Source organism: Abiotrophia defectiva ATCC 49176 (assembly GCF_000160075.2).
In the GTDB taxonomy this organism is placed as follows: Bacteria; Bacillota; Bacilli; order Lactobacillales; family Aerococcaceae; genus Abiotrophia; species Abiotrophia defectiva.
The window spans coordinates 339,220-396,890 of record NZ_KI535340.1; the positions used below are offsets into that span (position 1 = coordinate 339,220).

Annotated in this window: 48 protein-coding genes, 1 rRNA gene and 1 other annotated feature (1 of these 50 running past the window's edge); of the genes, 44 read left to right on the forward strand and 5 right to left on the reverse strand. The window is 47.8% G+C overall.

The window, feature by feature from the left end; genetic code table 11:
- Nucleotides 1-135: 135 nt before the first annotated feature.
- The 11 genes from rrf to GCWU000182_RS01595 all read left to right on the forward strand — a co-directional run bounded on the left by rrf (nt 136) and on the right by GCWU000182_RS01595 (nt 13,294).
- Nucleotides 136-251 (forward strand): 5S ribosomal RNA (rrf, locus tag GCWU000182_RS01545).
- A 176-nt stretch (nt 252-427) separates the two neighbouring features.
- Nucleotides 428-1,555, forward strand: a complete 1,128-nt coding sequence (locus GCWU000182_RS01550) for a PepSY domain-containing protein (protein ID WP_023390975.1) — start codon at nt 428-430, stop codon at nt 1,553-1,555.
- Between the two features lie 215 nt (nt 1,556-1,770).
- Nucleotides 1,771-2,460: a response regulator transcription factor gene (locus tag GCWU000182_RS01555; protein ID WP_035363888.1), complete on the forward strand. Its 690-nt coding sequence runs from the start codon at nt 1,771-1,773 to the stop codon at nt 2,458-2,460.
- Nucleotides 2,426-3,805, forward strand: coding sequence for a sensor histidine kinase (locus GCWU000182_RS01560; protein ID WP_035363890.1), 1,380 nt, complete (start codon nt 2,426-2,428; stop codon nt 3,803-3,805). Before GCWU000182_RS01555 ends, GCWU000182_RS01560 begins: the two co-directional genes overlap by 35 nt.
- 500 nt (nt 3,806-4,305) lie before the next feature.
- Nucleotides 4,306-4,896, forward strand: a complete 591-nt coding sequence (locus tag GCWU000182_RS01565; protein ID WP_023390978.1) for a CDP-archaeol synthase — start codon at nt 4,306-4,308, stop codon at nt 4,894-4,896.
- Nucleotides 4,897-4,906: 10 nt separating this feature from the next.
- Entirely contained in the window at nt 4,907-7,399 is a 2,493-nt protein-coding gene (locus GCWU000182_RS01570; RefSeq protein ID WP_023390979.1) for a PEP/pyruvate-binding domain-containing protein, read from the forward strand.
- Nucleotides 7,389-8,018: a CDP-alcohol phosphatidyltransferase family protein gene (locus GCWU000182_RS01575; protein WP_023390980.1), complete on the forward strand. Its 630-nt coding sequence runs from the start codon at nt 7,389-7,391 to the stop codon at nt 8,016-8,018. The genes GCWU000182_RS01570 and GCWU000182_RS01575 overlap by 11 nt, the downstream gene beginning before the upstream one ends.
- Nucleotides 8,011-8,874 (forward strand): phosphatidylserine decarboxylase, encoded by an 864-nt coding sequence (locus GCWU000182_RS01580; RefSeq protein ID WP_023390981.1) that lies wholly within the window; start codon nt 8,011-8,013, stop codon nt 8,872-8,874. The genes GCWU000182_RS01575 and GCWU000182_RS01580 overlap by 8 nt, the downstream gene beginning before the upstream one ends.
- Nucleotides 8,867-9,766, forward strand: a complete 900-nt coding sequence (locus GCWU000182_RS01585) for a UbiA family prenyltransferase (protein ID WP_023390982.1) — start codon at nt 8,867-8,869, stop codon at nt 9,764-9,766. The genes GCWU000182_RS01580 and GCWU000182_RS01585 overlap by 8 nt, the downstream gene beginning before the upstream one ends.
- Nucleotides 9,766-12,240, forward strand: coding sequence for a phosphoenolpyruvate synthase (locus tag GCWU000182_RS01590; protein WP_023390983.1), 2,475 nt, complete (start codon nt 9,766-9,768; stop codon nt 12,238-12,240). Before GCWU000182_RS01585 ends, GCWU000182_RS01590 begins: the two co-directional genes overlap by 1 nt.
- The gene (locus GCWU000182_RS01595) at nt 12,227-13,294 is read left to right on the forward strand and encodes a hypothetical protein (protein ID WP_023390984.1); all 1,068 of its coding nucleotides are present in this window, start codon (nt 12,227-12,229) and stop codon (nt 13,292-13,294) included. Before GCWU000182_RS01590 ends, GCWU000182_RS01595 begins: the two co-directional genes overlap by 14 nt.
- A gap of 55 nt (nt 13,295-13,349) precedes the next feature.
- Here GCWU000182_RS01595 and GCWU000182_RS01600 read toward each other — a convergent pair whose 3' ends face one another.
- Nucleotides 13,350-13,859: an HXXEE domain-containing protein gene (locus tag GCWU000182_RS01600; protein WP_023390985.1), complete on the reverse strand. Its 510-nt coding sequence runs from the start codon at nt 13,857-13,859 to the stop codon at nt 13,350-13,352.
- Between the two features lie 246 nt (nt 13,860-14,105).
- Between GCWU000182_RS01600 and pulA the strand changes: the two genes are divergently transcribed.
- Nucleotides 14,106-16,037 carry a type I pullulanase gene (gene pulA, locus GCWU000182_RS01605; RefSeq protein WP_023390986.1) on the forward strand — a complete coding sequence of 644 codons (1,932 nt, stop codon included), beginning with the start codon at nt 14,106-14,108 and terminating at the stop codon, nt 16,035-16,037.
- Nucleotides 16,038-16,130: 93 nt separating this feature from the next.
- Here pulA and GCWU000182_RS01610 read toward each other — a convergent pair whose 3' ends face one another.
- A complete protein-coding gene (locus GCWU000182_RS01610) occupies nt 16,131-16,463 on the reverse strand; it encodes a hypothetical protein (protein WP_023390987.1) in 333 nt (110 codons plus the stop codon).
- A gap of 205 nt (nt 16,464-16,668) precedes the next feature.
- On the opposite strand from GCWU000182_RS01610, the gene pepA reads away from it, so the two are divergent.
- The 14 genes from pepA to GCWU000182_RS01680 all read left to right on the forward strand — a co-directional run bounded on the left by pepA (nt 16,669) and on the right by GCWU000182_RS01680 (nt 30,812).
- On the forward strand, nt 16,669-17,748 hold the full coding sequence (gene pepA / locus GCWU000182_RS01615) for a glutamyl aminopeptidase (RefSeq protein WP_023390988.1): 1,080 nt from the start codon (nt 16,669-16,671) through the stop codon (nt 17,746-17,748).
- Nucleotides 17,749-17,808: 60 nt separating this feature from the next.
- Nucleotides 17,809-18,438: a YtpR family tRNA-binding protein gene (gene ytpR / locus GCWU000182_RS01620; RefSeq protein ID WP_023390989.1), complete on the forward strand. Its 630-nt coding sequence runs from the start codon at nt 17,809-17,811 to the stop codon at nt 18,436-18,438.
- A gap of 65 nt (nt 18,439-18,503) precedes the next feature.
- The gene (locus GCWU000182_RS01625; RefSeq protein WP_035363893.1) at nt 18,504-19,352 is read left to right on the forward strand and encodes a hypothetical protein; all 849 of its coding nucleotides are present in this window, start codon (nt 18,504-18,506) and stop codon (nt 19,350-19,352) included.
- 36 nt (nt 19,353-19,388) lie between these two features.
- Entirely contained in the window at nt 19,389-20,720 is a 1,332-nt protein-coding gene (gene murC, locus GCWU000182_RS01630; protein WP_023390991.1) for a UDP-N-acetylmuramate--L-alanine ligase, read from the forward strand.
- 158 nt (nt 20,721-20,878) lie between these two features.
- Nucleotides 20,879-23,521: a DNA polymerase I gene (gene polA / locus GCWU000182_RS01635; protein ID WP_023390992.1), complete on the forward strand. Its 2,643-nt coding sequence runs from the start codon at nt 20,879-20,881 to the stop codon at nt 23,519-23,521.
- 44 nt (nt 23,522-23,565) lie between these two features.
- Nucleotides 23,566-24,444 carry a DNA-formamidopyrimidine glycosylase gene (mutM, locus tag GCWU000182_RS01640; RefSeq protein WP_023390993.1) on the forward strand — a complete coding sequence of 293 codons (879 nt, stop codon included), beginning with the start codon at nt 23,566-23,568 and terminating at the stop codon, nt 24,442-24,444.
- A complete protein-coding gene (gene coaE, locus GCWU000182_RS01645) occupies nt 24,437-25,024 on the forward strand; it encodes a dephospho-CoA kinase (RefSeq protein WP_023390994.1) in 588 nt (195 codons plus the stop codon). The genes mutM and coaE overlap by 8 nt, the downstream gene beginning before the upstream one ends.
- A 77-nt stretch (nt 25,025-25,101) precedes the next feature.
- Entirely contained in the window at nt 25,102-25,578 is a 477-nt protein-coding gene (nrdR, locus tag GCWU000182_RS01650) for a transcriptional regulator NrdR (protein ID WP_023390995.1), read from the forward strand.
- Between the two features lie 39 nt (nt 25,579-25,617).
- Nucleotides 25,618-27,084, forward strand: a complete 1,467-nt coding sequence (locus GCWU000182_RS01655) for a DnaD domain protein (RefSeq protein ID WP_023390996.1) — start codon at nt 25,618-25,620, stop codon at nt 27,082-27,084.
- Nucleotides 27,085-27,096: 12 nt separating this feature from the next.
- Nucleotides 27,097-28,035: a primosomal protein DnaI gene (dnaI, locus tag GCWU000182_RS01660; RefSeq protein ID WP_023390997.1), complete on the forward strand. Its 939-nt coding sequence runs from the start codon at nt 27,097-27,099 to the stop codon at nt 28,033-28,035.
- An 11-nt stretch (nt 28,036-28,046) separates the two neighbouring features.
- A complete protein-coding gene (locus tag GCWU000182_RS01665; protein WP_023390998.1) occupies nt 28,047-28,253 on the forward strand; it encodes a hypothetical protein in 207 nt (68 codons plus the stop codon).
- A gap of 122 nt (nt 28,254-28,375) precedes the next feature.
- Nucleotides 28,376-28,774, forward strand: coding sequence for a PTS sugar transporter subunit IIA (locus GCWU000182_RS01670; protein ID WP_023390999.1), 399 nt, complete (start codon nt 28,376-28,378; stop codon nt 28,772-28,774).
- Between the two features lie 159 nt (nt 28,775-28,933).
- Nucleotides 28,934-29,887, forward strand: coding sequence for a LacI family DNA-binding transcriptional regulator (locus GCWU000182_RS01675; protein ID WP_035364398.1), 954 nt, complete (start codon nt 28,934-28,936; stop codon nt 29,885-29,887).
- A gap of 73 nt (nt 29,888-29,960) precedes the next feature.
- A complete protein-coding gene (locus GCWU000182_RS01680; protein WP_023391001.1) occupies nt 29,961-30,812 on the forward strand; it encodes a class A sortase in 852 nt (283 codons plus the stop codon).
- A gap of 48 nt (nt 30,813-30,860) precedes the next feature.
- On the opposite strand, the gene GCWU000182_RS01685 is transcribed toward GCWU000182_RS01680, so the two are convergent.
- Nucleotides 30,861-31,328 carry a BlaI/MecI/CopY family transcriptional regulator gene (locus tag GCWU000182_RS01685; RefSeq protein WP_023391002.1) on the reverse strand — a complete coding sequence of 156 codons (468 nt, stop codon included), beginning with the start codon at nt 31,326-31,328 and terminating at the stop codon, nt 30,861-30,863.
- A 242-nt stretch (nt 31,329-31,570) separates the two neighbouring features.
- Here GCWU000182_RS01685 and nrdI point away from each other — a divergent pair, with 242 nt between their 5' ends.
- From nrdI to nrdF, 3 genes are read left to right on the forward strand one after another with little or no spacing between them, the layout of a single operon-like run.
- Entirely contained in the window at nt 31,571-31,969 is a 399-nt protein-coding gene (nrdI, locus tag GCWU000182_RS01690) for a class Ib ribonucleoside-diphosphate reductase assembly flavoprotein NrdI (protein WP_023391004.1), read from the forward strand.
- Nucleotides 31,962-34,139: a class 1b ribonucleoside-diphosphate reductase subunit alpha gene (nrdE, locus tag GCWU000182_RS01695; protein WP_023391005.1), complete on the forward strand. Its 2,178-nt coding sequence runs from the start codon at nt 31,962-31,964 to the stop codon at nt 34,137-34,139. Before nrdI ends, nrdE begins: the two co-directional genes overlap by 8 nt.
- A 12-nt stretch (nt 34,140-34,151) precedes the next feature.
- Nucleotides 34,152-35,162, forward strand: a complete 1,011-nt coding sequence (gene nrdF / locus GCWU000182_RS01700) for a class 1b ribonucleoside-diphosphate reductase subunit beta (protein WP_023391006.1) — start codon at nt 34,152-34,154, stop codon at nt 35,160-35,162.
- 48 nt (nt 35,163-35,210) lie between these two features.
- Here nrdF and GCWU000182_RS01705 read toward each other — a convergent pair whose 3' ends face one another.
- On the reverse strand, nt 35,211-36,305 hold the full coding sequence (locus GCWU000182_RS01705; RefSeq protein WP_023391007.1) for a glycerol dehydrogenase: 1,095 nt from the start codon (nt 36,303-36,305) through the stop codon (nt 35,211-35,213).
- 311 nt (nt 36,306-36,616) lie between these two features.
- Between GCWU000182_RS01705 and GCWU000182_RS01710 the strand changes: the two genes are divergently transcribed.
- A complete protein-coding gene (locus GCWU000182_RS01710) occupies nt 36,617-37,366 on the forward strand; it encodes an SDR family NAD(P)-dependent oxidoreductase (RefSeq protein ID WP_023391008.1) in 750 nt (249 codons plus the stop codon).
- Between the two features lie 38 nt (nt 37,367-37,404).
- Nucleotides 37,405-38,349: a 2-keto-3-deoxygluconate permease gene (locus GCWU000182_RS01715; RefSeq protein WP_023391009.1), complete on the forward strand. Its 945-nt coding sequence runs from the start codon at nt 37,405-37,407 to the stop codon at nt 38,347-38,349.
- Nucleotides 38,350-38,560: 211 nt separating this feature from the next.
- On the opposite strand, the gene GCWU000182_RS01720 is transcribed toward GCWU000182_RS01715, so the two are convergent.
- Nucleotides 38,561-39,319 carry a DeoR/GlpR family DNA-binding transcription regulator gene (locus tag GCWU000182_RS01720; protein WP_023391010.1) on the reverse strand — a complete coding sequence of 253 codons (759 nt, stop codon included), beginning with the start codon at nt 39,317-39,319 and terminating at the stop codon, nt 38,561-38,563.
- Between the two features lie 142 nt (nt 39,320-39,461).
- On the opposite strand from GCWU000182_RS01720, the gene GCWU000182_RS01725 reads away from it, so the two are divergent.
- The 13 genes from GCWU000182_RS01725 to GCWU000182_RS09545 all read left to right on the forward strand — a co-directional run.
- Nucleotides 39,462-40,190 (forward strand): class II aldolase/adducin family protein, encoded by a 729-nt coding sequence (locus GCWU000182_RS01725; RefSeq protein WP_023391011.1) that lies wholly within the window; start codon nt 39,462-39,464, stop codon nt 40,188-40,190.
- A 2-nt stretch (nt 40,191-40,192) separates the two neighbouring features.
- Nucleotides 40,193-41,959 carry an L-fucose isomerase gene (locus GCWU000182_RS01730; protein WP_023391012.1) on the forward strand — a complete coding sequence of 589 codons (1,767 nt, stop codon included), beginning with the start codon at nt 40,193-40,195 and terminating at the stop codon, nt 41,957-41,959.
- Between the two features lie 78 nt (nt 41,960-42,037).
- Nucleotides 42,038-42,346 carry a PTS sugar transporter subunit IIB gene (locus GCWU000182_RS01735; RefSeq protein WP_023391013.1) on the forward strand — a complete coding sequence of 103 codons (309 nt, stop codon included), beginning with the start codon at nt 42,038-42,040 and terminating at the stop codon, nt 42,344-42,346.
- Complete coding sequence (locus GCWU000182_RS01740; protein WP_023391014.1) at nt 42,339-42,716, forward strand: PTS lactose/cellobiose transporter subunit IIA; 378 nt, start codon at nt 42,339-42,341, stop codon at nt 42,714-42,716. The genes GCWU000182_RS01735 and GCWU000182_RS01740 overlap by 8 nt, the downstream gene beginning before the upstream one ends.
- Nucleotides 42,713-44,209, forward strand: a complete 1,497-nt coding sequence (locus GCWU000182_RS01745; RefSeq protein WP_023391015.1) for a sugar ABC transporter ATP-binding protein — start codon at nt 42,713-42,715, stop codon at nt 44,207-44,209. The genes GCWU000182_RS01740 and GCWU000182_RS01745 overlap by 4 nt, the downstream gene beginning before the upstream one ends.
- A gap of 24 nt (nt 44,210-44,233) precedes the next feature.
- Entirely contained in the window at nt 44,234-45,217 is a 984-nt protein-coding gene (locus tag GCWU000182_RS01750) for an ABC transporter permease (protein WP_023391016.1), read from the forward strand.
- 96 nt (nt 45,218-45,313) lie between these two features.
- Nucleotides 45,314-46,375 (forward strand): ABC transporter substrate-binding protein, encoded by a 1,062-nt coding sequence (locus GCWU000182_RS01755; RefSeq protein WP_023391017.1) that lies wholly within the window; start codon nt 45,314-45,316, stop codon nt 46,373-46,375.
- 34 nt (nt 46,376-46,409) lie between these two features.
- Nucleotides 46,410-47,900: a rhamnulokinase gene (locus GCWU000182_RS01760; protein WP_035363898.1), complete on the forward strand. Its 1,491-nt coding sequence runs from the start codon at nt 46,410-46,412 to the stop codon at nt 47,898-47,900.
- Nucleotides 47,901-48,329: an RbsD/FucU family protein gene (locus GCWU000182_RS01765; RefSeq protein WP_023391019.1), complete on the forward strand. Its 429-nt coding sequence runs from the start codon at nt 47,901-47,903 to the stop codon at nt 48,327-48,329.
- A 33-nt stretch (nt 48,330-48,362) separates the two neighbouring features.
- Nucleotides 48,363-49,514, forward strand: coding sequence for an iron-containing alcohol dehydrogenase (locus GCWU000182_RS01770; protein WP_023391020.1), 1,152 nt, complete (start codon nt 48,363-48,365; stop codon nt 49,512-49,514).
- Nucleotides 49,515-49,673: 159 nt separating this feature from the next.
- Nucleotides 49,674-49,901: a binding site (T-box leader), on the forward strand.
- Between the two features lie 66 nt (nt 49,902-49,967).
- Nucleotides 49,968-50,813, forward strand: a complete 846-nt coding sequence (locus tag GCWU000182_RS01775) for a MetQ/NlpA family ABC transporter substrate-binding protein (RefSeq protein ID WP_035363900.1) — start codon at nt 49,968-49,970, stop codon at nt 50,811-50,813.
- Complete coding sequence (mtnN, locus tag GCWU000182_RS01780) at nt 50,813-51,526, forward strand: 5'-methylthioadenosine/S-adenosylhomocysteine nucleosidase (protein WP_023391022.1); 714 nt, start codon at nt 50,813-50,815, stop codon at nt 51,524-51,526. Before GCWU000182_RS01775 ends, mtnN begins: the two co-directional genes overlap by 1 nt.
- Nucleotides 51,527-51,837: 311 nt before the next feature.
- Nucleotides 51,838-57,671 carry the 5' portion of an Ig-like domain-containing protein gene (locus GCWU000182_RS09545; protein WP_051372911.1) on the forward strand. The gene runs 3,352 nt beyond the window's last position, so 5,834 of the gene's 9,186 nt are visible here — the first part of the coding sequence; its start codon is at nt 51,838-51,840; its stop codon lies beyond the right edge, outside the window.

Sequence of the window (57,671 nt, forward strand, 5' to 3'; positions counted from 1 at the left end):
CTAGAAGTGGAAGTGGAGTGATCCATGGAGCGGACTAGTACTAATCGGTCGAGGTCTTAACCACAAGATTTGAGGTTAGGTTTGAGGTTATTCAGTTTTGAGTGTGCAAGCACTCAATAGAAGACAACACCCAAGTGTGGTGATTATGGCAAGAAGGACACACCTGTTCCCATTCCGAACACAGTAGTTAAGCTTCTTAGCGCCGATGGTAGTTGGACCTTTGGTCCTGTGAGAGTAGGTCGTTGCCATGCTGGGTGAAAGTTTTAAGCGTCCCTTAGGGGATGCTTTTTTTATGTAGATAGTAGAAAAAAATTTTTGGCCTCTTTAATCCGTTCATCTTTCATTCATTTTTCGCCCTTAGACTAAGGATATCAGGTAAGCAACCCCTACTTATCTGAAGATTATAGAAGCTAAAGGAGCGATTAACATGAAAGTATCAAAACATCTACTCTTAAGCGGTGCATTAGCCGCATCCCTGGCAACTAGTGCAGTCTTACCGACACTAAGCGTCTTTGCAGGTGAGGCTGGCCAGTCCAATCAAGCCTCCCAGTCTAAGACCTATCAGGCAGGCCCTGATAAGGGCCAAGAAGGGCCGAGACAGCAAGCTGGCGACCATTGCCAAGGCCACGATCGCGGCCCGGGTGGCCATCATCAAGGACATGAAGGACATGAGCAAGGTCCTGGTGGACATGGTCAAGGTAAAGAAAAGAAAGAAGGGCAGTCCACTCAGAATGTTCAAATTAATGTCACTATGAAGCAAGCTTTAGAAAAGGCTGCGAGTCAAGTGCCTAATGGCCAAGTCTTAGGCGCTAGCTTGTATGACCAAGATGATCAACCTGCCTATTCCGTTGTCGTCAAGGCAGATAAGGACTTTCGTTTTGTCTTTGTAGATGCTCAGTCAGGTAAAGTGACAGAAGAAGAGCCGAATCAGGAACAAGGTCATGGTCACGACCGCCAAGGCCAAGGTGAAGATCATGACCATGGGTCTGGCAAGAATCAAGGTCCGGGGCAAGGCCAAGACAAAGGCCCAGATAAAGGTTCAGGACAAGACCAAGCTCCCGCTCAAGGTCAGGCGCCAAATCAAAATCAAGGGCCAGATCAAGGCCAACAACCTGCCCCAGGTCAAGATGGCGCTCAGGCTCAAGGTCATGACGCTAAGCCAGAATTTAAGGCGCCAAGCGTTAGTGCGCAAGCGGCTTTAGACGCTGTCTTAGCCAAGTATGCGGATGCCAAGGTCTATGGCATTGAACTTGAGCCAAGTCATGAACAAGATAAGGCAGCTGCTTACACCGTCACCTTGGAAAGCAACCAAACTTTCAAACAAGTGACCGTTGATGGTGAAACGGCAGCTGTAACAGAAGATGAAGATCAAGAAAAGGGCCATCATGGGCCAGCTGACCATCAAGCAGGTCAAGGGCAAGGTCCTGGCCAAGAGGGCGACCGTGGTCAGCATCAAGGGCCTAACCAAAATCAAGCAGGCCCTGGTCAAGGACATGATAAGCAAGAAGGTGGCCCACAAGGTCAAGAGGCACCAGCTGAATCCAACAAGCGTTAGTCGACTTAACTAAGTTAGGATGGCTAAGCTACTGATTGCTTACTGGCTACTGTCGTGTCACAATAGGTAGCCAGTAAGCAGGCAGGTGGCATTCTCAGACAAGCTGCCACTTGTAGAGCCTGCCATTCCCCCACATCAGGGTGCCTTTGGGTGCCCTGATTTGCCTTTGAGTAGAAATGTTGATACAATGCAATTTGATGAGAAGAGGTGATCATATGAAATTACTGCTAGTGGAAGACGAACGTGACTTGAATGCCAGTCTAACTAAGTTGCTAAAGAAGCAACAATATAGCGTGGATTCTGCTTTTGATGGGCAAGAAGCCCTAGATTTTTTGGCGGTAGGTAGTTACGACCTCATAATATTAGATATCATGATGCCTCACATGGATGGCTTTGAATTTCTGGAGCGCATCAGATTGCAAGAAAACCCAGTGCCTGTTCTCTTGTTAACAGCCCGGGATGCTGTTACGGATAAGATTCGGGGCCTGGATTTGGGCGCAGATGATTATATGGTCAAGCCCTTTGAATTCGAGGAGCTACTAGCTCGCTTGCGGGTCCTGCTCCGTCGGCCTCTGCGTCATATCCTAAGTGATCAGGTGGAAATTGGGCCTATTCGTCTAATTCTTTCCCAGAAACGTGTCCTCAAGGATGGCCAGGCCGTTAATTTAACGGCCAAGGAATACGAGGTCTTGGAGTACTTGGTCCGCAACCAGAACCAAGTACTGTCGCGTGAGCAGATTCGTCATCATGTCTGGGATTATGAGCAAGAAGCAGAGTCCAACACCATTGATGTCCTCATCAAAAATATTCGACGTAAACTCGATAGCGAGGGGCAACCCTCACTGATTCAAACCAAACGGGGGTTAGGCTATGTGGTGCCATCGCTTCAAGCAATTTCTGACTAGCATTGCCAGTCGTGTGACTATTTGGTATACGGGCTTTATGGTCATCATGCTCTTGGCCATGTTTGGGGCCACCCTATGGATTTCAGCCCGCTTTGTGGATGCCGATCGCAAGGAAAGCTTAGTCGAGGTGGTCCAAATGGCCAGCCACCACGCTGACTCACCACAGGATCAGGAGGGCGGCCCGCATGAAATGGATCGCCATTCCTTTGAGCAAGGGGTTACTCTGGCCTATTATGATCAGCAGAATGTCAGTCGCCAGCACTTGCCCGGCTTCTTTAAGTGGGACTTGCCCCAGAATGGGGGGACAGTATTGAGCTATCAGGAGGGGGACCAGTCCTTTCTCTACTATGACCTGCCACTAGAGAATGGCCAGGGATGGGTGCGTGGGGTCATTGCCCTCAGTGCGTCTAGCCGGGAACTCAACAATCTGCTCAGAGTCTTGGCAATAGCCGGGCCAGTCCTGCTGGTCCTAATGGTGCTAGGGGGCTACTGGGTGTTAAAGCGGGCCCTAAAACCCATCAAGTTGTTGGACCAAACAGCTCATGCGATTCAGACCAGTGGGGATTTGTCCCAAAGAATCCCCCTAAAAGGGCCCCAAGATGAACTCTATTTCTTGGCCCAGACCATGAATGGCATGCTGGAGACAGTGGAAACTTCCTTCGAGCGTGAGAAGCAATTCAGCCATGATGTCTCTCATGATTTAAGGACACCCGTCACCGTCATCCTATCAGAGAGTGAGTACGGCCTGCGCTATGCGGATTCTTTGGCCGAAGCTCAGGAATCGCATGCCACTATCCAACGACAGGCGCTCCGTATGAAGGATTTAATTAACCAGATTTTAGAATTATCCAAGCTAGAAGGCCAGGACAGTTTAGCTTTGAAGCCACTTAATCTCAGCGATTACTTGGCTAAGCGCCAGGAAGATGATCAGACCTTAGCTCAAGCAGCAGGCAAAGAGCTTGCCTATGACCTTGCGCCTAACTTGCAGGTTGAGGCTGATGAAGTCCTCTTAGGCCGACTGGTGGATAATCTGCTTAGCAATGCCCTTAAGTTCGCTCAAAGTCAGGTCACGCTTAGCTTGACGGCTAATCAGGTAGATGGGGTAATCCTGTCGATTACAGACGATGGCCCAGGCATTGCAGAGGCAGAACAGGCGCACATTTGGCAACGATTCTATCAGGTGGATCGTGCCCGTACTAAGTCGGCCTCAAGTGGCGCCGGTCTCGGCCTTGCCTTGGTCAAAGCCATTGCCGACCAGCATGGAGCCCAGCTAAGCCTTAAGAGTCAGCTGGGGGCAGGGGCTCGTTTTGAGGTGAAATTTCCGCCCGTAAAAGTCACAAACTAAGTAAATCAAAGACCAGAGAGGCTAGACTATCTAGCCTCTTTTTGTGGGTGAAGGCCAGGGGCTAAGCCTACTAAGTTAGAAATTATGCTAGCTAATAAGTAAAGTGATTTTACAGCTCTCGATATATTGAAATACCAATCTAAATTATCAAAGTAATTAGCTTTAAATCCCTATAATATAGGATATCTAGCGAATAAGCACGGTAAGGAATATGGGTTTTATATTGTTTTCATTATAGAGTTGATGGTATACTATAGAAATAATAAGTCAGACCCTCCCTTATTTTGTATGAAGATTTGCAAGCCAAGACTTAGTCAGCTCAGACTAGCTTGCTGGCTCTTCCAAGGGGGACGAGGTCTAAGTAGCGATTGCGGAGGCTGGGGGGACCTAGCTTCTTTTTGTATATCGCTCATTATATCCCCTCCTCAAGGAGACGGACGACTCGCTACTTTTCATGTAGCCAGTTTGGTTCTTATATTAGTTCAAAGGAATGACGCAGCATGTCCATGATTCTCTCCCTTTATCTGACCCTTATGCCAGTCATATTGGCAGGTATCGCCAATATGATATTTTGTAAATCTTCCCTATTAGACTCAGTCAATCAACCCATTGATGCTGGGCGCCTACTAGGGGACGGTCGTCGTCTTTTTGGAGCCAATAAGACCTGGAAGGGTTTCTGGGGGATGGTAGTCTGGGGCTTACTTGCTCAATTAGTTTGGTCCTATTTTCTGGCGCGTCAGCCGGATTTAGAAAAACTCCATTTGATTTATGCTCACTATCCGAATAAGCTAGCAACTAACTTTCCGCTGGGTATTCTCTTGGGTTTGGCCTATGTGGTTTTTGAATTGCCAAATTCTTATCTCAAGCGTCGCCTAGATATTTCGCCAGGTAAGACCGCTAAGGATGCTTGGAAGTATCCTTTTATTTTGCTGGATCAGATTGATTCCTTAATCGGGATTCTCTTGGTCTTGCACCTTTATATTTCCTTAAATTGGGCACAAATCATTGGCCTATTGCTAGTAGGGACATTGACCCACTTAGGGGTTAATCGTCTACTATATCTAGCGAAATTAAGACAAAATCGATTATAGGAGTAATAAGATGGATACACTCTATCAAGCCAAACAGACCCCAAGCTATGGGGGGAAAATTAATCATCTTTTGAGTTTGAGGCAGCTTAATCTCCCAGTGCCAAATGGACTTATTCTATCAGCCGAGCAAGTTATGACCTGGCTAGCTGATTGCTGGCCGGAATTAGCAAGCCCAAGACTAGATTGGGACAAGTGGCTCAAGTTAGATCGAAAAGTGGTGCAAGACCAGTTAGAAAGTCAGAATCTGCCTGCTAAATGGGAGGCAGCTCTGGAGAATTTTATAGAGGACGGTAAGACCTATATTGTTCGCAGTAGTGCCCTCTTGGAGGACCAGGCGACAACTTCTTTTGCCGGTCAATATGACTCGATAGCAGATTGCCAGACCATGTCATCAATTGTAGCTGGGATTAAAGCTTGCATCTTGTCATTACTTAAACCTCAAGCCCTTGCTTATTGGCATCGGCAAGAGAAATCCTGGCAGGACTTTGGCTTAGCCATTTTAATCCAGGAGCAATGTCAGGCTGATTATAGTGGGGTCTACTTCACCTTGAACCCTGAATCCAATCAAGACCAAGAGATGCTGATTGAGTATGTAGCGGGAGCGGGAGAGCAGTTAGTCAGTGGTCGCGTGAATCCGGAACGATTAAGCTTAGCCTGGTATGAGCCGGATTTGAAGCTAGTTGTAGCCAGTGGTCTATCTCAAGCCCTACTGGCCAGACTTCATGAGCAAGCCATGCTTATTAGCGCCCACTTTGGTCGCCCTATGGATGTCGAGTGGTGTGCCTGCGGTGACCAAGTCTATCTAGTTCAGGCTCGCCCTATGACGACGCTGCCTACTCGAGTCAGCCAAGGGCGTTGGACGACAGCTAATTTTCGCGATGGCGGTGTGGCAGCCCAATCCTGCCCTAATCTCATGTGGAGTCTCTACTTTGATGCTTGGCAAGAGTCCTTGTCGAGCTTCTTGGAGGCCATTGACTTAGCCCCTAGTGGTCCTATGCCGGACTTGATGCGCCGGCATCATGCTCGTCCCTACTGGAATTTAGGGGTAGTCAAAGCAGCCATGCAGCAAATTCCTGGTTACATTGAACGGGATTTCGATGATGAGCTAGGGGTTAATAAGGATTACGAGGGTAGAGGATACCGAAGTCAGTTAAGTTTGAGTCTTCTGACACGCTTCATCAAGGTGGCTTGGAAGACACAAAGCCTTACCAAAAAGTTCATGAAAGCAGCCCCTGAAAACTTAACTAATTTACAGGACAACTTTAAGCAGCTAGAGTCCGAGATTGCAAGCCTAAGTTACGAAACGCCCTTGGAACAAGTTGAGACCCTCTGGCGTCAAGTCATCTTAGACTGCTACAGAAAAACGGAGCAGACTTACTTCTGGCAAGCCTACATCAATACGGTCCAGCTCTCCATGCAAAAGACACGGCTACTAAGATGGTTAAGCCAAGACCAGTTCTTTCAATTGATTGCAGACCTAGGTAATATTTCCCATACCCAGCCTTTAGAAGAAATGCTAGCCTTAGCTAGTATGATTCGAAATCGGCCGCTGATAAAAGAAGATTGGGCGCAGCAAACAGTGTCAGGCTTAGTAGAACTTGCTCAGCAAGAAGGGCATAGAGACGATTTTAAGGCCTTGGCTGATTTTATGGTTAAGTTTGGTCATCATTCAAGGCGGGAACTGGACTTGAGGGAGCCAAGTTACATGGAAGAACCTGAACAAATTATAGCGCTAATCCAACGCCTAGTGATCGATAATGCCTATTATGATAAGGCGCAAAAGTCTCTGGTCAGACAGCACAAGAATCAAGGGCTACCTAGTGGCTTGACAGGATGTCAAAGCCGCAAGATTAAGAAGATTGCGAACTCTTTACGTCACTTATTGTGGTGGCGAGAGGAGTTTAAGGATTGCTCAACTCATGCCTACCACCTGATTCGGCAAGTCAGCCTGGCTTTGGGTCGAGCCTATCTTAAACAAGGCTACCTAGAGCAAGTGGAAGATATCTTCTATCTAACCAAATGGGATCTCTTAGCCTTCATGAATGACAAAGATAGAAGTATTGACCTACAGCAACTAGTCAACCAGGATTGCCATTATTGCCAGTCCTATGATAAATGTCAGGCGCTAGGAGACTTAACAGAAGGTAATTTCCAACCGCTCCCACAAGGCAGCCGGGAAGCTTACTTGAGTGGCATGCCTGCTAGCAGTGGTCAGGTCACGGGGCGAGTGCGCCTGATTTTAGACTTGGCAGATATAGCTAGCATTCAACCGGGTGAGATTTTGGTGACAGCTTATACCGATACGGGTTGGAGCTATGTCTTTGGCATCTTGGGAGGCCTGATTACGGAGACGGGTGGGGTACTCTGTCATGCCTCGATTGTGGCCCGTGAATGTGGTATTCCGGCTCTGGTTTGTGTCCAAGAAGCAACCAAGAGGCTCAAAACAGGCATGCTAGTCACGCTAGATGCAGAGAAAGGAAAGATTCATCTACATGAAGATTAAAAACTATTTGATTGGAGAATATGATAAATCGGTCATACTCACTTATTTGGGAGCAGCCTTTGCCTTAGTAGCGATCTATTGCACGTTACGAGGGCAGGTCCGGCTAGCCATGATGGCCTTTATCCTTAGTGGAATTTGTGATCTCTTCGACGGTGTAGTGGCTAGAAGCTTACCACGGACACCTGAACAGGAACGTTTTGGCATTGAAATTGATTCACTCTGCGACATGATTAGTTTTGCTGCCTTGCCGGCTTTCCTCCTCATGTCTCAGCTAGCTCTTGGACCTGCCAATCTTTTGCCTGCTATTATCTATGTGCTAGCAGCTGTGACGCGCTTGGGGCACTTTAATCGCTTGGCCAAGCATGATGAGGGGAGCGGGCAATATTTTGTCGGGGTTCCCGTCACTTATGGCGCCTTGTGCTTTCCCTTAAGCTATCTGTTAGGTCAATGGTTGGCGCCAGGACTCTATACTTGGCTTTGGTTGGGAATAGCCTTTCTCTTAAGCGGCCTATTCGTCTGGAACCAGCCCGTTCCTAAGCCTAACAAGAAGGCTTATCTGGCTTTCGCCCTATTAGCGATTCTTAGTCTAATCGGGCTTTGGGTCTTGCCTTATGGTTAAGGTCTACCAGCGTCAAAGTGGTCAGGTCATAGAGCCTGAGGTCTATCAAGAAGGCTTGGTTAATCGCCTCTACCTGACTAGATGGGGACGATGGCTCCTTCCTCTGTTGACACGTCCTAGCATCTCCTATTTGCTGACCCTGAGCGATTACTTGCCCTGGTCAAAAGCTAAGGTAAGAAAGTTCCTAGAGACCTATGATCTGTCTCTGGCTGACTACCAAGAGGGGACCTATCCCCACTTTGCAGCCTTTTTCCAAAGAAAAATTCAGCCAGACTTACGCCCAGTCTGTCCAGAAGGGCAAGTCTTGGCCGTAGCCGACGCCAAATTACAAGTTTTTGATATTCATGAAGACTTAAGTTTGGTCTTAAAGGGGCAAACCTATAATTTGGCGGAATTATTGGAAGATGCCCAACTAGCGCAGGCCTTCCAGGGTGGGCTAGCCTTAGTATTCCGTCTAGGGGTCGAAGACTTGCATCGCTATTTAGCCATTGAATCTGGAGTGATTACCCATCAAAAAAGCATCAAGGGCAAGTTACATAGTGTAAGGGAAGTTGCCCAAGCCCAGCGCCTGATTTATCGTGAAAATAGCCGGCATTACTGTCTAATTGAGACGGAAGAGGGGCCAGTTCTTCAGATGGAAATTGGTGCGCTGCTAGTCGGTCGAATTTTTAACCATCATCAAACTTACCTAGTCAGAGGCCAGGAGAAGGGCTACTTTGGCTTAGGTGGATCCACTATTGTTGTATTATATCCAGCCAATCGTATTGAGCTGGACCAAGATATTAGATATTACTCAGACTTAGGTATCGAAAGCCAGGTCAGAATGGGTGAAAGGATAGGTGTTAAACATGTTTAAACGTTTAGCGATTTATTATAAGGAAATGTTTCCGCTGGGGTCGCGTTTTATTGTGGCAGCCATTATGTTTTTCGAGATTTATTTTGTCCTCTTGTTAAATGACGGGGTGACAAGCTTTAATTTCAACCATCAAGAATTGATTGGGATTTTCACCATTTTTGTATTCTTAATGATTTTACGTATTGCAGATGACTTCAAGGACTATGAGACCGATCAACGACTCTTCCCCCATCGAGCTTTACCGTCAGGACGGGTCAAGAAGAAGGATTTAGCTATCGCCTTAGCTTTTATCGTCACGGTCTCTGTTGCCTTAAATATCTTCTTCATGAATAATATCTTTTGGTTCCTCTTCCTCTATATCTACGGAACCTTGATGTCTTTCTGGTTCTTTAAGCGAGATAAAATTCAAAATTCATTGCCTTTAGCCTTGGTGACCCATAATCCGGTCATGATGATTCTGAATCTCTATACTATATCCTTCGTATGCTATAAGTACAATCTGCCCCTATTGTCAGTTCCGACTATTCTCTTGGCCTTCACCATGTACTTCCCAAGCTTGATTTGGGAAGTCTGTCGTAAGATTCGAGCACCAAAAGATGAGACAGAATATGTGACTTATTCCAAGCTCTTCGGTTATAAGAAGGCTACCCGTTTTATCGAAATAGTCACTATTCTAGATATTATGACCAACTTTCTTCTGCTCTGGAATATTTCCCATGTAGGGGTCGTAGTCTTGGTGCTTAATGTTATCTGGATGACGGTTCAGTTTGAGCAGTTCATTAAGGACCCAACCCTCTTCAATATTCGGGAAAGAGTTGAACGTTATACCTATATTACTGAGACTACCATGGTCGTCTCAGTAGCTGTCTACCTCTTGATGGGAGTCTTCTAATGAAACAAGTCTATGATCTCCAGAAAGTGGGGGGGAAAGCCTACCACCTCATGGAAATGACCAAAGCGGGGCTACCAGTACCTAGTTTTGCGGTCTTTGCCTTTGACTGTTTTGATCGAGTGGACAGTATGGATTTTCTGGCTAGTCAGGAAGCTGCCTATCAGGCGGGTGACCTGAGTTTAGAGCAGCTAAGTCAAGAACTATTGACTTGGGCCAAAGAGACTTTTGCTAAGGAAGATTTAAGTCCTGTGCTGAGCTGGGCCAAGCAAACTTTTCCATCTGGTCAGGTGCGTTTGGCAGTTCGTTCGTCTGCTAGCATTGAAGACGGTGCCGTCTCGTCCTTTGCGGGGCAATTTGAAAGCCAGCTAGATGTTCCAATCGACCACTTACCCCAGTCTCTAGAGCATACTTTCTTGTCCCTCTATCAGGTATCCACTCTGGCCTATCTCTTCAAGCAAGGGATTAGCCTGCCAGAAGCTCAGATGAACTGTCTGGTTCAAGTCATGATTAAGGGGGATTTATCAGGTGTTTATTTTACAGCCAACCCTAAGGGAATTCTTAATGAACACATTGTGGTTGTGGGACAGGGCTTGGGGGATCAAATTGTAGAAGATAAGGTTCCTACTAGCATGGTGACCTATCATCCGGCAGATCAGCTATCCTATACTGAACAAGAGCCAGGCGCCCCAAGTTTAACAACTAGTCAATTAGGGGAATTAGAATCCTTAGCCCAGCAAGCCGTGGCGCTTTTTGGCCCCTATCTGGATTTGGAATTTACCTTCCAAGGAGACCGGCTCTACATCTTACAAGCTCGGCCTATTACTACTTTGCCACAAGGCAAGCAAATCATTCTGGATAATAGTAATATTGTTGAGAGCTATCCAGGTCTCTCTACACCCTTAACAATCAGTTTTATTCAAGAAGCCTATGCAAGTATATTCCGTGGCTTGGCTCAAAGATTGGTGGGGAAGGGGGCAGCTGAATTGGCTGCCTATGAGCCAACCTTCCAGAATATGCTCTGTCCAGTCAATAGTCGAGTCTACTATCAAATTCAAAGTTGGTACCAGCTTCTGCAATTGTTGCCCTTCTCTAAAAAGATTATTCCTATCTGGCAGGATATGCTGGGCGTGAGGGAGACGGAAGTACCGGCCATGCCAATCCATCTTTCGCCTTGGAAGCGACTTAAGATTATGGGCCGAATCGTGCGTGAGTTTTTCACTGCGCCTAAGCAAATGGCCCAGCTAGAACAGGAATTCATCCGTATTCAAGCAGTCTTTCAAGAGCGTTTCTCACCAGATGCGGATTTAGAGCAGCTGACAGCGCTAGTTGAACAGCTTAAGGATGAGATTCTAGCACATTGGGACATTACCTTGATTAATGATCTTTATGCCTTTGTCTATACGGGATTATTGAAAAAGTCGCGTCATGGACAAGATGTTCAGGCAGAAATCGCCGGTATTGAACAGATTGAAAGTATGCGGCCGGCTCTAGCCCTTCAGGACTTAGTTGAGGAGCTCAAAGATCCCAAGAACCACGTTCTTCGTCAGGCAATAGAAAATGAAGATGCAGCAGACTTTTTAAGTCGACAAGATCCCTTAGTAGCCAAGATCCTGGGTTTTATCCAAGAATTTGGTGACCGGGCACCCGAAGAACTGAAACTAGAAACACCGACCTTCCGTACCCACCCACAAGGACTCTTATCCTTGCTGGTTCAAATGTGCCAGCAAGAAGCTCCTGACCTAAAAGCCTCAAGTGTCGCAAGCAATCAACCAAGGAGTTGGTGGACGGGCTTTTTACGCCGTCGCGCTATGACTGGCGTTAAGTACCGAGAAAGCTCAAGACTAAATCGGACTCGGATTTATGGGATGATGCGGATGATTTTTCGAGCCATTGGGGCGCAACTTGCCAAGCAAGGCTATTTAGAGACGGAAGAAGACATCTTCTATCTGACCAAGGAAGAAATCTTTGAACTGGCCAGACAGCCACACTCAGTATCGGACCTGATTGCAGAAAGACGTGCTAAGCTAGCGGGTGACAAGACCTTACCTAACTTCAGTCGCTATGTCTTCTTGGGTCAAGTATTTGAGAAGTATGTGCGATTTTCAGGGCAGGCACGTAGCCAATTAAGTCGGGCAGAACACCTTCAAGGGATTGGTTGCTCGCCTGGTCGAGTTAAGGGCCAAGTGCTAGTAGTGGACGATGTTCAAGCCATTGAATCTGCTCAGGGTAAGATTATGGTGACCAGAATGACGGATCCAGGTTGGGTCTATCTCTTAACTCAAGCCCAAGGGGTCATCGCTGAGCAGGGATCCCTCCTGTCTCATACAGCCATTATTTCGCGTGAGCTAGGCATTCCATCAGTTGTGAATGTGCGGGGTGCTACTCAATTGCTGAAAAGTGGGGATTGGATTGAAATGGATGGCTTAAGCGGTCAAGTGACCCTCTTAGAGGAGGCGGACCATGCTAACCATTAAAGCAGTGCAGCCTCATTCGCCGGAGCTAGTCGACTTTCTAGCTTTGCCGCAGAAACTATATGCCAAGGGGCACTTAATGCAGTCACCTGAAGAGGAAGTAAGTCTGATTAGTGGGACCCATCCACTTAGCCCGGAAATAGAAGTGAGAGCCTTTGTCGGTTACCATGACCAGCAAGTTCAGATTCGAGGCTTGCTGACTTATTATCCAGTCGATGGCACTTGCTTCTTAGGCTATTTTGAGTCCTTAGATGATGTGGACATGGCCAAGCAGTTTATAGCCTACATAGCTGATCAGGCCCGCGACCTAGGGGCTGAAAAACTCATTGGGCCCGTTCAGACTAGTTTTTGGTTAGGCTATCGCATGCAGCTCTCTGGCCATGGGGACTTGCCTTTTACTGGCGAGCCCCATCAGCCGGCTTATTACCCCAAGCTCTGGGAGGAAGCGGGATTCAAACTAACCGAAAGCTACCTGTCTAATTTCTATCCTAAGGTAAGTCCCACTACCCAGGAAGCCAAACTGGCTAAGCGTTATGAGGCTGCCCTAGCAGCAGGGATTGACATTCGATCCCCCCACAAGTCGGATTGGTCTAAGGTGTCCTTACAAGTCTTTGAACTCTTGAATCGACTTTACCGAGATTTTCCTATTTACCGTTCCTTGCAAGGGGCACAATTTAGTGCCATCTTCGAGAAGTATCGTTATATTCTGGATTTTTCTATGGTTAAGTTAGCCTATCAGGAGGATAAGTTAGTGGGTTTTTTGATTACCATGCCAGACTATGGAGCCTTGGTTTATCAAAAGTTAAATTTATTTACTTTAGCCAAATTGCTTTGGATTAAGCATCGAGCCAAACGCTACATCATACTCTACCTAGGAGTAGATCCGCAGTATTTGGGTTTGGGGTCAGCACTGAGCTACCCAATTTTTAAGCAAGCTCAAGCCAGAGGGGCTTCTGCCGTTGGCGCCTTAATACATCAGCATACACTGACACGGCACTATGCGGCTGACTTACAGGGAACTAGCCATACTTATGGGCTCTATCAACTCTTACTATAAAAAAGCTCGCACTTGTGATAAGTGCGAGCTTTTTACATGGTTTTAAATAGAGGGGCTAGGCTTTCTGAGATTTAAGGCTTTTCGTCACTAACCGCATCAATTGATGGGCAAAAGCCAGGTTCACCACCATGAAAATTAGCCCTAGCAAGGTCCAGATTAGGAGGCTTAGGAGGCTATAGTTCGTTTGATCGATTACTTGCTTGATAATCAAGATGCTGGGGGGAAGCAGCACTAGACTGCTAGCTAGGGCAGGAATATATTTTCTAATCAGGATGCTTTGGATCAGGTGGATGAGGAGATGCAGGCTGAAGGCTATAAAGGCTCCCAACCAGACCAGATAGTTAGCAAAATACAGGCTAGCGCCGGTGATGATAATCACCACTAGATACTCCTCTAAGACTGCCACTGCAAAGCCTGAAGGGGAAAAGTGTTCATAGGCAGCTGCAATTCTAGGGTATTTGTCTAAAATCGCTTGATTTTTGTCCAGCCATGGGCCAAAGCCAATGATTTCTTCCATCTCATGTAGCATAAAAATGACGGGAAATAACCACAAAAGATTTTCCATAATTTGCTTCCTCCCTTAGCTTTTTACATTTGTATTATAGCGTTTCAAGACCAGTATTTCAATCATACTGCATGTATAAAATAGACAGCTAGATGAGACTTTGGGTCGTAAGATGAGAATCGCATAAGATTAGTTGTTTTCTCATCAGATATGAGCTAAAATGTAAGGCTAAAGACTTGTTTCTGAGCACCGTTTGCGGTACACTATGCGTGAGAATACGTATACATAGAAAGAGAGAGAAATATTGTGACAGATTTAAATCCAAATCAGGCGGTGGGATTGGCTACCAAAGCAGTCAGAACGGTTGATTTTGATCAAGAATTTGCCTATGACGGACCTTTAGGTGCCTTTTATACACCTCAATCAACTCGTTTTATCGTTTGGGCACCAACGGCTAAGAGTGTGACCGTTGAAATTTATGAATCCAACCAGCCAGATAGCAACTTAGCTAGTGCTCACGTCATGCGACGTGGTGAACGCGGTACTTGGGTGATCGAGATTTTAGGGGACTTGCACTTAACTGCCTACACTTATCTATTAGACCATGGTTCATTAGGCCTTAAACGTAGCCAAGACCCGTATGCCATTGCGGCAGTGGTTAATGGTGACCGCAGTGTAGTGGTCAACCCAGCAGCCACTCAAGTGGAGGGCTTTGACCGTATGCCGTCTTTTGGAAAGGCGACCGATGCTATTATCTACGAACTCAATGTCCGCGACTTCTCAGTAGCGGAAGATTCTGGCATTTCAGCCAAAGGTAAGTTCTTAGGGCTTGCCGAAGCAGGCACTCATACCTCTAATGGCCAAATCACTGGCTTAGACTACCTTAAGTCGCTGGGCTTTACCCATTTGCAATTATTACCAATTTATGATTACGCGACAGTAGATGAGACAGAAGCCAAACCAACAGCCTACAACTGGGGCTATGATCCTAAGAACTACAATGTGCCAGAAGGCTCCTATGCGACGGATCCTTATAATCCGCTTAGCCGGATTTTAGAACTCAAGCAAACCATTAAGACCCTTCACGACAATGGTATGCGCGTCATTATGGACGTGGTCTATAATCACGTTTATCAGTTTGACTTGCAAGCCTTCCAGAAGATTGTACCAGGTTATTTCTTCCGTTATGACCAGGCAGGTAACTTGTCTAATGGGACGGGGGTCGGCAACGATACCGCTTCTGAACGCTATATGATGCGCCACTATATCTTGGATTCCATCCTTTACTGGACACGAGAATTCAAATTAGATGGCTTCCGCTTCGACTTAATGGGGATTCATGACGTTGAAACCATGTTGGCCGTACGTCAAGCCCTGAATGAAATTGATCCGTCCATTATCGTTTTAGGCGAGGGTTGGAATCTGGGAACCATGTTGCCTTATGAAGACAAGGCTGCCCAACACAATGCCTACCGTATGCCTGGAGTGGCTCACTTTAACGATTCCATTCGTAATGCCCTCAAAGGTGGTAACTTCAACCAGCAAGAAGGCGGCTATGTCAATGGACGTCCTGATTTAGAAAAGTTAGTGGCTCAGAACCTCTTAGTAGGGATTCCTAACTCGGCTTATGCTAGTCCGGACCAAGTCGTCCACTATGTTGAGGCCCACGATGACTTAACCCTTTATGACAAGTTGTGTTGCACTCATCCTTATGATTCTGAAGAAGTTCGTGTTCGCCGGGCTTTAATGGCGACCAGTTTGGTCCTCTTGGCGCAAGGGATTCCCTTCATTCATGCTGGTCAAGAGTTCTTAAGAACCAAGAAACTGATAGAGAACACCTACAATGCACCGGATGAAATCAACCAATTTGACTGGAACCGAGTAGCGGAACATCAAGAGACGGTGGATTATGTCCGCGGCTTAATCAAGTTACGTAAGAGCTCACCACTCTTCCGCCAAAACTCTTACGATGAAATCCTCAACTCCTTGGCTGTTTACCAGCTACATGATGGCGTCATTGCCTACCAATTAGAGGATGAGAATTCTGCATATTTCATTATGATTAATGCTAATGATTGGCGCATGCCAATCACCTATTTGCCACATGGTCTCTACCGCAAGGTAATCGTTGATTATACGGCACCATTGGAAGAGGGCCAAGTCTTCGACCTTAATGGTCACTACGAAATGCCAGGCCTGTCTGTGACCGTCTTGGAACGCGTTGAGAAGGCAGAATAAGTACACAGATCAATCCGACCACTTAAGTGGTCGGATTTTTGTTTGTCAGCACGCAAAAAAGAGCCGCCAGAGCGACTCCAAAGATTCTTTAAGTTAGCCTTCTACAGGGAAGAGATCTAGAATTTGACCGGTGTAAATATCGCAGACGAATTGATAGTGAACTAATTGTTCACCTTCATAGCGGCTAATGCCCCCAATATAAACTTGAGGTTGGCTTTCTAATTCAGGGTATTCAACCGGAACATAGTGAATCCAAGAACCTTCAATCGGTCCTTGTTTAGCAAATTCAGCCTTAACTTCGGCTAGGACCCGGCTCGGGCGTTTAGGTTGGGATTCCAAGTAAAAGAGGGTCCCAGCCACGCCGACAATGGCGCCGGTTAAGAGTAGGAGGCCACCGACGAGGCCTTTACGTGGAGTGGATGACATAGTATTTTTCCTTCTTTCATAGGCATGGTGCGCGCTCCATCAGGGAGCGGTAGGTGGGGGCGCACAGGCTTGTGCTCCGTACTCTTAGTGTAACACAAATTCGAGTACAATTCATTGATTTTACTAAGCGCTCGTGAGATAATAAAAAGAGTAAAATCTACCTATTTATAATGGCGAAGGAGGTAGCGGTGCGACCGCGACAGGCATGACATTACAAGGCTTTGACTTAATCAAACATCTGACCGAATTACAAGGGATTTCGGGCAATGAAGGGCAGGTTCGTCGCTTCTTGCAGGAAGAGTTGACACCCTTAGTTGATAAGATCGAAGTGTCTGGGATTGGCAACCTCTATGGGATTAAGTATGCCAAGGATCCAGACGCACCACGTCTCATGCTGGCAGCTCATATGGATGAAGTGGGCTTTATGGTCCGTCAGATTACCTCGAATGGTCTCTTAACGGTGACACCTATTGGGGGCTGGAACCCTTATAGCATCTCAGCTCAACGCTACACCCTCCAAACTCGCAAGGGAGATTATGTCTGCATTTCGTCATCTGTAGCCCCTCACTTATTACGGGGCAAGGATGGGGTGGCTAAGTCAGTGGCGCCTGAAGATATCCTATTTGATGCCGGCTTTACTTCCCGCGACGAAGCCTTGGAATATGGCGTGCGTCCTGGCGATTCTATTGTACCTAAGACAGAAACCGTCTGGACAGCCAACAAGCAAGCCCTAATCGGCAAGGCTTGGGATAACCGCTATGGCTGCGCTGTGATGCTAGAAGCCATGCGAGCAGTCAAGGACAAGGAGCTAGCGTCCACCATTATTGCAGGGGCCAACGCTCAGGAAGAAGTCGGTTTGCGTGGCGCCAAAGGGGCCGTTCATCGCTATCAACCAGATGCCTTCATCGCTGTAGACTGTTCGCCAGCCGATGATACGGATGGTAACAAGGACAAGTTTGGACAGTTAGGGGGTGGCTTCCTCTTGCGGATGCAAGATCCAGGTCACATCACCCACCGTGGTATGCGTGAGTTCTTGCTGGATACAGCGGAAACCCACAAGATTCCATACCAATACTTCTTCTCCAAAGGTGGAACTGACGCGGGTGCCGCTCATGTCAGCAATGATGGGGTGCCTTCAGCAGTCATTGGGGTCTGCGCCCGTTACATTCACGGTCACCAAACCCTTTTCCGTATGGATGATTATGAGGCAGCCAAGGAAATGGTCATCAAAGTCCTAGAGACTTTCGACAAGACCACCTTAGCGACCATTCGCGCCAATGTCTAAGGACAGCTTAAATAGAATTGATATATCAGATAAGTAGACGAAAGGAAGAAAAGAAATCATATGTGGTTAGCATTCTATAATCCTGGAGGCGTCGGTGACGTGCTCCTTCTCACTAGTGGCCCAGTTTCTTCACACGAGATTGACCCAGATAGCAAAGGTCAGGTAACCGCCCTGCGCCATCATCAATCTCAAGCCATTGTGGGCTATAACCTCTTCGGAGTGGCAGACTTGAACTTGGCTGGAGAGGGTCCAGTGACCTTGACTGCCGAGCAAGTGGCTCAAGTCAATGCCCGTATTCAAGCGGCGGGCTTCGATCAAGCGGTTAGCTTTGATGCTTCACCACGCTTGGTCGTTGGTTATGTGGAAGAGTGTGTTGACCACCCAGATAGTGACCACTTACATATTACGCAAACACGTGTAGCGGCTGACACTGTCCTACAAATCGTCTGTGGGGCAGCCAATATTGAAGCCGGCCAAAAGGTCTTAGTGGCTCAACCAGGTGCCGTTATGCCAGATGGCTTAATCATTTGGCCAGGCCAATTACGTGGCGTTGACAGCAATGGTATGATTTGTTCTACACGCGAACTAGGTTTGGATGCCATTGAAAATAAACCAGGAATCTGGGTATTGAAAGATGACTTAGCAGTCGGCACACCACTTGAGCAAGTCATCGCCCACTATCAAGGCTAGTTAGCCATTTAGGTGATCAAACTAGCAGCATCAAGCAAGACCAGAAGATGAAAGGACGGGGGCTTATGAAGGACTACCAAGGACCTGCTTATCAGAAGCGGAATGTAAATTACGACAACCGACGTTTTAACCGGGAATCCCAATCGCCTTCAAGCAAGGGCGCCCCTTACAAATTCAAGTCTGCGCTAGAAGAGAAGCAAGAGACCAGCCGGGGCCATCGCCCTGTCTATCATCACGAGCAACCTTGGCGGGATCAACCGCAAAAGATGATTGATGCCAGTCAGACACCACCGCCAGCTACGACACATGAGCCATTGGAAGAGGCTGACTATCGGGTAGCCTACCGTGAGCGCCACAATAGTAGCCCGAATCAGCGCTTTAATTCCGATTTGGTGCGGGAACGCATGATGTCAGAGCCAACCGAAGAGGAAAGTCCCGCGCCTAGCTATCGACCGGGTGAGGAGCTCAGACTGCCACAAACGCATTCTGACCGTTTGGATCGTGCCTATGTGGCACCAGCCGAGCGGCGACCTCAAAATGACTGGCCCAAGCCAGGCCAAGCTAGCCGTCGACAGCAAGACCGTCAGGTTCTGGATGAATTTTTAGAAGCGCCGACTTCTCAGCGCTCACGCCAAGCTTGGCAGGCTAGTGCCCAAAGAGAGCGGGAGCACCATGATGCCAGCAGCCAACGTCAAGTCTCGGATGCCCAGGCTAAGTTCCAGTCTATTTTAGAGAATGGGCGAGATAGTCAGGAAGTGGCAAGACAGGCGCGGGCCGAACGTTTCCAACCTAAGGAGCTACCTAAACCTTATCAGCCACCGCAATCGCAAGCTGTGACGGAAGTCGGGGTCTCTCGTGAGATTTTGGCCCGTATGCGTAAGGACAAGGACAGCTATTTATTATTTGAAGACTAGAAATTAATTGAGTGAAAGGACGTGTGTAGGTTGATTATGGATAAAGCAACAACCTATCATTTTGTGGGAATCAAAGGTTCAGGCATGAGTGCTCTCGCACTTATCCTGGTAGGAGAAGGCTATAAGGTACAAGGGAGTGACGTAGGCAAGTACTTCTTCACCCAGCAAGGCTTAGAAGCTGCGGGTGTGCCTATGATGGAATTCTCGGCTGACAATATTCAACCTGGCCTGACCATTATCGCAGGCAATGCCTTCGGGGATGACCATGAAGAATTGGTGCGGGCGCGCGAATTAGGCTTGCCAATCTACCGCTACCATCATTTCTTAGGTAAATTGATTAAGGGTTATACCAGTATTGCCGTTTCAGGCTGTCACGGTAAGACCTCTACCACAGGTCTCTTGGCGCATACCCTCAAGCACTTAGCCCCTCTGTCTTACTTGATTGGGGATGGGACCGGCTATGGTCAAGAATCCGCTAATTACTTTGGCCTAGAAGCTTGCGAGTATCGTCGCCACTTCCTGTCTTATGAACCAGATTATGCCATTATTACCAACGTGGATTTTGACCATCCTGATTACTTCACTTCGATTGAGGATGTCTTCTCAGCCTTCACTAGTTTTGCAGGCCAAACCACCAAAGCCGTGATTGCTTGTGGGGAAGATGCTTATCTGCGTCAATTAGAAGCGCCGGTTCCTGTTTACTACTATGGTTTTGACAGCAATTCTACTGTTTATGCAACCAATATTGAACGGACACAGGATGGATCTGACTTTGATGTGACCTTTGAAGGTAAGTTCTTAGGACGCTTCCATGTGCCAACCTATGGTAAGCACAATATCTTGAACGCTTTGGCAGTGATTACGGTCTTGACCCTAGAAGGTTTCCCGGCAGATGCTATCGCCCAAAACCTAGCGACCTTCACGGGTGTCAAACGTCGTTTTAGCGTTAAGACGGTGGGGGATTTAACCATCATTGACGACTATGCCCACCATCCAAGCGAAATCAAGGCCACCATTGATGCGACCAAGCAACGCTATCCAGACAAACGATGTATCGCAGTCTTCCAACCTCATACTTTTAGCCGGACAGTGGCCCTGCTTAACGAATTTGCTGAGTCACTTAACCTAGCAGACCAAGTCTATCTCTGCGACATCTTCAACTCTGCCCGCGAGCAAAGTGGGGAAGTTACTATTCAAGACTTGGCGGCCTTAATTGACCAAGAGGTGGAGATTATTTCGAGCGAGCACCTGTCACCACTCATGCAATATAAGGACGATGTCATTGTCTTTATGGGCGCGGGTGATGTGGATAAGATTGCCCAACGCTTTGAAAAAGAATATGCCCGCCTACATCCAAATGTCCTTTAAGACTCACTTGGCGGCTAAGACCTAACACTCAATACAAGTCATCGCTATCAGCCATTCTTAGCGGCTTGTCCTAAGGGATGCTGCTGGACTGGCTGATTTACTTTGCTTCAGGCTATTAGAGTCTAGGAGCTTAACATTCACACTTAAGGAGGCGCCCCATGACCCAGCGCAAAATTTTATTAATTGATGGAAGCAGTTTGGCCTATCGGGCCTTCTTCTCCATTTTGGATATTGAACGATTTAAGAATAAGGCGGGCCTACATACCAATGCCTTGTTTAGCTTTAACCGTATGCTGGATGGGGTTCTAGACCAGTTTAAGCCGACTCATGTCTTGGTGGCTTTTGACAAGTCTGGTCATACCTTTCGGACGGAACAATATCCAGAATATAAGGCAGGACGCCAAAAGACACCAGGCGAGTTCCGCGAGCAGCTACCTTATTTCCGGGTGCTCTTGGATGCCTATGGCATCAAGTACTACGAATTACTCCACTATGAAGCGGACGATATCCTAGGCACCCTGGCTAAGGCGGCAGATCCAGACGACCAGGTCATGATACTGTCGGGGGACAAGGACTTAACCCAATTAGCCAGCGACCAGGTGACAGTCTATATCACCAAAAAAGGCGTAAGTGAGCTAGAGCCTTACACGCCAGCCAGCATTTGGGACAAGTACCAGCTGACGCCCCAACAGATTATCGACCTCAAGGGACTGATGGGCGATAGCTCGGACAACTATCCGGGTATTGAACGGGTAGGGGAGAAGACCGCCCTTAAGTTGCTCCATCAATTTGGGACGGTCGAAGGCCTCTATCAAGGTCTGGATCAACTCAAGCCTTCCAAGATGAAGGAAAACATTATTCGGGACGAAGCTAATGCCCGCCTCAGTAAGTCACTGGCCCGCATTGTCCAAGATGCGCCACTGGAAATCACCCTCGATGATTGCCTACTAGGACAGCGTGACCTAGCTCAGTTAAGTGAATTTTATGTCCAAATGGATTTCCGTAGCTTCTTAGCCCAACTGCATCAAGGGGCGGAAGTCGTCGCTAGTCAAGAGACCACTCGCTATCCTGTGACTTGGTTGGAGACCATTGAAGAAGACCATGTTAAGCTAGACGGTGCCTTCTATCTGGAGACTCTCAGCGAGAATTATCACTTTGAGCCAGTCCTAGCAGTGGCATGGACCCAAGGCGACCAGGCTTATGCCACAAGTGGCAAAGTCGCCTTCGCTAGCTCAGCCTTCAGAAAATGGTTAGAAGATGGAGATCTTCCTAAGATCAGCGCAGACCTCAAGCGAGACAGCATCTTGCTGGACCATCAAGGCCTGACACTAGCGGGTGTGACCTTCGACGTGGGCCTGGCGGCTTATCTGGTTGATGTCGAGAAGATTAAGGATCTAACTAGCCTGGCCACCTATCTAGACTTGGGGATTCAAGTCCAGCTGGATGAAGTAGTCTATGGCAAGGGTGTCAAACAAGCTCTGCCAGAAAATGAGCGCTTAGCCCAGCACTTGGCGGACAAGGTTTCACTTTTGGACCAGGCCGTAGCCCCCTTGACCCAACAACTGGATGACCTGGGTATGACCCAGCTCTACCAAGACATGGAATTCCCGCTGGCTCAAGTCTTGACGGACATGGAGAAAAGAGGGGTAGCGGTCGATGTGGCCACTCTGGATCAGATGAATGACTTGCTCTTAGCACGCTTAGAAGAATTAGAGGCCGAAATTCAAACATTAGCAGGACAAGCCTTCAATCCTAATTCGCCTAAACAGTTGGGTGAAATCCTCTTCGAACGCTTAGGCTTGCCGGTCATTAAGAAGACCAAGACTGGCTACTCGACAGCAGCCGATGTCCTAGAAAAACTCAAGGACGCCCATCCCATTGTGGCAGCTCTACTGACCTATCGCCAGCTAGCTAAGCTTCAGGGAACCTATTTGGCTGGTTTACCTAAGTTTATTCAAGCCGATGGCAAGATTCACACCCGCTTCGTCCAAACCCTGACCCAGACCGGTCGCTTATCCAGTGCGGATCCTAACTTGCAGAATATCCCCATTAGGATGGAGGAAGGTCGCAAGATTCGTCAGGCCTTTGTGCCGTCTGAACCAGGCTGGCAACTCTTTGGCGCCGACTACTCGCAAATCGAGTTGCGGGTGCTGGCCCATATTTCAGGTGATCCTCATATGAAACAGGCCTTTTTGGAGGGCCAAGACATCCATGCGGCGACCGCACGACGAGTCTTTGGCCTAGCAGAAGATGAGGCGGTAAACAGCGATATGCGTCGTCAGGCCAAGGCGGTTAACTTTGGCATCGTTTACGGCATTAGTGACTATGGTCTGTCGCAAAACTTGGACATGCCGCGTAAGGAAGCCAAGGCTTTTATCGACCGCTACTTGGCCGAATATCCAGGCATCTCGACCTTTATGCAGGAAATCGTGGCTCAAGCCAAGAAAGACGGTTATGTCAGCACTTTGTGGGGCCGGCGACGTGCCTTGCCGGATATCTATTCCAGCAACTTTAACCTGCGTTCCTTTGCAGAGCGGACGGCTATGAATACGCCAATTCAAGGAACGGCCGCCGATATTATTAAGGTAGCTATGGTGGCCTTAGATCAGGCCATTCGTCAACGCGACCTCCAGGCTCGTCTGCTCTTACAGGTGCACGATGAGTTGATTTTAGAAGCACCTCAAGAAGAAATCGCCATTTTAGAAGAGTTGGTACCGGAAGTTATGGAGGGCGCTGTTAGCCTATCAGTACCACTCAAGGTAGAGGCAGCCAGTGGTAGCAACTGGTATCAACTAAAATAAGGCCTAGGCCCCTTAGAGAGCCCGGCCTAGAAAGGAAGTGATTTATGCCGGAATTACCCGAAGTAGAAACGGTACGGCGTGGCCTGACCAGTCTGATTGAGGGCAAGATCATTGCGGAGGTTCAAGTTTTCTGGCCTAAGCTAATTGACTTAAGGCCCCAAGAGACATTGGCTCAGTGGCAAGATTACTTGCGAGGCCAGACCATCCAAGCGGTGGGGCGGCGGGGCAAGTACTTATGGCTGGATTTTGGTCCTCAGGTCCTAGTCTTTCATTTGCGAATGGAAGGTAAATGTCATGTCTACCCACCAGGTCAGGAGCCTAAGACTAAGCCCAAACATGTGCATCTGATCATGACTTTTAAGGACGGCAGTCATTTCTATTATGAGGATGTCCGCAAGTTTGGTCGCTTCTCTTATATGGCCAAGGACCAATTAGAAAGCTATTTTGCCAGCAAGAAGTTAGGACCTGAGCCTACCCAAGAAGCCTTTGACTTGGCTCATTTTCGGGCTCAGTTAGCGTCTTCTAAACGGGCACTTAAGCCCCTCTTGCTGGACCAGACCCTGGTGGCTGGTTTAGGCAATATTTATGTGGATGAAGTCTGCTTTAAGGCGCAGATTCATCCAGCAAGACCGGCTTGTGACCTTACCGTCCATGAGGTCAAGCGTCTCCATGCCGCTATTATTGAGATTTTGGCGGCGGCTGTGCAGGCGGGTGGTTCTACTATTCGGACCTATCGCAATTCCTTGGGGGCGGCTGGAACCTATCAGGAGTCCTTGGCTGTCTATGGCCGAGTAGATGAGCCCTGTGAACGTTGCGGCCGTCTGATCCATAAGGTCCAATTGGGCGGACGAGGGACCCATTTCTGCCCTCATTGCCAATCAGCCCGCCTCAAGCATCCGCTAGGAGGAAAAGGCCATGCTTAGAATTGGTTTAACAGGAGGGATTGCCACGGGTAAATCCACCGTGTCTAACTACTTGAAGGAACTAGCCTATCCCCTTGTCGATGCGGATGTAATTGCCCGTCAGCTAGTGGAACCTGGCCAAGAGGGCCTGGAGCGCTTGGTGGTGCGATTTGGTAGGGGAATTCTGGATGAGTCAGGTGCCCTTAACCGCCAAGTCTTTGGCCAGCGGCTCTTTGGGAATGCCCAGTTGCGCCAAGAGGTGGATCAGCTTTTGCATCCACTCATTTATGAGGCCTTGGAGGCGGAGAGTCAGCGTCTGGCCCAGTCGGGAGCAGCGCTTGCCTTTTTCGATATCCCCTTACTCTATGAGACAGGCTATGACCAAAAAATGGATCAGGTCTGGGTGGTTTATCTGCCTCATGACTTACAAGTAGAGCGGCTAATGGCCCGTAATGGCTGGAGCCAGGACCAAGCGGAGGCAGCCATTGCCAGCCAGGCATCTATTGAAGCCAAGCGTCAGCGGGCAGATTTAGTCATTGATAACCAGGGAAGCTTAGCGGCGACCTTTGCCCAGGTAGATCAGGCTTTAAGCCGTCTCTAGCTTGTTCCTCTGATAAGAATTCGTTATAATAGAAGGGAAAAGCGCCATCTGGCGCCAGAAGATAAGGAGGGAACCCTATGGAATGTCCAAAATGTCATCACCAAAACTCCAAAGTTAATGACTCCCGGCCAGCTGATGGTGGGGCGGCAATCCGGCGGCGGCGGGAATGCCTCAACTGCAAACATCGTTTCTCTACCTATGAACGGATCGAACAGATTCCCTTGTTGGTCATTAAGCGTGACGGTACCCGGGAAGAATTCAGCCAAGAGAAGCTACTGCGCGGTATTGTGCGTTCAGCTGAAAAACGGCCTATTACCATGGAACAAATGCAGGCTTTGGCTCAACAAGTCGAAAACAAGATTCGCGAAATCACTGACCAGGAAATTGAGTCAGAACAAATTGGGGAATTTGTGATTCCACTCTTGATGGAATTAGATGAAGTGGCTTATATTCGCTTTGCTAGTGTTTATCGCCAATTCCATTCGCGTGAGAGCTTCTTAAAAGAACTCCAAGCCCTACAAGATCGTTTAAGTGAGAAAAACGACAAGAAATAATCAATTGACTTAAGTCAAATTTAGAAAGGAGGTCCCATCATGTTAAGTCCCTTACAGCCCTTTCGGGTTCGGCAGCAAGCGCCCTTGTCCCAGCTACAGCAGGTGACCCTGCGCCAATGCTATCAGCCTGTTATCGGCACGGTGGGGCTAGCCTTCTATCTGTCTTTAACAGATTACGCAGGAGCGGACGGTACCTGGAGCCCGGCGGTCATGCATGCTAGTCTGATTGATCAACTGCAAGTTTCGCCGGCCGACTTAAATCAAGCCCGTGGTTACTTGGAGGCCTTGGGCTTACTCAAATCCTATCAACCTAAAAAGGTCCAGGGCAATGCCCAGACTCAATTAGTGTCCTATGAAGTCATAGCGCCACTTGAGGTGGGGAGCTTCTTGCAGCACCCCCTTTATGCGGCTCTGCTGATGAATAAGATTGGGGATCAAGCCTTCTATCGCTTGATGCGCCGCTTTGAATGGGAAGAAATGGATGCCAGCGAGTATGTGGAAGTAACCCAGTCCTTCAGTCAGGTCTTCGACTATCCATCAGACCAAGCTATCAAAGACGCGCAGAACCAGGATGCTTTATCTGGATCCTACCGTCAGCAGACCGCCCCTAATCCAGCAGAAGCCAGCTTGGACCAAGAGAGTCAGGATAGTTTCCGTTATGGTCAGGTTCTGGATAAACTAGAAGCGGCTCAAGTCAATAGCCGACTCTTCACGCGGGAACTGCGCCAGCAAATGGCTAGTCTCCATCAAGTCTATGGCTTTAACGAGGAGCAAGTGGCGACAGTCATTAAATTGGCCTACCAAGACCAGACGGAACAAATTGCCATGGATCAATTACCGAGTCTGGCTAAGCGTTATAAGGCTAGCCTAAGCAGCAAGGAATCGGCTGCTAACCAAGCTGGCCAGCTCAAAGACCAGATTCAAGCCCGCGCCCAAACCTTGCGGGAACAAGGCCAATATAGCAATAATCAGGCACAAATTATTGCCACGGCGGAGATTTTGCCACCGCTGGCCTTTCTCAAGCAAGTCAAACAGGCCAAGGGTGGTATCCGGAGCGACCAAGAAGGCTATAACCTAGAAGCTGCTTTGGATAAGGTCAAATTGTCGCCTGCCATTGTCAACCTAGCTGTCTATTACCTCTTGGTCATGGAAGGGCGCGACCACCTTTACAAGTCTAATTTCGAAAAATTACTGGATGAATGGCAGCAAAAGGGGATTAAAGAAGTCCACCAAGTCTTTCGCTATATCGAAGACAAGCGCCAGGCCCAAGCCAAGAAGGCTAGCCAGGAGTCGGGACGTCCTTATGGTCGGACCCACAAGGGGGTCGGGGCCCATCAGCGTCAAGAAGTGGTGCCATCGTGGTTAGCCAAGCAACGCCAAGAAGGCCAAGATTCAGGGCAAGCATCCAATCAGGCCCAGCCTGATGCTAGCCCAACTGCTAGTCAAGCCACCCAGACCTTCGTCAATCCATTTAAGAAAGGGTCAGCCCAGGAGCTAGACCACTAGAGGAGGAATCTTATGGAGACAATCCAAGACGTCATGCGTCAGATTATGAACCAGCCCCATCTGCAAGAAATTTATGAGCAGGCAGTGGCCTTGGTCCGCCAGGATGAAGCCATTCAAGCCTTCCTCCAAGAACATCAAGCAGAATTAAGCGGGGAAATGATTCAAAATTCCCTGTCCAAACTCAATGAGTTTCGCCTAGAACGTCGGGCTATTGAGGCAGGCGAGGCAGGGACTAACCCAGGCTACCAGCCGGAATTATTCATTAACCATAATTTTATTGATGTCCGCTATAAGCCAACCACCGATTACTTGGCCAGTCTCAAGGCCCGTCGCCAAGCCGCTAATTTAGATAACCGCATGATGGCGGATGATGTCCGCCAGGCTCATTTGGCTGATTACATCATTGATTCGCCAGAACGTCAGGCCTTAATCAATGCGGTGACGCAATTTATGCAGACCTATCACCAAGACCCAAAATCAGCACAAGGTCTCTATATTACGGGTCCTTATGGGGTGGGTAAGACCTATTTATTGGGGGCTTTGGCCAATCATTTGGTGGAAGAAGAGGGCGCAACTGTGACTTTCTTACACTTCCCAACCTTTGCTTCTGATATGCGGGCTTCTATTCGGGACAATAGCACCCAAGCCAACTTGGATAAGGTCAAGCAGGTGGATGTCTTAATGCTAGATGACATGGGCGCCGAGTCTGATCCGTCGGGCTGGGTGCGAGACGAAGTCTTGGCCATTATTCTAGAGTATCGTATGCGGGAATCGTTACCGACTTTCTTCACTTCCAACTTCTCTCTGAGAGAATACGAAGAAGTCCTGACCTACAACCAAAAAGGCATTAGCCTAGCTAAGGCAGGCCGTATCATGGAGCGAGTTCGTTACCTAGCTCGTGAAATCACCCTCGATGGGCCAAACCGCCGCCAACTCAAACGGCAAGGATAAGGAGTAAAGCAATGAATCAACCAGAACCTAATGAACTGATCAAGCGTTATCGGATGACCCGCTTCCTTATGGTCATCGTCTTGGCTGTCCAACTATTTGTCCTGGCAGCCTACTACTTCAAGGAAAAGCAAACGGTCTTAGCCTTTCCTATGATTGTTAACAGCCTTTTCTTGGCTTTGGCCTTGACCCATTTGCGACATATTAAGCCTCGCGATTAAGCCAATCAATTCCTTTTAGCCCCGTTCTGCTTGAACTGGGCTTTTTTCTTATGTTCAGGGCTTGTCTGATGGACTCAAGTTACATACAATAGAAGTAAGAAAAAGCAAGGAGTGGATGTCAGATGAAGGTCTTGGTGACAGGGCATGGGGGCTTTGCCTTAGGCATGGCGGCAGCCAGTAGGATGATTGTTGGTGACCAGGAGCTTATCGACTGGTTGCCTTTTGAGGAAGGCACCAATCTCAGTGACTACCAAGCTCAAATCGCAGCTAGAGTCGAGAGGCATGGGGAAGAAGGTTTGTTGATTTTAACGGATTTTAAAGGCGGCACCCCCTTTAATGTCAGCATGCTGCTGTCTCAGGGGCATCCACAAGTCGCTGTTCTGGCAGGAACGAATTTGGCCATGATTTTAGAAGCCATTGATCAGGCACCTACAGCAAGTTCAGTGACTGACTTGGCGGATCACTTAGTGGTCATAGGACGCCAAGGTCTGCTTAAGGGAGTTTTGCAGGCGCGGAACTAGGCTTCCTTATCATGAGCGGCCTCTAGCTTCTAAATTTATTTCCTAGTAAATTCATAGTAATTTCCTAAAAAAATACCTGCTTTTAGTCGCAAGAGCAGGTTATTTTAGTGTATAATAGGGAAGAATACACTGGCAAATCGATGGAGAGGAGTGGACATTATCGCAACGCTGAAAGACGTGGCAAAGAAGGCCAATGTCTCTAAAATGACGGTCTCTCGGGTAATCAATCACCCCCAACTGGTGACGGATGAACTCAAGCAATTGGTCTATCAGGCCATGGAAGAACTCAATTATCGACCTAATATGGCGGCCAAGGCTCTAGCTCAGAATCGGACCCTGATTGTTAAGGTCTTGATTCTGGAAGAAATGGACGCGACAGAGCCTTATTATATGAACCTCTTATCTGGGATTGCCAAAGGTTTAGATAAGTACCAATACTCCCTCCAACTCATGACGGAGAACACCATTGATACGGGGAATAGTGATGGTTATATTATCACCGGCATGCGAGAGTCCGATTATGAATGGATTCGCAAAATCGACAAGCCGCTTATTCTCTACGGGGAGAATACCTACGGGGTGCCTTTTGTTGATTCTGATAACCGGCAGGCTGAATTTAAGGCCACCGAGTATGCCTTTAAAAAAGGCTATGACCACATTATCTTTGTTGGGATTGACGTACCGGAATACTTCGAGCGCCAGCGGGAGCAAGGCTATCAAGACGCTCTGGCGCAACATCCAGATCACACGGCGCAAATTCACCGCATTCGGAATTCTTCGACCGCAGCGGCAGAACTGGTTGAACGTCTGGACGCGCATTTGGAACCTAACACTTGCTTTGTTTGCGCCTCAGACCGCATTGCCTTAGGCATTCAGCGGGGCCTTAAGTCACTGGGTAAGTCCATGCCTGACGATGTGGGGGTCATTGGCTTCGATGGGGTCTTCTTAGACCAGATTGCTAGCCCGCAGCTGACGACTATGAAGCAGAAAGTCTTGGACATGGGGATTGCCTGTGTGGAACAGCTCATGCGCTTAATTGAGGGAGAAAGCCTCAAGGAAAGGGCCTGCTACTTTGAAGCAGATTTGGTGGAACGAGGCTCGACACGAGCCTAGGCTCTTTTACTACCTATTTAGACGGCGACATGTTAAACTAAGAATGATAAGTACCTAGAGGGGGATATAGAATATGACGGAAGAACGGATGACGCGGACAGAGCGCATGCGTCAAGAGAAAAAGCGGGGTAAGAAGCCGGCCAAGGCTGAAAAACCAGCTAAAGAAGCAAAAGTAAAGAAAGAGAAGCCGCAAAAACAAGGCAAGAAGAAGCGTAAGGGTGGCTTCTCTTGGCGGATTTTCCTAGCAGTTCTGCTCTTCTTAGCAGCAGCGGTACTCTTCTTATTGGATCCAATTAAGAACTACTTGGTACGCCAAGGTCAAGAAACCAACGCCGTGACGGAATTAAACCGTGACAAACGGGCTGAAATTGAGTCCAATGAGAAGAAGGACGTTAACTATGACTTTGGAGTCATCAAGCCATTGAATCCTTATGACGTAATTGCAAGTGGGGTTAACCCTAAAGACCTACCAACAGTCGGTGGGGTAGCCATGCCAGATGTCGGCATGAACTTGCCAATTTATAAGGGTGTGACCAACGAGGGGATGTACTTAGGGGCAGGGACCTTGATGCCTAACCAGAAGATGGGGGAATCCAACTACGCCATTGCTAGTCACCACTCCATCCACAAGGGCTTATTGTTCGAACCTTTAATGCACGCTAAGGTGGGTCAAGCCGTCTATCTAACAGACTTGGATAAGGTTTATAAATATGAAATCAACTATATTGATGAAGTAGACCCAAGCCGAGTTGACTTGATTGAGCCAACGGCCAATCCTATCTTGACCATGGTAACCTGTGATTCTTCATTAACCATGCGGGTTGTAGTACAAGCTAAATTAGTGGATACTAAGCCGATTGAAGAAGCAACTTCTGAAATGGTTAAGGCCTTCGAAGCTAAACAAACCATTCCAACTAATAACTAAACAAAAAGAAACCCCAGACATCCTGTCTGGGGTTTCTTATCTTATAGGCTAGCTAGCATGATGATGGTGACATTGGCAGGCACCAGGTGGGCACTGACAGGCAACCGCTTGGGGAGCCGACTTGATTTGTTCTTGGAGCTGGTCAATTAGAGCCTGACAGTCAGCCTGGCTGAGGGGATTAGTAGCCAGCAGGTGGGCTAGATAACGAGCCCGTGATTTTGTACAAATAGGCTCTAGGGCAGATTGCAGGCGGCCTAGTGCGGCCTCTTCTTGACTAATGGTAGCATGAAACTGGAAGGGACTTGTGTCCTGGGCTTTATCCAGGTAGCCCTTTTGGATTAAGCGTGAGAGTAGGGACTTAATGGTCCCCACCTTCCAGTCGGTGCTGGCAGACAGGGTATCAATAAGCTGGCGGCTGGTAATACCAGGTTGCGTCCAAACGACACGCATGAGACGCCATTCAGCTTCACTAATGTGAGGATGATCTAGCTTGGCTTGAGTGAGTGTATCCGTCATAGGCGTGCTCCCTTCTGTAAATAAATTACACTTGTCATCTACTAGTCTAGAGGCTGGCCTCTGGCTTGTCAAGCAAGGAGCACAAGATATAGCGCTGAGCCAACTGGCCAGGCTTGAATTAGCCTGATTTAGCTAGGGTAGACAGGCTTTTCAACACTACATCTTGTGTTGTCTAGAGGAATCGTGCACTAAATGTTGGGGCTTAGGGCTTGTTTTTCGTCCCAGATATGGTAAGATAGAACATGTTGAAAAATCTATTGAAGGAGGTGTTGAAATTGCTAGTGGTCTACCTATCCATCACGGGTCAAACGCGTAAGTTTGTCCATAAATTAGACTATCCCTTGTTGGAGATTACTCCAGACTCCGTCTTCACTGAAGTCCAAGAACCCTATATTGTGGTCGTACCGACTTATGAGAAGGAAGCAACCGAGATAGTGAATGAATTTATCGAAGTAGGCAATAACCGCCATTATTTTAAGGGCGTTGCCGGTGGTGGGAACCGTAATTTTAATACCTTATTTGGTTTTACAGCCAAGGATTTAGCCCGAGATTATCAAGTGCCCCTCTTGCACTTATTTGAATTTCAGGGGTCCGAAAATGATGTTAATAAATTGAAAGAGCAGGTGGAACAACTTGGATAAACCAGTCTTAAAGAGTCGTCCGACTGAAGTCACTTACTTCAAACTCAATAATGAATTAAACCGTCCTGTTGATGGGAAAATCCCTCTCAACAAGGACCGGGAAGCCGTGCGTGCTTATTTCCTAGAGCACGTTAACCCTAACACGGTCTTCTTCTATTCTTTGGAAGAGAAGATTAACTACTTGGTAGATAACGACTTTATCGAACGGGAATTCATAGAGAAATACCCAATGGAGTTCATTAAGGAGCTGATTTCCAGCACCTATAAGATGAAGTTCCGCTTCAAGTCCTTCATGTCTGCCTTCAAATTCTATACCCAGTATGCCCTACGGACTAACGATGGGGCCCGCTACCTAGAGCGCTATGAAGACCGGATTGCTTTTTGTGCTCTCTTCTTAGCAGACGGGGACCAAGAATTAGCCGTTCGCTTGCGAGATGAAATGATTAGCCAACGCTATCAACCCGCAACCCCAACTTTCTTGAATGCAGGGCGTAAGCGCCGTGGGGAATTAGTATCTTGCTTCTTGATTCAAGTATCTGATGATATGAACTCAATCGGGCGGACCATTAACTCAGCCCTACAACTGTCTCGAATTGGTGGTGGGGTAGGGGTTAACCTATCCAACCTACGTGCTGCTGGTGACCCAATTAAGAAGATTGAGAACGCCTCTAGCGGGGTTGTGCCGGTGATGAAGCTCTTGGAAGATAGCTTTAGCTATTCCAACCAATTAGGCCAACGTAATGGAGCCGGGGCAGTCTACCTCAATGTCTTCCACCCAGATATTGTCTCCTTCCTATCAACCAAGAAGGAAAATGCGGATGAGAAGGTGCGGGTTAAGACCCTGTCTTTAGGAGTCGTGGTACCAGATAAATTCTACGAATTAGCTGCCAAAGATGAGCCTATGTACCTCTTCAGTCCATACGATGTGGAACGCATCTATGGCCGTCCATTTGCCTATGTGGATATTACGGAAGAATACGACAACTTGGTCAACAACCCTGAGATCCGCAAGTCTAAGATTTCAGCACGTGATTTGGAAAATGAAATTTCTAAACTCCAACAAGAATCTGGCTACCCATATATCGTCAACATCGACACGGCTAACCGGGCCAACCCAATTGATGGGACCATTACCATGTCTAACCTCTGTTCTGAAATCCTTCAAGTTCAACGGCCAAGCCACATTAACAACCGTCAAGAGTTTGAAGTCTTAGGGACCGACATTAGCTGTAACTTGGGTTCAACTAACATTCCAAACATGATTGAATCACCTGACTTTGCTTCATCGGTGGAGACTGCGGTTCGAGCCTTGACCTATGTCACCGACCACTCTAACATTGAAGCAGTGCCAACGGTTAAGCATGGGAATGATTTGGCTCATACCATTGGTTTGGGCGGCATGGGCTTGCATACCCTCTTCGCCATCAACCAAATGGAGTATGGCTCACCAGAGTCAGTTGAATTGACTGAAGCCTACTTCTATGCCCTCAACTACTACACTTTAGTAGCTAGCAACAAGATTGCTAAGGAACGTGGCAAGAGTTTTGACAACTTCGAGAATTCTAAGTACGCGACAGGTGAGTACTTCGATGCTTATATCCAAGCACCTTTCCAAGTGACCTCTGAAAAGGTGGCTGCCATCATGAGCAAGGTGGCACTGCCAACAGCAGATGACTGGCGTGCCCTCAAGGAAGCAGTAGCGGCTAGCGGCCTCTACCACCAAAACCGTCTGGCCATTGCCCCAACCGGCTCTATCTCCTATGTCAACGAGACCAGTGCCAGCTTGCACCCAATTACACGTCTGATTGAAGAACGTCAAGAGAAGAAGACAGGGAAGACCTATTATCCAGCGCCAATGCTATCCAATGAGACCCTGCCTTACTATAAATCAGCCTATGATACCGATATGCGTAAGGTCATCGACGTCTATGCGGCGGCCCAAAAACATATCGACCAAGGCATGTCCTTAACCCTCTTCATGCGTTCAGAATTGCCAGAAGGCATGTATGAGTGGAAAGAAGGCCGGACCAACAAGATGACGACACGTGACCTTAACATCTTACGTCACTATGCTTGGAAGAAGGGCATCAAGTCCATCTACTATGTACGGACCTTTACGGAAAATAACGACGAAGTCGGCAGCAACGAATGCGAAAGCTGCTCGATCTAGGAGGCGTCAGACATGACAGACAAACAATACTTTAACCAAATTCTTTCCCAGAAGAACAGCATGCCAGTAGCCTACTATAAGGCTATCGACTGGAACAAGGTCGAAGACATGATTGATAAGTTGACCTGGGAAAAACTGACCGAGCAATTCTGGTTGGATACCCGGATTCCGGTTTCTAATGACTTGGATGACTGGCGGACCTTATCCATGGCAGAGCGTGACGTAGTGGCCAAAGCCTTCGGCGGTTTGACCCTCCTAGATACTCTTCAATCAGAAGAAGGGGCGGCGCTCATGAAGGATTTTGTCCGGACCCAACATGAAGAAGCGGTCTGGAATAATATCCAGTTCATGGAATCTGTTCACGCCAAGTCCTACTCTACTATCTTCTCCACCTTAAACACTAAGGCTGAAATCGAAGAAATCTTCGAATGGACTAACACTAACGAGCAACTCCAGTATAAGGCTAAGAAGATCAATGAAATCTACCAATCAGGCCACGGCCTCAAGATTAAGGCAGCCTCTACTATGTTAGAGACCTTCCTCTTCTACTCAGGTTTCTTCACGCCACTTTATTACTTAGGGAATAACAAGTTGGCCAACGTGGCAGAAATTATCAAGCTCATTATCCGTGACGAGTCAGTCCACGGGACCTATACAGGTTATAAATTCCAATTGGGCTATAATGAATTGCCGGAAGATCAACAGGCTGAGCTCAAGATGTGGGTCTATGAACTCTGTATGGACCTCTACCAAAATGAAGCCAAATACACCCAGTCCCTCTACGACCAAGTCGGTTGGACTGAAAAAGTTAAGGTCTTTATTCGCTATAATGCCAATAAGGCGCTCCAGAACTTAGGCTTTGACCCGCTCTTCCCGGATACAGCAGAAGATGTTGACCCAATTGTCATGAACGGGATTTCTACCGGAACATCCAACCATGACTTCTTCTCACAAGTAGGTAACGGCTACCTCTTGGGTGAAGTGGAAGCAATGGAAGACGAAGACTATTCTAAATGGCTATAAAAAGAAAGCTAGGACTGTCGTCCTAGCTTTTTCTTTGGCTTATCTTCTTTAGAAATTCTCCCGTACGTAAGCATCTAAGGCTAAGAGGGCATCGGCCACATCGCTAGCCGTGAATTTTTGGGCCATTTGATGAATGGTTTCGCCATCTTGAGTAGCTAGGGCGCCGACTTTGACTAGGTCTTCATAGGCCACGCCAGCTAATTTCACTTCTTCCAAGGTAGTTGGGAGACCCAAGGCTTGATAGAAGCGGATGTAGCGGTCTAATTCTTCTTTAGGACGATTTTCTAATAGCAATTGGGTCAGGGTCCCATAGGCTACCTTTTCCCCGTGAGTTAGACTGTGAATGTCACCGTGTAAGGCAGTAAAGCCATTGTGGATGGCGTGAGCAGCAGCCAGCCCACAAGATTCAAAACCAATCCCACTCAGTAAGGTGTTCGCTTCTACCACTGCTTCTAGGGCTGGCGTCACGACCTTAGCATGGGCTGCAGCAAGCGCTTGGAGGCCATTTTCAAAGAGGGTGGCTTCGCAGGCACGGGCAATGGCTTCAGCTGCAATACTTGGACTGCCACCGGCCATGGTTGCGCCATGCGCTTCAATGACAGCACGGCCTTCAACCCAGGTAGCTAGGGCATCTGCAATCCCAGAAGCTAGCAGGCGTACAGGTGCTTGGGCAATGACTTGGGTGTCTACTAGGACGAGTTCAGGGTTCTTGCTGTAGAAGAGGTAACGTTCGAAGACGCCTTCTTCTGAGTAAATAACCGAGAGAGCCGAAGTAGGAGCATCAGTCGAAGCGACCGTCGGCAAGATTGCCACCGGCACTTGTAGCTTGTCAGCAATGGCTTTGGCGGTATCAATGGTCTTACCACCACCCAAACCAAGGATGACTTGAATGTCTAGGTCACGACCTACTTGGCTAACGCGGTCAATTTCGACGTCTGAAGCTTCCCCATGGAAGGCTTCGTAGTGAACAAAGGCACTGCGAGCTTTGAGGTCTTCTTCTAACTGACGGCCGGCAATTTCATAAACAGTCGAGTCGGCTAGTAGGAGTGCGCGCTTACCTAGAGCGAGAATATGGTCTAAGCCAGACTTGAGCACGCCTTTACCTTGGACATAACGAGAAGGACTTGCAAATACTTTTTCCATCAAACATCACCTTTTCTTTCTAGATTTGTGGCTAGGCCACTATAACCTCAGTCTAGCACTGGAAGGCTTGTGAAGCAAGTGAAAGGCCTTTCAGAATTCTGTTGTGATTATGATTCACAAATTTTCTGATTTTTGTCGGGCAGAGGTCCTTTTATGACTGAGGTATAGGCAATCTCTATCTAAGTATAAACTATATTCTTAAATTCAATAAAATACCATATTTTATATAATCGGCTTTCAATCCGATAACAGGAGTGCTATACTTAAAGCATAGAATTCTATGACAAACCTAGAAAGAAGGATCTGATAACATGGACTTTACAGGTAAAAGAGCCATTGTCACAGGTGGTGCCAATGGGATCGGGAAAGAAGTCGTTCGCGGTATTGTCGAAGGCGGTGGATCCGTCATTATCGCCGATATTAATGAGGCAGCAGCTCGGGCTACCATTGCCGAATTTGGTCCAGCCGTCGATTTTGTCCACATGGATTTAGGTGACCATGAGGCCATTGAGACCGCTATGCAAAGTATTCTGTCTAGACCTGAACGCGTGGATATTCTAGTCAACTGTGCTGGGGTCATCTCTGCTAAGCCATTTGATCAATTAAGCTATGAAGAATGGGAACGTACTATCCGGATTAATCTAACCGGTTGCTTCTCTACCATCAGCCAGATCTTCCCTTATTTCAAGCAAGCGGGCGGTGGTCGTATTGTTAACGTCTCCTCAGTAGCCGCGAAATTAGGGGGTGGCCTCTTAGGGACGGCTGCCTATGCCTCTTCTAAGGCCGGCTTGAATGGCTTGACCAAAGCCATTGCTAAGGAAGGCGGTAAATACGGTATCTACTGTAATGCAGTTTGCCCATCCTTCACCCGGACTGAAATGACGACCGTCCTATCCGAAGACGCTGAAAAGAGCCAACGCGTCATTAGCATGATTCCGCTAGGCAAACGCGCCGAACCAGTTGAAATTGCCCAAATGATTCTCTTCTTCGCCAGTGATTTAGCAAGCTTCATCACTGGGGAAATTGGCGACTGCGACGGCGGCATTACCTTAGATGGTTGATGTCTCCAAGTCAATCTATCTGAAGGGAGCCAAGCAAGATGCAAAAAGCCAAAAAATTCAAAATCCCTGGGGACATTATTATTATCCCTATGTTTATCGGCTGTGCCATTAACAGCCTGTTGCCACAGGTCCTACAAATTGGTGGTTTCACCACCCCAATTGTTAAGGGGGCCGGGCCTCTAGTCGGGGCCTTCCTCTTCTTCATTGGGGGGACCATTTCCTTAAAAAATACGCCTAAAGCGGTAGGTCGCGGGGCAGCTATCATCCTATCCAAGATTGCCGTCTCTGTTATCCTAGGGCTCTTAGTAGCCAAACTCTTAGGCGATAATTTCCTAGGCCTGTCAGCTCTCGCCATCATCGGGGCCATGTCTGTGGCCAATAATGCCATGTATGCCGGCATTGTTGATGTCTACGGTAATGAAATTGACGCCGGCGCTGTGGGCATTACCACCCTTAGTGTGGGGCCGATGGTGACCATGGCGGCCTTAGCTTCAGCGGGCTTGGCTAATATTTCCATTTGGAACTTGGTCGGGACGGTCTTGCCCCTAGTCCTAGGGATTGCCCTTGGGAATGCCTTTCCTTTTATGAAGAAAGCTCTCTCCAATGGGGTGCCTGCCATTATTATGATTGTAGGTTTCTGCTTGGGGGCCAACATGAGCTTCGGCCAAATTCTTGAAGGCGGCCTGCCAGGTATCCTTTTAGGGATTCTGACCACCGCGCTTGGCGGGGCAGTCGCTATCTGGGTGGACCGGCGTACAGGCGGCTCCGGGATTGCCGGTGCAGCCATTTCTAGTACAGCAGCCAGCGCCATTGCGACCCCAGCGGCCTTGGCGGCTGTGGATGCTAGTTTTAAGGGGCTGGAGTCAATCGCCACAACTCAAATTACGGCTTCTGTTATTGTAACGGCTATTTTAACGCCACTCTTGACCGCTTGGGTAGCCAAACGTAATCAGGAAAAGGGCATTGACAGCAAAGCAATCTAAAAAAAGGCCAGCAGAAGATGCTGGCCCTTTTTAGTTGGTGACTTGCTCAGTGACTGGCTTGGCTTGTGGTCGTCTGAATTTGAAATTAGGCACTTTTAACTTATAAGTAAGTGGAGAAAAGTGACTTTTCAATATGAGGGAAAAACAAATTAAGTTTAATAATTATTTCTAAGACAAAAAGCGCGCCATCGGGACGCGCTTTTTTGACTTTTTAAGAACCCCAGAGGATTTCGCAGTGGGGACCCACTGTGTCCTGGAAGGACTCGATAGGGGACTGGTCAGTCACGATGTAATCCAGAGCAGAGTAGTTGCTGAGCTTGAAATAGTGGCTGGTATTGAACTTGGAGTGGTCCGCTAACAGAATGGACTTGTCGGCATTAGCAATCATCTGCTGCTTAATCATGGCCTGATTGTGGTTGGCCTCGTAGGCGGCATAGCGATCAAGACCACGACAGGAGAAGAAGGCCAGGTCGGCATGAAAGTTATTGATGAACTGGGTGGCAAAGTCACCCAAGGCCGAGTTGGTGCCAAAGTCGATATGCCCACCCGATAGGAAGAGGGTGACATTCTCGAAGTTGTTGAGTAGGCGGGCGGCCTCAATCCCATTGGTAATGACGCGCAAATTCTGGTGGGGGGATAGATAGGGAATGAGACTGGCAGCAGTGGTAGAGCTGTCAATGAAAATGGAGAGATTATCGGTGATAAAGGTAGAGGCAATATCGGCGATAATTTCCTTGCTTCTTTGTTCCTCATGAGCACGCGCAGAATAGGTGTACTCAATGTTGTTGCTGTTGGCGAGGCGTACTTCCCCGTGACTGCGGAGAATCTTGCCGTCGCGCTCGAGTGCAATCAAGTCGCGTCTGAGAGTAGAAGTGGAGCAGTAGACGAGTGACTCAAGTTGCGTGGTGGAGATGACTTTCTTTTTGCCGAGAATATCCATAATACGGCTCATCCGTTCAAAAGAAACCATCCAGTATCCCTCCTTGATGAACAAATTTGAACACTTCTGACTATATTATAGCACTATTTTTGACCATTTACCAATAGCGCTTCCATCTATTGTAAGCGATTTTACAACGAGGTATCATTATCTTAAAGAAAGGGATGATTGTATGAATCAAGAAGAACGTTTGGTCAGAGACCAAATTTGTGACGTGTGCCACAAAATGTGGCAACTAGGTTGGGTAGCCGCCAACGACGGGAATGTCTCAGTTCGTTTATCTGACGACACGATTATCGCGACCCCAACTGGCATGAGTAAGAGTTTTATTACACCAGAGAAGTTGGTCAAGCTCAATTTGCAAGGTGAGATTTTGGAAGCTAATGAAGGCTACCGTCCATCCAGTGAGATTAAGATGCACATTCGTTGCTATCAAGAGCGCGACGACGTCAAAGCAGTCGTTCATGCCCATCCACCAATTGCCACAGCCTTTGCCTTGGCTCACATTCCGCTAGACAGCTATTCACTGATTGAATCAGCCATTGTCATCGGTTCTATTCCTATCACGCCATTCGGGGTACCATCGACCATGGAAGTGCCAGATGCTATCACCCCATACCTACCAGAACATGACGTCATGCTCTTAGAAAACCATGGGGCTTTAACAGTAGGGAGTGACGTCATCACCGCTTACTACCGCATGGAAACACTAGAACTGGTTGCTAAGTCTACCTTCCATGCACGTCTCTTAATCTCAACCAAGGGGATTGAAGAAGACGAAATCGCCCGTCCAACCCTAGAGCGACTCTTCGCTATGCGGGCTAACTATAAGGTAACCGGCCGCCATCCGGGCTATAAGAAATACAATGCGGATGGAACAGTTAGAGAATTGGAGGAATAATCATGAGTCAACATCCACGTATTGGGATTCGCCCTACAATTGACGGTCGTCGCCAAGGCGTACGGGAATCCCTCGAAGTCCAAACCATGAACATGGCCAAGAGTGTGGCTGACTTAATCAGCAGCACGCTCAAATATCCGGACGGCCAACCGGTTGAATGTGTTATCTCACCTTCAACCATTGGACGGGTGCCAGAAGCAGCCGCTTCTCACGAACTCTTCAAGAAATCCAATGTCTGTGCAACCCTTACCGTGACCCCTTGCTGGTGCTACGGGAGTGAGACTATGGATATGTCACCAGATATTCCACATGCCATCTGGGGCTTCAACGGGACTGAACGTCCGGGCGCTGTTTACTTAGCCGCTGTTTTAGCTTCTCATGCGCAAAAGGGGATCCCAGCCTTCGGTATTTACGGTCACGACGTACAAGAAGCCGATGATACTGAAATCCCTGCTGACGTGAAGGAAAAGATTCTCCGTTACGCCCGGGCTGCTTTAGCAACTGGTTTGATGCGCGACACCGCTTATCTGTCAATGGGGAGTGTCTCCATGGGGATTGGGGGCTCAATCGTCAACCCAGATTTCTTCCAAGAATACTTGGGTATGCGTAATGAATCAGTCGACATGACCGAATTCACCCGCCGGATTGACCGTGGCATCTATGACCCAGAAGAATTTGAACGCGCCATGACTTGGGTGAAGGCCAACATCAAAGAAGGCCAGGACCGTAACCGTGAGGACTTAGTCCTATCACCAGAAGAAAAAGCAAAACAATGGGAATTCGTTGTTAAGATGTTCATGATTGGACGCGACCTCATGCAAGGTAACCCTCGCTTGGCAGAACTAGGTTTTGAAGAAGAAGCGGTAGGTCACCACGCCCTAGTGGCTGGTTTCCAAGGCCAACGTCAATGGACTGACCACTTCCCTAACGGGGACTTCATGGAAACCTTCCTTAACACGCAATTTGACTGGAATGGTATCCGTAAGCCTTATATCTTCGCCACTGAAAATGATGCCCTCAACGGCGTGTCCATGCTCTTCAACTATCTCTTGACCAATACACCACAAATCTTCGCTGATGTACGGACTTACTGGAGTCCTGAAGCAGTCGAACGGGTAACCGGTCATAAGTTAGAAGGTCATGCAGCGAATGGTTTCCTTCATTTGATTAACTCTGGCTCATGTACTCTCGATGGTACCGGCCAAGCTAGTCGTGATGGGCAAGCTGTGATTAAGCCATTCTGGGAATTGGAACAAAGCGAAGTCGATGCCATGTTGGCGAATACAGACTTCCCACCAGCTAACCGCGAATACTTCCGTGGCGGTGGCTTCTCAACTCGCTTCTTGACTAAGGGCGGCATGCCAGTGACCATGGTTCGCCTCAACCTTCTCAAGGGCGTAGGACCAGTCTTACAAATTGCGGAAGGTTACACCTTAGAATTGCCTGATCAAGTGCACCATACCTTAGATAACCGGACCGATCCAGGTTGGCCAACCACTTGGTTCGCACCACGCTTGACCGGCAAGGGTGCCTTCACTTCTGTCTATGATGTCATGAATAACTGGGGGGCTAACCACGGGGCGATCTCTTACGGCCACATTGGGGCAGACCTGATCACCTTAGCATCCATGTTACGGATTCCAGTCAACATGCATAACGTAGCAGAAGAAGATATCTTCCGTCCTAAGAACTGGAGTCTCTTCGGTACAGAAGATTTGGAAGCAGCGGACTATCGCGCTTGCCAAACCTTAGGCCCAATTCATAAGTAGTTAAGCACTTGGCGTCAGCGGGGCTGGGTTTCAGCAAGCTAGCCCCCAGGACGCAGCTTTAAGAAAAGGAGGGTCACCATGACCAAAACGATTATCTTAGCCTGCGTGGGTGGGCTGACCACTTCTATGTTGGTTGAACGCATCAACGAAACCATCCACAAGGATCAACTGGACTACTCTTTCTATTCAGTTGGAATTACCGGGATTAACAACCTCAAGAATATTGATGTCTTACTCCTCAGCCCACAATTAGCCTATTTAGAAGAAAAGGCTAAGGCTAATCTATCTGTCCCTGTAGGGGTCATTTCAGATTCAGACTTCGAATTAATGCAAGGGGAAGCGGTGCTCCGTCAGGCCGAAACCTTGATGGGCGTCAGCCATGAGTGAGGATGTCCAAGCAACAAGCCCAAGTCAAGCCTTGATGCAGCTGATTCTCAAATCCTCTAAGGCCACCGGTCAAGTCTTGGCCGCCATTCAGGCCGCCCAAGAGGGAGACGCAGCGGCTAGTCAAGACTTGTTGACTCAAGCCCAAGCCCTCAATATTGAGGCGCATAACCTTCAGACGGGTCTGATTCAAGCAGAGCTTCAAGGTCAGGCAGCGCCTGTCAGCCTCTTAGCCGTTCATGCTCAGGATCACTTTATGAACAGCCACTTATTGGTGCAAGTCGCCGATATCCTGATTGGCCAAGCTCAGACCATCAAGACCCTAGAAGAAAAGTTAGAAAAATTGGAAAAAAAAGTAGGTGAAATTGCATGAGTCATCCAGTCATATTAGAAATGAAAGGCATCGTCAAGAGCTTTGGCCCTGTCAAGGCGCTCAAGGGCGTCGATTTCGACTTGCGGGCCGGCGAAGTGCATGCCTTAATGGGTGAAAATGGGGCTGGTAAGTCCACCCTCATGAAGGTTTTGACCGGAATTTACGGTGCCAACGAAGGCACCATCCTCTACCAAGGAAAGCCGGTTGCCTTTACTCGTCCTATTGATGCCATGGATGCCGGGATTGTCATCGTCCACCAAGAATTGAATATGATGAACCACCTGAGCGTGGCTCAAAATATCTTTATCGGACGTGAAACCGTTAAGAACCACTTCCTCCTAGACGACAGTGCTAGCATTAAGAAGGCCAAGGAACTCTTCGACCTCTTGAAGCTAGACATTAACCCCTCAGAGAAAGTCGGTAATCTGACCGTCGGTAAGCAGCAAATGGTTGAAATTGCCAAGGCCCTTTCCATGGAAGCCAAGGTCATTGTCTTTGACGAACCAACGGCTGCCCTGACCGAATCTGAAATCAATGAGCTCTTTGTCATTATTGATGATTTACGGGCCAAAGGTGTCGGTATTATCTATATTTCCCACCGGATGGATGAAATTGCGCGGATTACTGACCGCGTAACCGTCATGCGGGACGGGGAATATGTCGGGACCGTTAATACCAAAGACACGACCAAGGATGAAATTATCGCCATGATGGTTGGTCGGACTATTTACGAAGATCCAAAGGCTGCCTCAACGGTGGCACCAGATGCGCCAGTGGTGCTCGAAGTAGAACATCTCAATGCTGGCTCCAGTGTCAAAGACGTCAGCTTCAAGTTACACAAGGGTGAAATCCTCGGCTTCTCTGGCCTCATGGGGGCAGGGCGTACCGAAGTAGCGCGGTTGCTGTTTGGTGCAGACCAAAAAGACAGCGGTACCATTCGCATCAAGGGCAAGGAAGTAACCATCAAGTCACCACAAGATGCCATCGCTAATGGGATTGGTTATCTATCAGAAGACCGCAAGCGTTATGGCTGTATCGTGGATATGACCATCGCCAATAATACGGTCATGACTAACCTAGATGCCTACATTCACTCAGGCTTAATCAACGATGGGGAAATCGTCAAAGCCAGCGACCGTTTCGTCGCTTCCCTTAAGACCAAGACCCCATCCTCCAAGCAGCTGGTTCGCAACCTATCAGGGGGGAACCAACAAAAAGTCGTCATCGCTAAGTGGTTGGAACAGAACAGTGACATCCTGATCTTCGACGAACCAACCCGTGGGATTGACGTCGGGGCTAAGAGTGAAATCTACCGTCTCATGAATGATTTGGTTGCCCAAGGCAAATCCATCATTATGATTTCTTCAGAATTAACCGAAGTTTTGCGGATGAGTGACCGAATTGTCGTCATGTGTGAAGGCAGAAAAACCGGTGAGCTCGACATCAGCCAGGCAACCCAAGAACGGATTCTGGCCTTGGCGACTGACCGCTAGACTAGCAGATAGAGGTGTATAAGCATGAAAGATCAACAGTCCTTATGGATGAAATTAGAAAAAACAGTCGGCTTACAAAAGCTGATTGCGCTGATTGCCCTGATTGTCATCTTTGGCTTCTTCGCAATTTCCAGCGAATCCTTCCGCTCTTTTGATACAGCGGTCAGCATCTTAGATGCATCTTACTACATTGGGTTCCTAGCCATTGGGGTAACCTTCGTTATCATTACCTCAGGGATTGACTTATCAATTGGGACGGTCATGATGTGCTCGGCCATTATTGGTGGGGTCCTTCATACCAAACTAGGCTGGCCACTCTGGCTTTCACTTTTGGCAATCTTAGTGATAGGGGGTGTATTCGGTTTATTTAACGGGATTCTGATTGCCAAATTCGGTTTGCCACCATTTATTGCGACCTTAGGTACCATGATGATTTCACGGGGGCTTTCTTCCATCGTCTCCAACGTTCAGAGTGTGACCTTCCCATTACGGGGTACAGGCGAAGGCTGGTACAAGGACTTGTTCCGGACCAAGGATAATTTCCCAACTGGTTTGATTGTCCTCATTATCATTGCCATCATCGCTGCCATTGTCCTTAACAAGACTAAGATTGGGCGTTATATCTTCGCTATCGGGTCTAACAAGGAAGCAACCCGCCTATCTGGGGTTAACGTTATTAAATGGGAAGCTATGGCTTATGTCATTAGTGGTCTCTTCGCTGGTCTAGCAGGGATTGCCTATGCAGCGACTTATTCTACTATCTTACCAGGTACCGGGAACGGGATGGAACTTGATGCCATCGCCGGTGTCGTGGTCGGGGGTACTTCCTTGGCCGGTGGGGTCGGGTCAGTACTTGGGACCATTATTGGGGTCTTCATTATGTCAGTCCTCAAGATTGGTTTGCCATATATCGACTTACAACCGCACTACCAATTATTCATTACTGGTTTCGTCGTGATTATCGCAGTCTACTCCGATATCTTGATTCGTCAAAACAAGAAAAAATAGGATCAAGGGGTCAGATGACTATGGCCTAGTCATTATGAGGGATTGAGGTCATGGCTCACCCACTCTAAAAAAACACATAAAAAGGAGCAACCTATTATGAAAAAGTCATTTAAACTTGCTATCGCAGCTTTTGCATCCTTATTGACCTTAGGTGGTGTTTCCAGCACTGGCTTTGTCGCACATGCTGAAGAAACCCGCGTGGAAGTTATCGCCAAAGGTTTCCAACATGACTTCTGGAAAGCTGTTAACAAAGGGGCTGAAAAAGCTGCTGGCGAATTAGGTGCTAAGATCAACTTCGTTGGGCCACAAAACGAAACAGCTATTGCTGAACAATTGGAACAATTGAACAACGCCATTAACAAGAACCCTAAAGCCATTGCTTTAGCAGCCTTGGATACAGAAGCTGAATTAGATGCCATCAACATGGCGCTCAGCAAAAACATTCCAATCATTGGGTTTGACTCTGGGGTTCCAGGGGCACCAGAAGGGGCAATCAAGGCGACTGCTTCAACTGATAACCACGCAGCAGGTGGGAATGCAGCTGAACACCTCTTCCCAATGTTAGAAGGTAAGGTCAAAGATAAACCAGTTCGTATTGGGGTTATCTCTCAAGAAGCCAACTCCCTCTCTATCACCCAACGTACTTCAGGTTTTATCGACAAGATGGTAGAACTCTTTGAGAAGAAGGGCGTTAAAGTGGCAGTTGTAGGTCACGATAAGTTCAAGAACAATGTAGCGGAAGCAGATGCTAAAGTCATTATCGAAGTGCGCGTGCCTGCTCAAGTAGATGATGCGGCTGGTAAGACGGAAGCTTCTACTGTCTTAGAAAAAGAAGACACTATTGCGATCTACGGTTCTAACGAATTTGCAGCTAAGGCCATCATCAACGCTAACGGTGGTTTCTCTGAATCTAAATTAGGGGCAGACAAGATCTTAGCAGTTGGTTTTGACTCTGGGGCCCTCCAACAAGATGCTATCCGCAAAGGGATCTTTGTAGGTTCTGTTACCCAAGACCCAATCCAAATCGGTTACCAAGCAGTGAAATTAGCGGTTGAAGCAGCTCAAGGTAAAGAAGTCAAAGACGTGGACACTGGGTCCAAGTGGTATGACGCTAAGAACATCGACTCTGATGAAATCAAAGCCCTCTTATATGAATAAGAAAACCATGTAAACTCTAGTGGAGGCGAATGCCATGACGCGCATGAAACTTTTGGCCATTGACCTGGGGGCGAGCTCAGGTCGCGTAATGCAAGCCATTTATGATGGACAGACCCTCCAACTCACTGAGGTGCACCGGTTCGCTAACGAACCGGTCAGCCTCAATGATGGCTTGTACTGGAATATTTTACACTTACAAAATGAAATCAAACGCGGCATCAAGAAGGCGACCCAAGTTGATGACATTCCTATTCGTTCTATTTCAGTGGATACTTGGGGTGTCGACTATGCCTACTTGGATCAAGCGGGAGATATGATTTACCTGCCACACTGCTATCGTGATAACCGCATGGGTTCTTATGAAGCAGACTTCTATCAAGCCATGGCGCCAGAAAAGCTCTTTGACTTGACGGGGGTTCAGCCAGCGACCATTAACTCGGTCCTACAGCTTTATGCGGACTTACAGGAAAAACCACATCTCAAGCAGATCGCCCAAAAGGTCCTCTTTATGCCGGATTTGATTAACTACTTACTCAGTGGAGTAGCAGCAACCGAGTATACCATTGCCAGCACTTCTGGCTTGTTATCATCCAGCCAAGCGGGGAGCTTTGAAGACAAGGTTCTAGATTGCTTCGGGATTCCTAAGGAATGGTTCGGTCAGGTGATTAAAGGCGGGCGCATCTTGCGCCAATTGTCGCCACGCATTACCCAAGAGCTCAAGATTGAGCCTTTTGACGTAATTGCAGGGGCAGGCCATGACACAGCGGCAGCTGTGTTGGCTATCCCTTATGCTAGCGACCAACCAACGGCCTTTATCTCTTGCGGGACCTGGTCCTTGGTAGGCTTGGAGTCGGATCAACCAGTTTTGAGTTCAGCTGCTTATGCAGCCGGCCTAACCAATGAAGGCTGCTTCGACGGTCGTTATCGTTTGCTCAAGAACACCACTGGCTTGTGGATTCTGCAAGAACTGCAACGTGATTGGCGCTTGCAAGGTGAGGAATTGTCCTTCGCTCAAATGGCAGAATTAGCTCAAGCAGTGACCGACAACCAAACCTGGATTAATCCAAATGATGCGATTTTCGCTTCGCCTCATGATATGGAAGCTAAGATTAAGGAACGTTGTCGTCTGACCAACCAAGCAGTCCCTCAAACCAAGGGACATGTGGTCAGAGTGGTCCTAGAAAGTTTGGCTCTTGCTTATCGGCAGACCTTGGATCAGTTGGAGCAACTGACCGGACAAAGCATCGACGCCATTCATATGGTGGGTGGCGGCATTCAAAATCGCCTGCTCTGCCAGTTAACGGCTAATTTTTCCGGGCGTCCTGTCCGGACGGGGCCAATCGAGGGCAGTGCCTTGGGTAATATCTTAGCCCAACTCTTAACCTTGGGCGAGATTAAGACCCGCCACGAGGCCCAAGCCTTAATTAAAAACAGTGAAACAACACATGATTATGAGGTAGCGGATTTGCCTAATCGTGACCAAATCTATGCTCGCTACCTGGAATTGACGAAAGGTGGTCAATAAATGCTTAAACATATACCAGCCATTTTGAGTCCAGACTTAGTCAAATATTTGATGGAAATGGGTCATGGGGACGAATTAGTCATTGCCGACGCCAACTTCCCAGCTCATCGCCTAGGCCAGCGTGTCATTCGTGCGGACGGTCATGGGGTCCCAGAACTCTTGGATGCCATTCTGACCCTCCTGCCTTTGGATCCTTACAGTGATTACCAAGCAGGCCTAATGCAGGTGGTGCCAGGGGACCCAACGGTTCCGGTCATTTGGGAGGAATACAAGGCCATCCTAGACCGTCAGACCCAAGACCAAGGCTATCAAATCAAAGAAATTGAGCGGTTTGCCTTCTATGAACAAGCCAAAGATGCTTATCTCGTTATCCAAAGCGGGGAGACCGCCCTATACGGCAATATCATTTTGAAAAAAGGCGTACTCTAGCCACGTCAAAAATTGCAATAGGAGTGAACAATTATGTCAACATTTTATGTACCAGCTATTAACTTAATCGGTAAAGGGGTGATTAATGAAGTTGGTTCTTACGTCAAAGAATTAGGCTACAAGAAAGCTCTCTTAGTAACGGATACCTTCATTGCTTCTAGCGATATCTTACCTAAAGTGACGAAACCTTTAGATGCAGAAGGAATCGACTATGTCGTCTTCTCAGATGTCGATCCTAACCCTTCATGTAAGAATGTCTTGGATGGTCTCAAGGCCTTGCAAGAAAACAACTGCGACTTCATCATTTCACTCGGTGGTGGTTCACCACAAGACGCAGCGAGCTGTATCTCGGTTATGGCAACCAATGGTGGTAAGCCTCAAGACTACGAAGGTTTGCACAAATCAGCTAAGAAAGGTTTGCCAGTTGTGGCTATCAACACGACGGCTGGGACTTCTGCTGAAATTACCATTAACTATGTCATTACCGACGAAGAACGTAAGGTTAAAATGGTCATGGTTGACAAGAATAGTTTGGCGCTGATCTCTGTTAACGACCCTGAATTAATGGTATCTAAACCAGCAGCTTTAACAGCTGCAACTGGTATGGATGCCTTGACTCACGCGGTAGAAGCCTTGGTAACACCGGGTGCTTATGGCGTCACCAAGAAACTTTCTATCGGGGCAATCGAATTGATTAAGGAATTCTTGCCACGAGCAGTGAAGGATGGGCATGATATTGAAGCCCGTGAAGGCATGGTCAACGCTATCTTCTTAGGTGGTATGTCCTTCAACAACGCTGGTTTAGGTTATGTCCACTCAATGGCTCACCAACTAGGGGCAGTTTATCATTTACCACACGGTGTCTGCTGTGCCATGTTATTACCAGTGATCGAACGTGAAAATGCTAAGCGCGTACCAGCTGCCTTCCGTGATGTGGCCAAGGCCTTAGGTTTACAAGTTGAAGGTAAATCAGATGAAGAATGCGCTGCTTATGCCATTAGCGAAATCGAAAAATTGTCTGAAACAGTGGGTATTCCTAAGAAGTTAACCGAATTAGGTATTGAAGAAAAAGACTTTGACTTCGAATACTTATCCAAGAATGCCATGATTGATGCCTGCGCACCAGGTAACCCATTCACCCCAACCTTGGAAGAAACCATTGCCTTCTATAAGGAACTCTTCTAGGACCTAACTAGATAAAGATTGACAAGCACCCTATGGCCAAGTTGGGGTGCTTGTTTTAGTTTATGGGGGCTTATAACTATTGCCTATAACACATGCTAGATTTTTCGTCTAACAGCATAGCTTGACCCTGGCTTGGGACTTAGGTATAGTGAAAACATAGGAAACACGTTGAAGAGAAGAGTAGGGATCAATCCTTGTCTAGAGAGCTTGTAGCGGGTGGAAGCAAGCCTAGGATCTCCTTGCAAATGGTCTCAGAGTGGGCGCTTGGGTTAAACTAGCGCACGGGGGCACCCGTTACCATGTCAGAGTCCTAACGGACTCACAGAGGCCTTGTCGGTGACGACAGGGTGAATGAAGGTGGTACCACGAGTGACGCTCGTCCTTTTCCCTAGGGGAGGACGGGCTTTTTTTGTCTTCTCCCGTCAAAAATCAGCCATCAAAGGAGAATCACATATGTCCATTAAAAGTTTTGCCAAGAAAGTTACCCTTACCACACTCGCTGCCTTTAGCCTATTTGGCGCGGCTTTACCTGCATCTGCTGCGACTAAGGTCACGGTCAGCAGTATTGGCTCTGACTACGATGTCTGGAAGTTCATTGCTGAGTCAGAAGAAGCTAAGAAAGCAGGCCTAGAGATTGAGGTCAAAGAAATTGATGGGGGCCTGCCACTTAACAAGTCTGTGGCGGATGGTATCGTGGATGCCAATGCCTTCCAATCTTTGGGCTACTTAGACGCCTTCAATAAGGAATCCGACAATGCTTTGGTACCGATTGGGACCACCTATATCGAGCCAATGGGGATTTATTCTAAGAAATACAAGAAGATTGAGGAAGTCAAGGAAGGGGCCGTGGTGGCCTTGGCTGATAACCCAGCCAACACTACTCGGGCTTTGCGCTTGCTGGAGTCTGCTGGCCTAATCAAGCTCAAACCTGACTTTGATGATGGCGTGGGGACACCCGATGATGTCATCGAAAACCCTAAGAAGCTAGAATTTAAGTTAATTGATGACACCACAGCGGTTCGTGTCTTAGACGATGTGGACCTCGGTAACACCATTGCTTTGGAAGGCGGCCTCAACGTTCTCAAGGATGCCATCTACAAGGAAGAAATCAACGACTCAACCAAGTCACGCATTAACGTGATCGCCGTCAAGAAAGGCCGCGAAAAAGACGAGAATCTACTTAAACTAGTGGAACTCTATCACACGCCTAAGGTCCAAGAATTCATCAAGGAAAAATTCGAGGGGACCAAGGTAGAAGTGAAAAAAGACATTAAAGATGTCTGGAAGGAAGCTGAATAATGAAAGTAGCCATCGTAGCGGCCATGCAGGAAGAGTTGGCGCCTTTCCGCCAACATTTTGGGGCCAAGCAGCTAGTCTTTGAACAGGCTAAGACTCGCATAGAAGCGGTCAACCCACCTGAGGGGACCGGGATTAGTCAGCTCTACTTAGTAGAGTCTGGCATTGGTAAGGCTAATGCTGCCGCCTGCGCTGCCTGGCTCTTAAGCCAAGTAGGGCCAGACCTAGTCATCAATACTGGGTCGACGGGTTGCTTTGAGCCAAGCGTGGCCTTAGGTGACGTAGTCATAAGTGACCGTTTCGTTTATAGTGATGTAGATGCTACAGGCTTCAATTACGCTTGGGGGCAGGTGCCACAAATGCCAGCCCATTACCCGGTCGCAGTTGACTTGCTGACTAATCTTCTGGCTCATTTCCAAGGGGCAGGCAAGTCCTATCAGGTTCATGTGGGCACCATTGCGACGTCAGATTCTTTTATGAGCGATCCTCAGAGGGTAGCGGAAATCCTGGAACGGCAACCAGGCCTCCTAGCTTCTGATATGGAAAGTGCCGCCCTAGCTCAGGTCCTAGCAAGTTCAGCTTGTCAGGTTCTCAACATTCGGGGCATCTCAGATCATGTTGGCGCCCAGGCTCCTCGACTCTTCAAGGATAGCCTGGCGCTAGCTGCTCAGAACGCTTTTGATGCGGTACTGACTGTCCTCTATCAAGAAAACTAAGAAAAGTCGAGACTCAGGTCTCGGCTTTTTATTTGTTCTAAAGGAGCGACAATGGGCTATAGGACGCTTTTGTCTTGTTTAGGTTGTCAAAAAATCATTTTAAAAAAAGAGGCATAAAAGGCGGTTTTGCTCACTTTACATGTATAGACTATTACTGTCGCAACAATATCGTAATAATTCATAAAAATAACTAGCAGATATTGCCTTTGAAATCTTAATATAAGCTATTGGAAATCCTATTCTGATGGTGTATAATGAGTTGTCGAAAGAATTTATTGTTCGTAACGATTTTGAAAGAAAGGAAGGATTTAATGAAATTGACGAGTCAATTTATGCGTAAGTTCTACCATCTCTTGGCGGTAGTCCTTTTAATTATGGGGACACTTCTACCAACTGTGGTTACTTATGCGCAAGAAGCCAGTGCTGAAGAGACCGCTACGACCCCTATCGTGGCACCTGTCAGCTCTGAAGAAATCAAGCCGGAGGAGGTGACACCAAATCCAACTCCAACCAGTCCAACGCCAGCTGCTCCAGCTCAAGAAGAATCCAGTCAGGAATCAAGTAGTGAGTCTGGTTCGACTGGTCTTCGTTCCGCAGATGTTAATGGGGTCTTAAAAATGAGCCTCAACAACAACACGGGGACAGATGCTAAGTACACCACGAATTCCCACGTAGGGGAAGTGGCAGTCGATGGTTCAGGTCTCAATGATACTCTAGAGGGTGCCTATGTTGAGATTCGGGTCCCTGCTAAGTATGTGGAGACCATGGCAGCAACGGCCGGTGGGGTGGCCAAGGCAGCTGGGGTTCTGACTCAAGATGGGGATAACTACCTCTTGACGGTGCCTCTTAACGCCATCGATCGGACAACCTCAGGGAGTTTCCCATTTAGTATTAAATTTAAGGATCGCTTAACACCAGATGGTTACAGTGTTCAACCTCGCGTGGCCATTCGCCAGGCAGACCGTCGTGTCATTGCAGGCCCATCTTCTGACTTGACCTTTAATGTCAAAGCAGATAAGCCACAATTGCAAAAATTAGTCAAAGGTAACACCTTAGATATGTTCGTCCAACAAGACGTCTATGGTGGGGAGACTGATGGCGGGGACTACCTTAACAGTAAGGCCGCTGACGTACCATTCTACTTCTTCCTGTCACCACAAGGAATTACCAACCAAACTATTCAGGAATACCGAGCTAATCAAACCTACCGTTCCTATGAGACCATTGTCATCAAGGATACCCTTCCTACTTATGAAGGGGTGGGTGGCCAAACCTTAACCGCAACCTTTGACCCAGCTAAAAACCCAGGCTGGACTGATAATGGCGATGGGACAGTTTCTTATACGGTAACTAACCCTGACCCAGCTTCAGGTGGGGCTGAGACCACTCTGCGTAATGTGCGTCTGCGTTTGTCCTTCCCTAATGCTAAGTATAAAAATGGTAACAAACAAATCGTTCACAAGAACAATGTAGAATTAACCATGACCCCCTACCAACAAGGACCATCGGAACCTGCTACTGTCTTGAATGATGATGTGCCATTTACCTTAACGAGTGAATTGGTGCCTGCCGGTATGTTCCGTAAGATTGCCAATAATGCTAGCCGACTCCGCTTGCAGCCACAAGCCAACCATGTGGTGGAAGCCTTCTGGAGCTTAGCCTTCCGGAATACATCCGCTCTGCCGGTAACGCAACTGGTTATGGAAGATACTCAATTGGATCCACGTATGTACCCATACAGCCTGACCGTGAGCGGGACCTTAAATATTCCGCTAGAGATTTACGGTGTTGGGGAGGATGGCAGTGAAACCTATATCGATACCCTATCGCGTACTAAGCGTTCTATTGAGAATATTGATGACCAAGCTTGGGGCCAAGTTCAAGAACAGGTTGCCAAGGTCCAAAGTGGGGAAATTAAAGATACCGAGGCCGTTGCCGCTACCCGTAAATACAAGGGGATTCGGATTAAGTTGCCTGCAGGTGAGAAACATATGCCAACTACAGGCTTCGCCTTGCAATACCGGACTCGTCTCTTAGACCCTTATAACACTAAGGCCCTAACAGACGAAAAGTTCTATAACAACACGGCTACTTTAGATGTGGCCTTGGAAACAGAGGACGGCTCAGAAGTAAGACCTAGACAGTTGACCTCATCAGCTCGTTTTATCGCGGATAAACTAGAAGAGACGGTTCAATTCGACAAAACCACCAAAGTCAACCAAACAGGTACCTTAGGTGAGCAGGTTGTTTATCGTCTAGTCTTCTCTAACTTCGTTGTTTCGCCAGCCCGCGCTTACCGTAACGCCAAGTTTATTGATATCTTACCTCAAGGGGTAACCTTCAAGAGTGCTAGTGAAGAATTAGCAGCTGACAAGGGTAAGATTAAGAACGTTGAAGTAGTGGAAAACTATAACAATTCGGGTCGGACGGCTGTCATTATCGACTTAGGGACTATTCCAGCCTTCTCAGAGACAAAACCTAACTTCCCAATCTTAGTAGAAGGGACCATCAATGAAGGGGCCATTCCAAGTAAGATTCAGAATGCTAATAATAACGAAGATAACCATGCTTACTTCATTTCTGATGAATATGACCCACTCCCTGATGGCATCAAATCTACTTCTTTAGTAGATAATAAGTTCGGTATTCAAGTCAATGGTAAGACACCAGCTCAATTAATCGGGGCTTCCTCAGTGACTACGGTTAACCTACCATCCGAAATTGCTTCTACTAAATACATTCGCCGCAAAGGGGAAAGCTTCCATACCAAACCAGTTATTACTGATTATGACGAAGCCTTCGACTATCGTCTGCAAACACGGAACTTCTCTGTTCTGCCAATGAGACACTTTGTCTTGTATGACCGCCTACCATATAGTGGGGATGTTAATACAAGTAAGTTCTCTAACCTCTTAACTGGCCCGCTAACAGTGCCAGAAAAATACACGGTTTACTATCATACCGCTGCTGACATGACCAAGAATGCGGGTCAAGAAGTAGGGCGTGATGGCTGGATGACGGCTGATCAAGTCGCTGACTTTACCCAGGTAACAGCTATCAAGATTGTCTTAAACCAAGGGGAAGTGGTAGAGCCGGGTGAAATCATCAACTTCAATGTACCAATGAAGGCACCTGCCTACACTAACGGCTACATTAACCGTGAGAAAGCAACTAACTTCTTCTCAACCAACCGGGATGCCAATGACTTGACTAGCTTCGGGGATACCAATGCGGTTGTTAACCAATTACCACAGTATATTCCAGTTGCTAAGAAATGGGTCAAAGAGAAAAACTTAGACCAAGTAGTCTTTGAACTCTTCCGTAAGAGTCAACCACGCGATGTTTTAGCAAGCATGACCCTGAACGAAGCCAATGGCTGGAAGGGGATCTTCAAGCGTCTGGACAACGGCCAATTGTTAGATCCTAACGTGACTGACTACGATGTGCGTGAAGTATTGCCAGAACGTTATGCTTTGGACTACAATATCACTTCTTCTTATGATGCTACTAACCCTGGCTCAAATGAAGACGAGCATGTCTACGAGATTACCAATGAACGTAAGGTTCGTCCTTACTATGTCGTTAAGAAGTGGGAAGACGATAATAACCGTCTAGGCAAACGGGTTCCAATCAAGGTTCAGCTCAAGCAAAACGGCCAAGACTACCGTGAGCCACTTGATATCACGGAAGCGGACCGTTGGGAAATTACCATCCCAGACCTACCAATCATCACCAATGTTAAAGAGATTGAGTACAGCGCGGATGAGCTTAATGTACCAGCTGGTTACTATAAGGAAGTCGTATCTAACGGTAACACCACTACGATTACTAACAAATTACCTTTACCTACTGGGGAGAATGTGACCTCAGAAGGCATTCAAGGCGCTAGCCAAACCGGGACGCCTAACTTCACACCGGGGACCGTCACCATTGATGGTCAAGCAATTACGGTGGCGCTCAAGGCTAACAGCTATCGCCTAGTGGTGGATGGCCAAGTAACGGAAGCCACTTCAACACCTGCTTTGAAAAATGGCCAACAAGTCGGGACCTACACACTTGATCAAGCAACAGGTCAAGTAACCTTCCAACCTAATAAGGACTTTACAGGTCAACCAGACCCAGTCACGGTTCAGGTTGAAGACGAACATGGCACGCCAGCGACTGCGACCTACACGCCAAATGTTTTAGGGACACAGCCTACAGGGCAAGATGTCACTTCACAAGGCATTCAAGGTGCTAGCCAAACCGGCACGCCAAGCTTTACACCTGGTAAAGTTACCATTGGGGGTAAAGAGGTAGAAGTGCCACTTAAGGCTGATAGCTACCGTCTAGTAGTCAATGGGAAAGCCATTGACGGGACTTCAACGCCAGCTCTTAGCGGAGGTGTGGAAGTCGGGACTTACACCTTAGACCAATCGACGGGTCAAGTGACCTTCCAACCTAAGAAAGACTTCGTTGGCACACCAGATCCAGTGACTGTTCAAGTCAGCGATACCAATGACAAGACAGCTACTGCAACTTACACACCAACAGTCGTCGGGACCAAGCCAAGTGGTCAAGACAAGGAGACCCAAGATATTCAAGGCAAGACTCAAAGCACTACCTTGACCTTTACTCCAGGGACTGCCAATGTTGGGGGAACTGACTATACAGTGCCACTTAAGGACAATAGCCTACGCTTTGTAGTAGATGGTGCAGTAAGCCAAGAAACCCAAATCGATGCCAAAGATGCAGCTGGTAAGGTAATCGGACGCTACACACTTGATCCAGCAAGTGGTCAAGTCACTTTTGAACCTAACAAGGACTTTGTCGGAACCGCAGCACCTGCTATCGTGCGTGCTTGGGATAAGAACGACATGACGGCTGATGCTAGCTACACGCCTACTGTTGTAGGTGTTGTGCCAAACGGCAGCACCAAGGAAACCACTCACGTTCAAGGTCATGAGCAATCAGGCTTGGTAGAATTTACACCGGGTAATGAGCAAGTGCCAATGGACGACCAAGTGGATGCAGTCTTTGACAATGGTGAGAAAGAAATCACCATTCCTAAAGAAGGGACCTACCGTGTTGCCAAAGACGGGACCGTCACCTTCACCCCAGAAAAAACCTTTGTCGGTGACGGCACCGGCGTGACCGTTGTCCGTGTCGACAAGAATGGCACCAAAGCACGTGGCAAGTACATTCCACATGTCCTAGCCGTTAAACCAAGTGCACAGGATGCTGAAACAACTGATATCCAAGGTAAAGAACAAGTAGGACAATTAACCTTTACCCCAGGGACGACCGCAGTAGATGGCCAAGATTATACTGTGCCGATGGCGGCAAACTCTCTCCAATTCTTGGTAGATGGCCAGGCTTCAACTGAAACGACCATCCCTGCCAAAGATGCTAACGGTAAGGAAATCGGGACCTACACGCTCAACCAAAATGGTCAGGTAACCTTCCAACCTAACAAGGACTTTGTAGGTGACCCAGTACCAGTTCAAGTTCAAGCCAAAGACGAGAACGGCACGCCTGTTGTGGCTACTTACACGCCACATGTAACGGGCGTAAAACCAGTAGGTGTTCCCGCAACTTCAACTGGTATTCGTGGCGCTAGCCAAAGCAAGCAAGTAACCTTCCAACCAGGCCATGCAGATGTGCCAATGGATGATCAGGTGCCTGCTAAATTGAAGGATGCTCAAGGTCAATTGGTCGAAAGCCTCAAGGTAGACAACCAAGGGACTTACACAGTAGCAGCTGATGGCACGGTTACCTTCGTTCCTGAAAAGAACTTTGTAGGGCCAGCCCAAGCGGTAACCGTTGTCCGTGTGGATAAGAACGGCACGCCAGCTGAAGCGACCTACACCCCAACGGTTGTCGATGCGACGCCAACTTCAACCAATGCTGAAACTACTGATGTACAAGGTCAAGTCCAAGAAGGGACTGTAAGCTTCGCACCAGGCCAAGCACAAATTGACGGCCAAGCTGTCACGGTGCCACTGGTAGAGAACAGCCTAGTCTTTGTAGTTGATGGTCAAGTGGTTCAAGAAAAAGAAATTGATGCCAAGGATACGGATGGCAAAACCATCGGGACCTACAAGCTCAACTCTGAAACAGGTCAAGTGACCTTCACGCCGCATAAGGATTATGTTGGCACCCCAGT

Excerpts from the sequence above, each read along its gene's own strand:
- GCWU000182_RS01595 (WP_023390984.1), top strand. The coding sequence starts at position 12,227 with ATGCTAACCATTAAAGCAGTGCAGCCTCATTCGCCGGAGCTAGTCGAC.
- GCWU000182_RS01725 (WP_023391011.1), top strand. The coding sequence starts at position 39,462 with ATGAATCAAGAAGAACGTTTGGTCAGAGACCAAATTTGTGACGTGTGC.
- ytpR (WP_023390989.1), top strand. The coding sequence starts at position 17,809 with ATGTGGTTAGCATTCTATAATCCTGGAGGCGTCGGTGACGTGCTCCTT.
- GCWU000182_RS01610 (WP_023390987.1), bottom strand. The coding sequence starts at position 16,463 with ATGTCATCCACTCCACGTAAAGGCCTCGTCGGTGGCCTCCTACTCTTA.
- GCWU000182_RS01720 (WP_023391010.1), bottom strand. The coding sequence starts at position 39,319 with ATGGTTTCTTTTGAACGGATGAGCCGTATTATGGATATTCTCGGCAAA.
- GCWU000182_RS01715 (WP_023391009.1), top strand. The coding sequence starts at position 37,405 with ATGCAAAAAGCCAAAAAATTCAAAATCCCTGGGGACATTATTATTATC.
- GCWU000182_RS01560 (WP_035363890.1), top strand. The coding sequence starts at position 2,426 with ATGTGGTGCCATCGCTTCAAGCAATTTCTGACTAGCATTGCCAGTCGT.
- GCWU000182_RS01755 (WP_023391017.1), top strand. The coding sequence starts at position 45,314 with ATGAAAAAGTCATTTAAACTTGCTATCGCAGCTTTTGCATCCTTATTG.
- coaE (WP_023390994.1), top strand. The coding sequence starts at position 24,437 with ATGCTTAGAATTGGTTTAACAGGAGGGATTGCCACGGGTAAATCCACC.
- GCWU000182_RS01710 (WP_023391008.1), top strand. The coding sequence starts at position 36,617 with ATGGACTTTACAGGTAAAAGAGCCATTGTCACAGGTGGTGCCAATGGG.
- mutM (WP_023390993.1), top strand. The coding sequence starts at position 23,566 with ATGCCGGAATTACCCGAAGTAGAAACGGTACGGCGTGGCCTGACCAGT.
- GCWU000182_RS01590 (WP_023390983.1), top strand. The coding sequence starts at position 9,766 with ATGAAACAAGTCTATGATCTCCAGAAAGTGGGGGGGAAAGCCTACCAC.
- murC (WP_023390991.1), top strand. The coding sequence starts at position 19,389 with ATGGATAAAGCAACAACCTATCATTTTGTGGGAATCAAAGGTTCAGGC.
- GCWU000182_RS01685 (WP_023391002.1), bottom strand. The coding sequence starts at position 31,328 with ATGACGGATACACTCACTCAAGCCAAGCTAGATCATCCTCACATTAGT.
- mtnN (WP_023391022.1), top strand. The coding sequence starts at position 50,813 with ATGAAAGTAGCCATCGTAGCGGCCATGCAGGAAGAGTTGGCGCCTTTC.
- GCWU000182_RS01740 (WP_023391014.1), top strand. The coding sequence starts at position 42,339 with ATGAGTGAGGATGTCCAAGCAACAAGCCCAAGTCAAGCCTTGATGCAG.
- GCWU000182_RS01625 (WP_035363893.1), top strand. The coding sequence starts at position 18,504 with ATGAAGGACTACCAAGGACCTGCTTATCAGAAGCGGAATGTAAATTAC.
- GCWU000182_RS01600 (WP_023390985.1), bottom strand. The coding sequence starts at position 13,859 with ATGGAAAATCTTTTGTGGTTATTTCCCGTCATTTTTATGCTACATGAG.
- nrdR (WP_023390995.1), top strand. The coding sequence starts at position 25,102 with ATGGAATGTCCAAAATGTCATCACCAAAACTCCAAAGTTAATGACTCC.
- GCWU000182_RS01760 (WP_035363898.1), top strand. The coding sequence starts at position 46,410 with ATGACGCGCATGAAACTTTTGGCCATTGACCTGGGGGCGAGCTCAGGT.
- GCWU000182_RS01670 (WP_023390999.1), top strand. The coding sequence starts at position 28,376 with ATGAAGGTCTTGGTGACAGGGCATGGGGGCTTTGCCTTAGGCATGGCG.
- GCWU000182_RS01745 (WP_023391015.1), top strand. The coding sequence starts at position 42,713 with ATGAGTCATCCAGTCATATTAGAAATGAAAGGCATCGTCAAGAGCTTT.
- GCWU000182_RS01575 (WP_023390980.1), top strand. The coding sequence starts at position 7,389 with ATGAAGATTAAAAACTATTTGATTGGAGAATATGATAAATCGGTCATA.
- nrdF (WP_023391006.1), top strand. The coding sequence starts at position 34,152 with ATGACAGACAAACAATACTTTAACCAAATTCTTTCCCAGAAGAACAGC.
- polA (WP_023390992.1), top strand. The coding sequence starts at position 20,879 with ATGACCCAGCGCAAAATTTTATTAATTGATGGAAGCAGTTTGGCCTAT.
- GCWU000182_RS01775 (WP_035363900.1), top strand. The coding sequence starts at position 49,968 with ATGTCCATTAAAAGTTTTGCCAAGAAAGTTACCCTTACCACACTCGCT.
- GCWU000182_RS01555 (WP_035363888.1), top strand. The coding sequence starts at position 1,771 with ATGAAATTACTGCTAGTGGAAGACGAACGTGACTTGAATGCCAGTCTA.
- GCWU000182_RS01730 (WP_023391012.1), top strand. The coding sequence starts at position 40,193 with ATGAGTCAACATCCACGTATTGGGATTCGCCCTACAATTGACGGTCGT.
- GCWU000182_RS01550 (WP_023390975.1), top strand. The coding sequence starts at position 428 with ATGAAAGTATCAAAACATCTACTCTTAAGCGGTGCATTAGCCGCATCC.
- GCWU000182_RS01705 (WP_023391007.1), bottom strand. The coding sequence starts at position 36,305 with ATGGAAAAAGTATTTGCAAGTCCTTCTCGTTATGTCCAAGGTAAAGGC.
- GCWU000182_RS01570 (WP_023390979.1), top strand. The coding sequence starts at position 4,907 with ATGGATACACTCTATCAAGCCAAACAGACCCCAAGCTATGGGGGGAAA.
- GCWU000182_RS01770 (WP_023391020.1), top strand. The coding sequence starts at position 48,363 with ATGTCAACATTTTATGTACCAGCTATTAACTTAATCGGTAAAGGGGTG.
- GCWU000182_RS01565 (WP_023390978.1), top strand. The coding sequence starts at position 4,306 with ATGTCCATGATTCTCTCCCTTTATCTGACCCTTATGCCAGTCATATTG.
- GCWU000182_RS01750 (WP_023391016.1), top strand. The coding sequence starts at position 44,234 with ATGAAAGATCAACAGTCCTTATGGATGAAATTAGAAAAAACAGTCGGC.
- GCWU000182_RS01655 (WP_023390996.1), top strand. The coding sequence starts at position 25,618 with ATGTTAAGTCCCTTACAGCCCTTTCGGGTTCGGCAGCAAGCGCCCTTG.
- GCWU000182_RS01680 (WP_023391001.1), top strand. The coding sequence starts at position 29,961 with ATGACGGAAGAACGGATGACGCGGACAGAGCGCATGCGTCAAGAGAAA.
- dnaI (WP_023390997.1), top strand. The coding sequence starts at position 27,097 with ATGGAGACAATCCAAGACGTCATGCGTCAGATTATGAACCAGCCCCAT.
- GCWU000182_RS01735 (WP_023391013.1), top strand. The coding sequence starts at position 42,038 with ATGACCAAAACGATTATCTTAGCCTGCGTGGGTGGGCTGACCACTTCT.
- GCWU000182_RS01580 (WP_023390981.1), top strand. The coding sequence starts at position 8,011 with ATGGTTAAGGTCTACCAGCGTCAAAGTGGTCAGGTCATAGAGCCTGAG.
- nrdI (WP_023391004.1), top strand. The coding sequence starts at position 31,571 with ATGTTGAAAAATCTATTGAAGGAGGTGTTGAAATTGCTAGTGGTCTAC.
- GCWU000182_RS01765 (WP_023391019.1), top strand. The coding sequence starts at position 47,901 with ATGCTTAAACATATACCAGCCATTTTGAGTCCAGACTTAGTCAAATAT.
- GCWU000182_RS01585 (WP_023390982.1), top strand. The coding sequence starts at position 8,867 with ATGTTTAAACGTTTAGCGATTTATTATAAGGAAATGTTTCCGCTGGGG.
- GCWU000182_RS01665 (WP_023390998.1), top strand. The coding sequence starts at position 28,047 with ATGAATCAACCAGAACCTAATGAACTGATCAAGCGTTATCGGATGACC.
- pepA (WP_023390988.1), top strand. The coding sequence starts at position 16,669 with ATGACATTACAAGGCTTTGACTTAATCAAACATCTGACCGAATTACAA.